Below are 57,671 nucleotides of genomic sequence, written 5' to 3'. Positions count from 1 at the left end.
CGTTTCGTGATGGAAGTGGCTTGGCAAGCACATTTCGTAACCAATATGTTTATCAGACCTTCAAATTACGAGTTGGAAAACTTTGGACAACCAGATTTCATTGTAATGAACGGTTCAAAAACAGTAAATCCAAATTGGAGAGAACAAGGATTAAACTCTGAAAACTTCGTAGTCTTTAACCTTACTGAAAAAATTCAAATTATAGGAGGAACTTGGTACGGTGGTGAAATGAAAAAAGGTATGTTCTCTATGATGAACTACTATTTACCACTAAAAGGAATGGCTTCAATGCACTGTTCTGCCAATGTTGGTGAAAATGGAGATGTTGCAGTATTCTTTGGGCTTTCAGGAACAGGAAAAACTACACTTTCTGCCGATCCTAAAAGATATTTGATAGGTGATGATGAGCACGGATGGGATAATAACGGGGTATTTAACTATGAAGGAGGTTGTTATGCCAAAGTGATTGATTTATCAGAAGAAAATGAACCAGACATCTGGAGAGCTATAAAAAGAGATGCCTTATTAGAGAATGTAATCGTTGATGAGTACGGAGAAATTGATTACCACGATCACTCAATCACTGAAAACTCAAGAGTTTCTTACCCAATTTATCATATCAATAAAATTGTATTGCCTTCAAAAGCAGGACATGCTAAAAAAATCATTTATCTTTCTGCTGATGCATTTGGTGTATTGCCTCCAGTATCTATCTTAGATGAAGATCAAGCACAATACCACTTTTTATGCGGATATACCTCTAAATTAGCAGGAACTGAAAGAGGAATAACTGAACCTCTACCATCTTTCTCTCCAGCATTTGGTGAAGCTTTCTTGACATTACACCCAACAATGTATTCTAAAACATTGATTGGAAAAATGAAAGAACACGGTGCAAAAGCATACTTGGTAAACACAGGTTGGAACGGAACTGGAAAAAGAATATCTCTTAAAAACACAAGAGCTATCATTGATGCTATTATAAACAGTGAGATCGATGATGCAGAAACTAAAACAATTCCTTTCTTGAATTTGACTATCCCAACTACATTGACAAATGTTAGTGAAGGAATACTTGATCCTAGAGATACTTATAAAAATGAAGAAGAATGGGAAAGCAAAGCAAAAGATTTATCAGAACGCTACATTAAAAATTTCGAACAATATACAGATACTGAAGAAGGAAAACGTTTAGTCGCTGCGGGGCCTTCTTTGGAAGCTGTTTTAAATTAGTATAATTATTTAAGGTTGGTTAAACACCTGTTAATAATGCATAAAAAACAGTATTAATAGGTGTTTTGTTATTTTAATCTAAAATACATTCTAAGATGAATTCGTTTTGTAATAATTCAATAAACCCACTGAATTCTAGTTTTTTAATTTAACAAATAATTATTGAAACGTTAAAATAAAAATTGGATTGTAATTGATTTATCTATTATATTTGCAAAAGAAACAAAGAGTTATCTAATTTTATAAAGTTATGTTATCAATTCAATTACATCATCATCATTCTCATAATTGCTCTCAAGCGATGTGTTAATGGTATGCGTGTAAGTCACAATAATCTAAACCCGTTTGAGTACATCAAACGGGTTTTTTGTTACCTATTCTTTGTACTCAGGCATTAATTTAAACTACTAACTAAAAAACTAAATAATGAGTACACTTAAAATTGCAATTCAAAAATCAGGGCGCTTAAATGAAGAAAGCATCCAAATCCTAAAAGACGCAGGTATTTCAATCGACAATGGAATAGATCAATTAAAAGCAGAAGCTTCAAACTTTCCTTTAGAGGTTTTGTATTTGCGAAATTCGGATATTCCTCAATATCTAATTGATGGTGTTGTAGATATTGCGATTGTTGGAGATAATTTATTAGTTGAAAAAGGAAAAAAAATTGAAGTGATTCAAAAATTAGGTTTTTCAAAATGTAAAGTATCTGTAGCAGTACCTAAAACTTTTAATTATAAATCTGTTCAGGATTTAGAAGGAATGCGAATTGCAACTTCTTATCCAAATACAGTAGTTGATTTTTTCAATTCTAAAGGAGTAACTGTTGACATTCACCAAATATCCGGTTCCGTAGAAATTGCCCCTAATATAGGCTTGGCCGATGCAATTGTTGATATTGTATCAAGTGGAAGTACTTTGTTTAAAAATAATTTAAAAGAAGTTGAGGTTATATTTAAAAGCGAAGCTGTATTAGCAGTTTCCCCAAAAGTAAGCCCTGAATCTCAAAAAATAATTGACACATTAAAATTTAGAATTGAATCAGTATTAAGAGCAAGAAAATCGAAATACATTTTGATGAATATTCCTAATGATAAAATCGAAGCTGTTGGAAAAATTCTTCCTGTATTGCGAAGCTTAACCGTATTGCCATTGGCACAAGAAGGATGGAGTAGTGTACACTCGGTAATTGATAAAGATACTTTCTGGGAAGTAATTGATAAATTGAAAGAAGTTGGCGCAGAAGGAATTTTAGTTTGTCCAATTGAGAAAATGGTACTTTAAATAATTTTGAATTGTAAATTATGAATTATAAATTTTGTTTGTAAATGATTTTGATGACACTTTAAATCCAATTACATAATGAAATTGATAAATAATAATTCGCAACTCATAACTTATAATTAATAACTCATAATTTATAGTTTTGAAAAAAATATATAACCCAAAACCAGAAACTTGGTCAGCAATTTTAGAAAGACCAACTCAAACAGTTGATGATATCGAATCAACCGTAAAAGGGATTTTCAAGGAAGTACAATCAAAAGGCGATTTTGCTGTTGCAAAATATACTTCTCTTTTTGACGGCGTTTCAGTTCCTGAATTAGAAGTTTCCCAAACCGAAATAGCGACTGCAATCGCAACTATTTCTAAAGAGTTAAAAGAAGCCATTCAATTAGCAAAATCTAATATTGAAAAATTCCACGCTGCACAAAAAACAAATCGTGTTGTAGTGGAAACCACTGAAGGTGTAAACTGTTGGCAAGAGAAAAGACCAATACAAAAAATTGGTTTATACATTCCAGGAGGAACCGCTCCTTTATTTTCAACGGTATTGATGCTGGCGGTACCCGCTAATCTTGCAGGTTGCAGCGAAATCGTGTTGTGTTCTCCTCCAGATAAAAATGGAAACATCAATCCAGCCATTTTATATGCCGCTTATTTATGTGGTGTAACAAAAATTTTGAAAGTGGGAGGAATTCAGGCCATTGCGGGAATGACTTTTGGAACTGTAAGCATACCAAAAGTATATAAAATATTTGGCCCTGGAAACCAATTTGTAACAGTTGCTAAACAATTGGCTACACAATTTGGTGTTGCTATCGATATGCCTGCAGGTCCATCGGAATTATTAATTGTTGCTGATGAAACTGCTATTCCTGCTTTTGTTGCTTCCGATTTACTATCACAAGCAGAACACGGAACAGACAGCCAAGTGATTTTAGTTTCTACTTCAAAAGAATTAATTGATGCTGTCGAAACGGAAATCCAATCTCAAATGGACGTTCTACCCCGAAAAGCTATTGCTGAAAAAGCCATTGCCAATTCAAAATTGATTTTTGTAGAAAATGATACCATTGCTTTGGAATTAATCAATGAATACGGGCCGGAACATTTTATTATTTGTACCAAAGACGAAGCTTTCTATATAAATAATATTGCTAACGCAGGTTCTGTTTTCATCGGAAATTACACTCCAGAAAGTGCGGGAGATTACGCATCAGGAACTAATCATACCTTGCCAACAAACGGTTACGCCAAAAATTATAGTGGAGTGAACCTTGATAGTTTCACCAAATCGATGACTTTTCAAAAAATTTCTGAAAAAGGAATACAAAACATAGGTTCAGCTATTGAAATTATGGCCGAAGCCGAAGGATTACAAGCCCACAAAAATGCAGTTACTTTACGACTGAAGAGTTTAGAATAGAGAAAAGAGACAAGAAGGAAGACTATAAAGAAGAATAAAATTGAGCAATTGAAGATCGAGTCTTTAATCTGGCATCTTTCGTCTTTCGTCTAAAAAAATAAAAAAAATGACAAATAGTTTTAATTTAGATAGTTTAGTTCGTGACAACGTCAAGGTTTTAAAGCCATATTCATCTGCACGAGATGAGTTTGAAGATTTTGACACCGCCGAAATGGTTTTTTTGGATGCCAATGAAAATCCGTTCAATAATGGGGTAAATCGTTATCCTGACCCACAACAAGCTTCCGTTAAAAGTATATTAGCGAAACAAAACAACGTGAATCCAAACCAAATGCTGTTAGGAAATGGTAGTGATGAGGTACTGGATTTGATTTTTAGGGCTTTTTGTGAGCCAAAAATCGATAATGTGATTACTTTACCTCCCACATACGGAATGTATGGAGTTTTGGCTAATATCAATGCGGTAGAAAATAGAGAAGTATTGCTTTCAACCGATTTTCAGCCTCAAATTGAAAAAATATTTAAGGCAATTGATGATAACACGAAAATGATCTTTTTGTGTTCGCCGAATAACCCAACAGGAAATTCCTTTTCAGAAGAAAGCGTAATGACTTTATTGGAGCATTTTAGTGGTTTGATTGTTATTGATGAAGCGTATATCGATTTTTCCGAAAAAGAAAGTTGGTTAAAAAAAATTGACCAATACCCTAATTTGATTATTACACAGACTCTTTCAAAAGCATACGGTTTGGCAGGAATCCGATTGGGAATTTGTTATGCCTCCGCAGAAATAATCGCGGTTTTAAACAAGATAAAACCACCTTATAATGTAAATGAGTTAACTCAAAGAAGAGCTTTAGAAAGATTGGATAACACCAATGCTATACAATCTGAAATCGCAGCAATTATAAGCGAAAGATCAGCGTTACTTAAAGTTTTACTTGATGTAAAATATGTTGAAAAAATTTATCCAACTGAGGCAAATTTTATCTTGATTAAAGTAGATGACGCTAACAAAAGATACGATGATTTAATTGCCAAAGGAATCGTAATCCGTAATAGAACAACTCAGCCATTATGTGATAATTGTTTGCGTTTGACTATTGGAACAGAAGAAGAAAATAAAAAATTAATTGAGGCATTAATAGCATAAGAAAATGAAGAAAGTACTTTTTATAGATCGCGACGGAACCATTGTTTTAGAACCGGAAGGATATCAATTAGACAGTTTAGACAAATTGGAATTTTACCCAAAAGCGTTTCAGTATTTGGCTAAAATCGCCAAAGAAATGGATTATGAATTGGTTATGGTGACCAATCAGGATGGATTGGGAACCGACAGTTTTCCAGAAGATACTTTTTGGCCAACCCAAAACTTCATTTTGAGAGCTTTTGAAAACGAAGGTGTTCTTTTTGACGATATTTTCGTGGATTGTTCTTTTCCAGAAGACAATGCGCCAACCCGCAAGCCAAGAACAGGAATGCTAACTAAATACATTGATAATCCTGACTATGATTTAGCCAATTCTTTTGTTTTGGGCGATCGAATTACCGATGTTGAATTAGCCAAGAACTTAGGGGCAAAAGCTATTTTCATGAAATCAGAAGATAATTTAGGAGTCGCAGAAATCTCAAGTAAAAAAGAAGAACTGGATGAAGTAATCGTATTGCAATCAACCGACTGGAAAGCTATTTATGAGTTTTTAAAACTAGAAGCACGTTCGGCATCAATTACAAGAAAAACCAATGAAACTGACATTTACATCAACCTGAACTTAGATGGAACAGGAAAAAGTAAAATCGAAACCGGAATTGCTTTTTTCGACCACATGCTCGACCAAATTGCACGCCACGGTCAAATGGACTTGGAAATTTTGGTAAAAGGCGATTTAGAAGTTGATGAACACCACACGATTGAAGACACAGCGATTGCCTTGGGAGAGGTTTTTGCCAAAGCATTGGGTAATAAACTAGGTATTGAGCGTTATGGTTTCTGTTTACCAATGGACGACTGCCTATCACAGGTAGCCATTGATTTTGGTGGAAGAAACTGGTTGGTTTGGGAAACCGAATTTAAACGTGAAATGGTAGGCAAAATGCCAACAGAAATGTTTTATCATTTCTTCAAATCATTCTCGGATGGAGCCAAAGCGAACATCAACATCAAAGCGGAAGGAACAAACGAACATCACAAAATTGAAGCCATCTTTAAAGCTTTTGCGAAAGCGATAAAAGTAGCCGTAAAACGAGACACGGAGAAAATGATTTTACCGAGTACAAAAGGAATGTTGTAATGGCTATAGGCAATCAGCTATGGGCAATCAGCCCAAAGCTCAAAGCCCTAAGCCCAAAGTTTATAAAATGAAAATAGTAATCATAAATTACGGAGCAGGAAACATTCAAAGCATAATGTTTGCCATCGAAAGATTGGGATTCAAAGCGGTTTTGAGTAACGATCCAGAAGAAATAAAAGCAGCAGATAAAGTAATTTTTCCTGGAGTTGGAGAGGCGAGTTATGCGATGAAAATGCTTAAACAAAGCGGTCTTGACTCTTTAATTCCAACATTGAAACAACCCGTATTCGGAATTTGTTTAGGTATGCAGTTGATGTGTAATTCTTCTGAGGAAGGAAATACGGAAGGGTTGGGTATTTTTGATGTGGATGTTATAAAATTTTCTCCAAAAGTAAAAGTACCTCAAATGGGCTGGAACAATATTTACAATCTAAAATCTGATCTTTTCAAAGGAATTGCCGAGAACGAATATATGTATTTAGTTCACAGCTTTTATGCGCCTATCTGCAAAGAAACCATTGCCACAACAGATTATGAACTAGAATATTCCTCAGCATTGGAAAATGATAATTTCTATGGAACTCAATTTCACCCTGAAAAAAGCGGTGATGTCGGAGAACAGATTTTGAATAATTTTTTAAAAATATAACTTGAACTTCTACGGCTTTCTGACTTTAGACTTTCAAACTTTAAGACTTAAATAAATGAGAATAATACCTGCAATAGACATCATAGAAGGAAAATGTGTTCGCTTATCCAAAGGCGATTACAACACCAAGATCATATACAATGAAAATCCGCTTGAAGTCGCAAAATCATTCGAAGCCCACGGAATTGAATATCTACATTTGGTTGATTTGGATGGAGCAAAATCAAGTAAAATTGTCAATTATAAAATATTGGAACAAATTGCCACACAAACCAAATTGAAAATAGATTTTGGTGGTGGTTTGAAAGCAGATTCCGATTTGAAAATAGCTTTCGAATCAGGTGCGAACCAAATAACAGGAGGAAGTATCGCTGTAAAAAACAGAGCTATTTTCGAAAAATGGATTTCAGAATACGGTTCGAATAAAATTATTTTAGGAGCAGATGCTAATAATGAAAAAGTAGCAGTTTCTGGATGGTTAGAAGATTCAGATGAAGATTTAGTTCCTTTTATCCAAGACTATCAAAACAAAGGAATTGAATACGTAATTTGCACTGATATTGCCAAAGACGGAATGCTAGAAGGTCCTAGTTTTGACTTGTATGCTAAAATTTTGACGGAAGCCAATGGTGTCAAATTAATCGCATCAGGAGGAATTTCAACATTTGATGAATTACCTAAATTAGCTGAATTAGGTTGTGAAGGAACCATCATTGGAAAAGCAATTTACGAAGGTAGAATAAGTTTAAAACAACTAGAGAACTACATAATTAGCAAATAATAAAAACCAAAATATGATAACTTGTTATTTGAAATACACCATAGATCCTTTCCAACTGGATGTTTTTGAAGATTATGGCAAAAGATGGATTAAATTAGTAAATCGTTTTGGAGGGCAACATCATGGTTATTTTTTACCTTCTGAAGGAGCAAATAACATAGCGTTTGCAATGTTTTCATTTCCTAGTTTATCCGAATATGAAAATTACAGAAGGCTAATTTTGGAAGATCAAGAATGTATTCAGGCTTTTAAAATTGCAGAAGACACACGATGTATATTGAGTTACGAAAGAACATTTTTACGTCCTGTATTTGAATAAAACGACTATTAACAATAATGAAAATGTTAACAAAAAGAATAGTACCCTGTCTCGACATTAAAAATGGAAGAACCGTGAAAGGCGTTAATTTCGTAGATTTGCGTGATGCTGGCGATCCGGTGGAATTGGCAAAAATATATTCAGATGAAGGTGCTGATGAATTGGTTTTTCTGGATATTTCGGCTACAGAAGAGCGAAGAAGAACCTTGGTTGATTTGGTGCGAAAAGTAGCGGCAACCATTAATATTCCGTTTACTGTGGGTGGTGGAATTTCAGCGGTGGAAGACGTCGAAGTTTTACTTCAAAATGGAGCTGACAAGGTTTCCATTAATTCATCGGCAGTAAAAAATCCACAGTTGATTAATGATTTGGCACAAAAATTCGGAAGCCAATGTGTGGTTGTCGCCATAGATGCCAAACAAATTGACGGCGAATGGATCGTTCATTTGGTGGGTGGAAAAGTTCCAACCGAGTTGAATTTGTTTGATTGGGCAAAAGAAGTAGAAAAAAGAGGAGCGGGAGAAATTCTTTTTACCTCAATGAATCATGACGGAACCAAAAATGGATTTGCGAATGAAGCTTTGGCAAAATTGTCTCAATTGGTTAATATTCCGATAATAGCTTCTGGTGGAGCGGGCAATATTCAGCATTTTGTTGATACATTTGTTGAAGGAAAATCGGATGCGGCATTGGCGGCAAGCGTATTCCATTTCAAGGAAATAGAAATCAAGACATTAAAAAAAGAACTAAAAAATAACAATATAGAAGTCAGAATCTAATTCTGAATTAAAAATCTAAGATAAAAATGAACATAGATATCAAAAGCTCACACGGTTTAATTCCCGCCATTATTCAGGATTCAGAAACCAAAAATGTTCTGATGTTGGGATATATGAACGAAGAATCACTTCAAAAAACAATTGAAACACAAAAAGTGACTTTTTTCAGCCGTTCGAAACAAAGACTTTGGACAAAAGGCGAGGAGAGTGGTAACTTTTTGAATTTGGTAAGCATTAAAAACGACTGCGACGGAGATACCCTTTTAATTCAAGCAAAACCGGTTGGACCTACTTGCCACACAGGTGCAGATACTTGCTGGCAAGAACCTAACAGTCCCGAATATGGTTTTATTTCAAATCTGGAAAACACCATCAAAACTCGTCGTGAAAATGCCGATTCTGAGAAAAGCTACGTAGCCTCTTTATTTGAAAAAGGAATTAACAAAATCGCCCAAAAAGTTGGAGAGGAAGCTGTGGAAGTAGTGATTGAGGCCAAAGATGACAACGATGAATTGTTTTTAAGCGAAAGTGCCGATTTACTGTTTCATTACTTGATCTTATTGCAAGCTAAAGGATATCAATTGAATGATGTAGTTAATATTTTAAAAAGCCGTCAGAAGTAAAAATACTTAAAGTTTTCAGTTTCTACTAAAAAACTAAAAATTGGATTTAAAATTTTTAAAACAATCACAATATTCCAAGAAGTCTATTAGTAATTAATTTACTAATAGACTTCTTTTTTTGATTTCAAAACTCAAAAAAAGTGAGTAGTTTTGGAAAAAAACTATTAAATCCATGAACAAACATTTATACCTTATATTATTTTCAATTTTAATCTCTAATGGAATTCAAGCTCAAGGACTTCTGAATAAGTCTGAAACCATTTTTACTCATCAGGATACTTTACGCGGAAGCATTACAAAAGAAAGAGCTTGGTGGGATTTAAAATATTATCATCTTGATATAAAAGTAAATCCAGCTGACAGAAGCATTACAGGTTCTAATACTGTTCGTTATACAGTTTTGACTGAATACAACAAAATGCAGATTGATTTGCAGGAACCAATGCAGATTTACAAGGTTACTCAGGACGGAAAAGAATTGAAATTTGAAAGAGAAGGAAATGCCTTTTTTATTCAATTAACTGCAAAACAAAAAATAGGAGAGACCAAAGAAATTCTAATTTCTTATGGAGGAAAACCTAAAGAAGCGGTTAGACCACCGTGGGATGGTGGAATTACATGGAAAAAAGATAAAAACGGAAAAGATTTCATAGCTTCTACTTGTCAAGGTATAGGAGCCAGTATTTGGTGGCCAAACAAAGATCACATGTATGATGAAGTCGAAAGCATGTTGATCAGCGTGAATGTTCCTGGAGATTTAACGGATGTTTCCAACGGAAGATTAAAAAGTGTAAAAAAGGAAAAAGACGGCACCAAAACCTTCAACTGGGAGATTTTAAATCCAATTAATAATTACGGCGTAAACATTAATATTGGAGATTATGTGAGTTTTTCTGAAAAATTTAAAGGGGAAAAAGGTGATTTAGATTGTAGTTATTATGTTTTAAGGGATAATTTGGCCATAGCCAAAGAACATTTTAAAGATGCGCCAAGAATGCTAAAAGCTTTTGAAAATTGGTTTGGTCCTTATCCGTTTTACGAAGACAGTTATAAATTGGTAGAAGCGCCATATTTAGGTATGGAACACCAAAGTAGCGTGACTTATGGAAACAATTTTACAAAAGGACATAATGGTAATGATAGAAGTGGAACAGGTTGGGGTCTGAAATATGATTATATCATTATTCATGAATCAGGACACGAATGGTTTGCCAACAATATTACCTATAAAGATATTGCTGATATGTGGATTCACGAGAGTTTCACAACTTATTCAGAAGCGCTTTTTATAGAATATTATTATGGAAAAGAAGCTGCTAATGAATATATTCGAGGAATTCGAAAATGGATTAAAAATAGAAAATCTATTATTGGAAATTATGATGTAAACAATGAAGGATCTGGTGATATGTATCCAAAAGGAGCAAATATGATACATACCATCCGTCAGGTTATAAACGATGATGCGAAATGGAAGTCTATTTTAAGAGGACTAAACAGTACTTTTTACCATCAAACAGTTACAACAAAGCAAATTGAAGATTACATAAACACACAATCGGGCATTGATTTCAGCAATGTGTTCAATCAATATTTAAGAACGCCTCAGGTTCCAACTTTAGAATATTATTTTAGGGATCAAAAATTAGTTTATCATTGGATAAATTGTGTAGATAAATTTGATTTGCCTGTAAAAGTAGTTTTAAACGGAGTTGAAACCTGGCTTAAACCAACAACAGACTGGAAAACAGAAGATACAAAAACAGACAAACCAACTTTAGTAGTTGATAAAAACTTTTACATCACAGAATTTAATATTACGAATTAAATTTCTAATTATTTAAAAACCAAGCCCAACAAATTTTTATAGTTTGTTGGGCTTGGTTTTTTTATAGAGAAATCATAAAAATTTAAGAAAAATTGATTCGAATGTTTACATTTGTTGCAATCTGAATTTACTTCAATACGTTATTTTATGAAAAAATATTTTGGAGGTATTATTATTGCCTTTTTGGTTGGTTTTAATACCAATGCACAAGGACTTTTGAACAAGTCTGAAACTGTTTTTACTAGACAAGATTCTTTAAGAGGCAGTGTTACCAAAGAAAGAATTTGGTGGGATATAAAAAACTATTTTTTGGATGTAAAAGTAAATCCTGCAGATAGCACAATTACAGGGTCTAACACTATTCAATATAAAGTTTTACAGCCTTATAATGTAATGCAAATTGACTTGCAAAATCCAATGGAAATTACTAAAGTAACACAAGACGGTGTTGCATTAAAATACAAAAGAGAGGGTAATGTCTTTTTCATAACATTAGCTTCCACACAAAATACCGGTGCAATAAAAGAAGTTAAAGTGTTTTATCAAGGTAAACCAAAAGTAGCCGTAAGACCACCGTGGGATGGAGGAATAACTTGGAAAAAGGATAAAAATGGAAATGACTTTATAGCTTCTTCCTGTCAAGGATTGGGTGCGAGTGTTTGGTGGCCAAACAAAGACCATATGTATGATGAGGTAGAAGGAATGAAAATTAGCGTAAATGTTCCTGGAAAATTAATGGATATTTCCAATGGTCGCTTACAAAGTGTAAAAACACTAAAAGATGGTACAAAAACGTATACTTGGGTTGTAAAAAATCCAATCAACAATTATGGTGTAAATATCAATATTGGTGACTACGTGACTTTTTCGGAGAAATACAATGGGGAAAAAGGAGATTTAGATTGTACTTACTATGTTTTGAAAGATAATTTGGCAAAAGCCAAAGAACAATTCAAAGAAGTACCAAGAATGTTGAAAGCTTTTGAACATTGGTTTGGTCCTTATCCTTTCTATGAAGACAGTTACAAACTGGTAGAAGCACCTTATTTAGGCATGGAACACCAAAGTAGCGTAACTTATGGAAATGGCTACAAAAATGGTTATTTGGGTCGCGATTTGAGTGGTACAGGTTGGGGATTAAAATTTGATTTTATTATCATCCACGAATCGGGACACGAATGGTTTGCCAACAATATTACTTACAAAGATATTGCCGATATGTGGATTCACGAGAGTTTTACCAATTATTCTGAAAGTCTTTTTGTAGAATACTATTATGGAAAAGAAGCAGGATATGAATACGAAAGAGGCATTCGAAAAAACATTCAGAATGACAAACCAATTATTGGTAATTATGATGTAAATAACGAAGGTTCTGGGGATATGTATTACAAAGGTTCTAACATGTTGCATACATTACGCCAAGTCGTAAATAATGATGAAAAATGGAGAAGCATCTTGAGAGGTTTAAACAGTACTTTTTACCATCAAACAGTAACTACCAAACAAATTGAAAATTACTTAAGTCAACAGGTTAGTATGGATTTGAATCCTTTCTTCAATCAATATTTGAGAGATATCAGAATTCCAACATTAGAATATACTTTTCAAGACAGCACTTTAAAATACCGTTGGACAAATATAGTTTCTGGTTTTGATATGCCTTTAAAGGTTACTCTTAATGGAACCGAAGTTACTTTGAACCCAAAGGCTGACTGGAGTGAATTTACAAATTCCTCTAAAATTGAAAAAGTTGAAATAAATAAGGATTTCTATGTTTTTTCCAAGGATGCAAATTAAACAATTTACTTCTTAATAAAAAAGACCAGCAATTGCTGGTCTTTTTTATTATAGAACTTTTTATTCATTACTATAGCAAAATAAATTTAAATTAACTCTTTGGATACATATTGCCAACTTGCTTTAATAGAACCTGTTGGATTTGGAGAATAATTAGTTTCTTGTTCTACAAAAAAGTGCTGCATCCCAGAAAGTTTAGCTTCTGCGAAAATAGATTTAAAGTTGATACTTCCTTCTCCAATTTCTGTATTCCATTCCACTTTGGATTTATCCATATCTTTTACATGCCACATCGTAAATCGACCCGGATTAGCTTTAAACAATTGCAAAGGATCATTTCCTGAGCGAACAGCCCAATATAAATCTAATTCAAAATCAACTAATTTTTTATCTGTTTCTTGCAATAAGATATCATATCCAGTTTGATTTCCAAACTTTGCAAACTCAAAATCATGGTTGTGATATGCCAACTTCAATCCTGCCTGTTTACATAAAACTGCCGCTTCATTAACTTTTTGTGCAATTAGTTTGTAATCATCTAGCTTGCTCCTTAAACTTTCTTCTAACCAAGGAACAGTCACATATTCACTTCCTAATACATTAGCACATTCAATAGAGGACTTCAGAAAATCGGCATTATTATCTTTTATAAATGATTTAAAATCATAATGACCACTTGTAGCTTTTAGTCCATTATCGGTAAGAATCTTTTTAAAATCTTTTGTCGAAGTACCAAAAAAACCTTTTTCAGCTGAAAACCCATACGTTTCCACTTCTTTATACCCAGATTTAGCCACATGCTCCAAAACACCTTTTACATCTTTAGAAAATGACTCTCTTAAAGTGTACAATTGAAGACCAATATTTTTTGGTTTAGTTGAAAAGGCAAGGGAAGGAGCAATTGCTAAAGCCCCTAAAGCTAAACCGCTGTTAATAATAAAATCTCTTCTCTTTATCATAGTTTTTTACTTTTATTAGATTAAAAATTAAATATCACAAATCGCAATTGCCTTTTTCAAAGAGGCTATTTTATCTTTTTGTTTAGGAATAAACTCTTGTCCCACAAAACCAGTAAAGCCCGTATCGCCAATAGCTTTCATTATAGTGCTGTAATTGAGTTCTTGAGATTCATCAATTTCATTGCGTCCAGGGACTCCACCAGTATGATAGTGAGCAATGTATTTGTGATTTTCTCTAATAGTTCGAATTACGTCGCCTTCGTCAATTTGCATGTGGTAAATATCATATAGTAGTTTAAAATTTTCCGAATTGATTCGTTTCGCCAATTCTACTCCCCAATAGGTTTTATCACATTGATAATCTTTGTGATCAATCTTACTGTTCAGCAGTTCCATAACCAAAGTTACTTTATGTTTTTCGGCCAATGGAATCAATTTTTTCAAACCCATTACACAATTATTCCAGCCTTCTTCATCTGTTTTTCCTCTTCGGTTACCACTAAAACAAATCAAATTTTTGTAACCAGCTTCAGCAACTAAAGGAATCATTTCTGTATAATTCTTAATCAATTGCTCATGAAATTTCAGATCATTAAAACCATCCACTAAATTTAATTCGGCACCATTACACATAGTGGAAACAAGATTATGCTTCTTAAGTATTGGCCAATCTTTTGGACCAACCAAATCAATACCAGTAATTCCAATTTTTTTAGCTTCCACACAAAGCGTTTCAACATCAAAATCACTGAAACACCAACGAGCAACTGAATGATTAATTCTTCCTTTCAACATATTAGAATCTAATTTTAATTCTTCATTAGGAGTAACCAAAGCAGACAAACCAGTCGGGATTCCTAAGGTAACAGTTCCTGCGAGAATGCCTTTTATAGCGGTTCTTCTATCAAAACTTGCACTCATCTTTTCTATATTTAAATTACTTAAATTTCATTTACTGCTTTATTTTTGTCTTGAAATAAAAGAGCAAAAATCAAGAATACTGCAAAAGCAATTCCGGCAGGAATTATCCATACCATTTGCCAATTTATTGCTCCTTCAACAGTTTTATAATTATCCGTAATCCAGCCTGCTACTGCAAACCCAATTAACATTCCAATACCATAAGTTGCCAATGTTATCAAACCTTGTGCAGCACTTTTATATTTTTCTCCTGCTTTTGAATTGGTATAAATTTGTCCCGAAACAAAGAAGAAATCATAACAAATTCCATGTAAAGCAATTCCAACAATAAGCATAAAACTCAAATCATCACCATTGCCATAAGCAAACAAAACGTAACGAACTGCCCAAGCTAACATTCCCACCAGAATTGTTTTCTTGAATCCAAAACGGGCAAAAAACACAGGAATGAATAATAAAAATAGTGCTTCGGAAATTTGTCCAATCGCCATTTTTCCTGTAGGATTTTCAACTCCAGCGGCAGTCAGGAAAGGATGTGCATTTTGATAATAAAAAGCCAACGGAATACAAATCAGAATCGATGAAATGAAAAATATCAAGAAGTTTTTATCTTTTAAAAGTTTTAAAGCATCAAGACCAATAATATCAGCAATTTTGATTTTCCCTTCACTCGCTTTTGGTGGAGTTTTAGGTAATGTAAAGCTCAATAGACCTAAAACCAAAGCCGCAATTCCAGCTAAAAGGAAAGTGTTTTTAAGTAATCCATTAGAAACAGCTTCTACAGAATCCCAATGAAACAAGAAACTAATAGACAATCCTGCCAAAATCCATCCTATGGTACCCCAAACTCTAATATTGGCAAACTCTTTCTCTGCATCTTTCATTTGGTTGAACGCCACTGAATTTACCAATGCCAATGTCGGCATATACAAAACCATATAACTCAATACATAGATATAAAATGCCCCAACATCTACCGATTGATACATTTGATACATCAAAAATGCACCAGCTAAATGCAAAACACCTAAGATTTTCTCGGCATTAAAATAACGATCCGCAATCAAACCAATTATAAAAGGTGCAATGATGGCTCCCCATGATTGGGTAGAAAAAACTGCAGCTGCTTCTGAACCAGAAGCCTTTAAATTGCTTCCTAAAAAAGTACCAAGAGTGACAAACCATGCCCCCCAGATAAAAAATTCAAGAAACATCATTACAGATAATTTAATGCGGATAGTTGTATTCATAAAAATAGGTTGGTTTTTGGTTAAGTTAGTTTTGGTGCTATTAATTATTTACAGCCAGTTGTAGTTTCCATTGTATTCCATTCTTTAATCACAATGTTACGATACCACACATTATCACCATGATCTTGCAAAGCAATTTTTCCCTTTTTAAATGTTGCAAAAGCTGGCCAAGAAGCAAATTTACTTCCTGCAACCAATGCCTTAAAATTATCATCCCAAAGTACCGTTTCAACAACAATAACTCCATTTAAAACGTAAGTCAATTTTCCGTTTTTACAAACCACCTCAGCAGTATTCCATTCTCCAACTGGTTTTACTGGTTCTGATTTACTTTGTATTAAATCATATAAATCTCCAGCACGGTGTTTTGTTATTTTTCCATCTGGATGACCGTTGTTGTCCAAAACTTGCATTTCTAGACCTGTTTCGTAAGTGTTTTTATATTTTGTTGGGTTGTCGTTAACAAAAAAGATGATTCCACTATTGGCATTTGGCGCTACTTTCCAATCTACTTTCAAATGAAAATTTTCATATTCAGCATCTGTTACTAAATCCCCACCTTGACCATTTTTGGCAGCCACTGGATCAAAATGCAAAACGCCATCTTCTACTTTCCAACCATCACCAACTGAAGTTTTTCCATAATTATGCCAACCTGTTGTGGTTTTACCATCAAAAAGAGGCTTAAAACCTTTTTGAGCTTGCATGGTTTGAAATAAAGTGAATACTAATACTGTTGTTATAATCTTTTTCATGATTTTAATATTTAATTTTAATATTTTAAAAACTAAGGTTTTTCCAACCTTCTCTATAATTACGTTTAACAAATTGATTGACATCATCGATATTGGTTACTTTCTTAGCATCATTATCCCAAAGTAATTTAACCGAACGACCTGGAAATACATCTTCGCCTAATACTTCTTTATGTAAATCATAACCTCTTACGGCTAGATTGGCCATTAATAAAGCTTCTGTCAAAGGACCGGCAATTTCAAAAGGCGAACTCAATTCTTTTTTGCCATATCCAGCAATGCAACCTTCTATCCATTGTTTTTGATGGCCACTGGCGCCATCTTTTACTCTAGGATATTTCTCGGCTATTTTTAGATTTTCATTACGACTTAAAGGCAATAATCTTGGATTTTCACTATAAGTGTCGCAAATCATTTTTCCTTTTGTTCCAATGAATAATGTACCATTCCCACCATCTCCAAAGATTTCGTTTGCACCTAATTCATCCGGACGTTCTGGTTGAATACCACCATCCATCCAATGCATTTTGATTTCTCCTTTTGTTTTATCAGTTTTAGGGAATGTTAAAACAACATGACTGGAAGGAGGACAACTTTCTGGAAAATAACCTCTTTTGAATTCATCAACATAAACAGAACCTACACTGCACTGAACATCTTTGGCATATTTTAGATTTAAAACAGAGAAAGGTGCTTCCATTAAATGGCATCCCATATCTCCTAATGCGCCAGTTCCATAATCCCACCAACCACGCCAGTTGAATGGCACTAATTTGTCTACATAATTTTTATTTGGTGCTGTTCCTAACCATAAATCCCAATCTAATTCTTTAGGAATTTCAGTTTTTGCAGTTGACCATGGAATTCCTTGTGGCCAAACAGGTCTGTCTGTCCAAGCATAAACTGTATGCACATCTCCAATCAAATCGGCATCGTACCATTCTTTTAGAATTCGAGTACCATCATTCGATGAACCTTGATTTCCCATTTGTGTTACTACTTTATAACGAGCAGCCGCTTGAGTCATCATGTGTGCTTCGTAAATATCATGAGCCATTGGTTTTTGTACATACACATGTTTTCCTAACTGCATAGCCGAAAAGGCTTGAATAGCATGATTATGATCCGGTGTAGAAACTGAAACAGCATCAAAGTTTTTATGCTCTTTATCGAACATTTCACGCCAATCCTTGTAAAATTTAGCTTTCGGTAAAGCTTTTACAGCATCAGCGGCTCTTCTTGTATCAACATCACACAAATAAGAGACATTAGCGAGGCCACTTTTTTCAAAAGAACCAACATCTGATCTTCCTTTTCCTCCAACACCAATACTGGCAATTAATAATCTGTCACTAGGAGCTACGAAGCCTCTGCCCATGACATGTCTTGGAATAATCATTAAACCGGCTGTTGCTAGTACTCCTTTTTTTAGAAAATCTCTGCGAACAATCGATTCTGGTTCTTTATTTTTATTGAAGTCTTTATCCATAAGTAAGTAGGTTTCAATTTATTTATTCAATGATAAAATGTATTTGGCAATTTTTTTAGCGTCGTCTTTTTTTAGTGCAGTATGAGCTGCCATTGGTATAGCTCCCCAAACTCCAGAACCTCCTTTGATAATTTTATCTGATAAATAATTGATATTTTTATCATTCATTGGATATTTTTTGGCAATTTCTAAATAAGAGGGTCCAATTACTTTTTTGTCCAATTTGTGACAGGTAGCACAATCTTGTTTGGCCATTATTTTTTCCCCTTCAGAAGGTTGAATTCCATCTTTGCCACTATATCCCTTTGGAATTGATTCATATTCCGAAAAAGAACTTAAACTTACTAGAGCTATTACTGCTGCTAAAATCTTAATTTTCATATTGTATTAGTTAAACAATTTATAATCCTAAATTTTTTCTATTAAGCTGTGTGTTGGTTTCGACCGCTGCAAAATCGTCGAAAGCTTTATCAGTCACTTTAATAATGTGATTTTTTATAAATTCTGCTCCCTCACGAGCGCCGTCTTCTTGATTTTTCAAACAGCATTCCCATTCCATCACTGCCCAGCCTTTGTAATCATATTGTGCTAATTTGCTAAAAATGGTTTTAAAATCTATTTGACCATCACCTGGCGAACGATAACGACCTGCGCGATTCAACCAACTTTGGTATCCTCCAAAAGTCCCTTGTTTTCCTGTTGGATTAAACTCAGCATCTTTCACGTGAAAAGCCTTGATACGCTCATGATAAAAATCTATGTATTGAATGTAATCCAATTGTTGTAGAACAAAATGTGAAGGATCATACAAAATACATGCTCGCTGATGATTGTTTACCGCTTTCAGAAACATTTCATAAGTTTCTCCATCGAATAAATCTTCACCGGGATGGATTTCGTAACAAACATCCACGCCATTTTTATCAAATTCATTAAGGATTGGCGTCCAGCGTTTAGCCAGTTCTTTGAATCCATCTTCAATTAAGCCAGGTGGACGCTGAGGCCAAGGATGAAAATATTGCCATAATAACGAACCGCTGAAAGTAGCATGTGCATTAAGTCCTAAATTTTGTGAAGCTTTTGCTGCATAATGCAATTGTTGCACCGCCCATTCTTGTCTTACTTTTGGATTACCTCTCAAAGCCTTTGGAGCAAATCCATCAAAAAAATCATCGTAGGCGGGATGAACCGCTACTAACTGCCCTTGTAAATGAGTGGACAATTCTGTTATTTTTAATCCGTAAGAAGCCATTGTACCTGTCAACTCATCGGCATATGTTTTACTTTCTGCCGCTTTTTGTAAATCGATAAAACGCGAATCTAACGTTGGCATTTGGATTCCTTTGAAACCTAAATCCACAGCCCATTTACAAATTCCGTCTAGGGAATTAAAAGGGGCTTCATCAGATATAAATTGTGCCAAAAAAACCGCAGGTCCTTGTATTGTTGTCATGTTATATTTTTATAAACTTTTTGAGTTTTCCTTTTTTATAAAACGTAAGGAGTCCATTTTTTATCGGACTGCGCAGAAGCTACTACATTATCGATAAACGCCATACCTCTTAATCCATCTTCAACAGAAGGAAAGTCTAACATTTCGGGGCTAGGTTCTTTTCCGTCTAATTTACAGCCTAATGTCAATGCAAAGTTGCGATAGATATTAGCAAATGCTTCTAAATAACCTTCCGGATGTCCGCCAGGAGTACGACAGTTATGGGTAGCAAATGAAGACAAATGAGCTCCATAATTTCCTCCGGCTCTTAAAATTTGTGCCGGTTCGTCTAGCCATCGCACCATTAAAGTGTTAGGATCATGCTGAAACCATTCGATTCCACCTTTTTCACCATATACTCTTATTCGTAATGCATTTTCTTCACCAGCCGCAACTTGAGACGCCATCAAAACACCTTTTGCACCATTATCAAACTTCAATAATACAGCTCCGTCATCATCCATTACACGTCCTTCCACCAAAGTGTTTAATTCAGCGCAAACATCTGTAATTTTAGCTCCTGTAATGTATTCTGCCAAATGGGCGGCATGTGTACCAATATCACCCATGACAGAACTTTTTCCTGCTTTTTTAGGATCTGTTCTCCATGCAGCCTGGGTATTTCCTTCTCTTTCTGATAATTTACTTAGCCAGCCTTGAGGATATTCAACCCAAACTTTACGTATTTTTCCTAATTTCCCTTCTTTGACCATAGCTTTCGCCTGTTTCACCATTGGGTAACCGGAATAAGTATGTGTTAAACAAAGGATCAGGCCTGTTTCTTTTATTTTTTGTTCTAAAAGTTTTGCCTCCTCCAATGAAAAAGTAATAGGTTTTTCTATAACCACGTTAAACCCATGATCCAGAGCCATCATCGCAGGCGCAAAATGTGCAAAATTTGGCGTGACAATAGTTACGAAATCAATTCTTTCATCCGCTGGCAAAGCAGCTTCAGCTTTAAACATCTCTTCATAAGTCAAATATATTCTTGACTCAGGCAAGAACAGTGCTTTTCCTGAGGCTTTCGCTGTTTCAGGATTGATACTTAATGCACCACAACTTAACTCTATTAATCCATCCATATTGGCAGCTAAGCGGTGAATCGCACCAATAAAAGCATCTTGGCCACCACCGACCATACCCATTCTTAATTTTCTCATAATTGAATAATCCTAAATCTAAATATTTTTTTTCTTTAATTCTTTTACAGCATAATCACAAGCTCTGGCGGTCAGGGCCATGAATGTTAGTGATGGATTTTGACAAGCAATGGAAGGCATGCAAGAACCATCAGTAACAAATACGTTACTCACTTCATGCATTTGATTCCATTTATTCAATACAGATTCTTTTGGATCATTCCCCATTCGAGCAGTTCCCATTTCGTGAATTGCCATTCCAGGGAAACAACCATTATCATAGGTTTTTACATTTTTCATACCAGCTGCTTCCAGCATTTCAGCGGCATCATACATCATATCCTCACGCATTTTGGCTTCATTTTCTTTGTATTCACAATCAATTGCCAATACAGGTTGTCCCCATTTATCTTTTTTAGAATGGTCAATGTAAACTTTATTTTCATAGTAAGGAAGCATTTCTCCAAAACCTCCTAATCCCATTGTCCATGAGTCAGCTGGTCTTGATAATGTTTCTTTAAAATCACCACCAAAGGCTAATTCTGCAACTTCTTTATGCCAACTGCCTCTACTAGCTCCACCTTGATATCCAAAGCCACGCAAGTAATCACGTTTGTCGTTATTAAAGTTCTGATATCTTGGAATGTAAATTCCATTGGCTCTTCGTCCATAAGTATATTTGTCTTCAAAACCTTCAGCACTTCCTTCAGCACCACATCTAAAGTGATGATCCATTAAATTATGTCCCAAATGTCCGCTGCCATTACCCAAACCATTTGGATGAGCTTCAGAAGTTGAATTCAATAAAATAAAGGTTGACCCCAAGGTTGACCCATTTACAAAAACTATTTTTGCATAAAACTCCATAGTTTCATTGGTCTGGGCATCAATAACCATCACACCTTTAGCTTTCTTAGTGTCTTTGTCATAAATAATATGATTGACAATCGAGTAGGGGCGAACGGTTAGTTTTTTAGTAGCCATAGCAGCTGGTAAAGTTGAAGACTGCGTACTGAAATAGGCACCAAATGGACAGCCTCTACTGCATAAATTTCTATATTGACAACTGCCTCTCCCTAAATGAGGTTGAGTTAAATTAGCAGTACGACCAATTGTCATAATTCTGGACTTATTATAATGCTTTTCAATGCGGTCTTTTACCGATTTTTCAACACAATTCATATCCATAGGAGGCAAAAATTGACCGTCTGGAAGCAAAGGCCAATTTTCATTTTGGCCGCTTATTCCAGCAAATTTTTCTGCATAATCATACCACGGGGCAATATCTTTATATCGAATTGGCCAATCATTACCATGACCGTCCTTGGCGTTATCTTCAAAATTGTGATCACTTAAACGGTAACTTTGACGCCCCCACATTAAAGACTTTCCTCCAACGTGAAAACCTCTGTACCAATCAAAACGTTTATCTTCTGTATACGGACATTCTAAATCGTTTACCCACCAGTCTTCATTTGCCTGACTATAAGGATAATCTCTGGTTTGCACTGGATGTGTTCGCTTTTGTTCCTCTGTCATTTTTCCAGCATACGGTATTTCCCAAGGGGCTTTCATAGCCGAATCATAATCTTTAATATGCTCGATGTTCATACCACGTTCCAACATCAAGACTTTTAATCCTTTTTCTGTTAATTCTTTGGCTGCCCATCCACCACTTATTCCTGAACCTATAACTATCGCGTCATAAGTATTTTGTTTCTTTAAATCTGTATTGATATTCACGAGTCTCTTTTTAGTAATTAATAAAATTCAGCGGCAAGTTCTTAGTCATCTATGTAGCCCAAGCTTTCTGACCCGGTTTGTATTCGGCATTACCATCATATTTTCCCGGTATAGGCAAATATTCTCTAGCCATTGTACAACCAACTTCAGAAGAAAAATAACCTAATATGGTTAAATCTCTAGCAATCATAAAGAAAGAAGGTTCCTTATTACTATCGATAGCCTGTTGTTTTAATTCATTCATAAGCTGATTCTTTTCGTCACTATTGAGACTCAAGAATTCTTTATTGAATTTAGTTTTACATTTTACTAACATATCTTCAAATCCATTTTTGAAGATTGCTTGCAACTTTGAGGGATAACAATCTTTTATAATTAATGGTATAAAAGCTCCAACACCTGCAGCTTTCGCCCCTGGAGATTGTGCGGTTGTCGGTAAAATAATTTCCGCGAATTCCGCTAAAATTTCTTCATCAGTTGCTGAAAAGAAATAGGTGCTCTTTTCGGGATCAAATACAGTAAAACTTTCAAATAAAACCCCCATTGTTGTGGCAGAAATTGCTCCACCCATCAAAAATGCAATCTTTTTTAGTGCCTCTCGTCTTTCCATTTGCGAAATGTTAAAAATATCATGTAATTATTATCAATAATACAATTATCAATACATTACAATAATAAGCAAAAAAGAAACATATTGATTTATTGTTCGTTAATTAATTGGAATAAATTAATAATTCGCAATCAATAAAACGTTTTAGTGAATATTATAGAAAATATTTCGCGACAAGCCATAAGACGCAAGAAAAAATTCAAAGTTTTAAGAAACTTTTTTTAAAACAACTTTACAAACCAAACAATCATGATGCTTTTTATGATGTAAAATTCTTATCAACAATAACCAAAAAAGTTAAAATTAAATTTCATTGTGTTAAAACAACGCAATTCTAATTATTAATTATCCTCATCAAATAATTGAACTTGGTTTTTCAATCTTTCGATCAATAAATTCATCATCCTTTTGTTGAGATTGGAAGAATTCTGGATATATAATGCATATTCATCAGTCGTAAATAATGCGATAATCATTCCTTTTAAGGCATTTCGGAATTTGATGTCTTTTTGAATCGCATTTTCTATAATAGACAGTTTATTTTCAACCGACTTGGTGTAGAAATCTCTTTTGTATTTGCTAATAAAATTTAAAAAAGAGGCGATAAACAAATCGTTCTGAAGTTCCAAAATAGGCCTAAGCACCTCGTTTTGAAACAACTCTTCTGAAGACGACTGATTACTCACATTTCCTAATGATTCTCCTCGAATTTCTTTGATTAATTTATCTCTATGATTCATCTTTCTTTTTTCTTTAAAAATATAAAAAATACTATTAAGAATATCTTATTTTAGCATTATTAAATCAAAAAATATGCGATTTCATACTAGAAAATGGGTAAAACCTGAAGATCTAAATCCAAACGGATCATTATTCGGAGGAAAATTATTGGCTTGGCTAGACGAAGAATTGGCCTTGTATTCCATTATACAATTGGAAAACCGTAGAATTGTAACCAAACACATGTCTGAAATCAATTTCAGAAGCTCCGCAAGGCAAGGCGATATTATCGAAATAGGAATTGATGTTGTCAAATTCGGTCGTTCTTCATTAGAATTAAAATGTGAAGCCCGAAACATGATGACACGAGAAACCATAATCACTATAGACAGCATCATAATGGTAAATCTCGGCGAAGACGGAAAACCTAAAGCGCACGGAAAAACGGAAATTGAGTACGTAAAAGATAGAATAGGTCAATAATAAATGCTAAGATTCTAAGTTGCAATAATTGCAAATATTAGTTAAAATGGTCAAACTAATATTTAACTTCAAGGCTTCACCAAATTTTCAGAAGACATAACAGAAATTTCCAAATCAAAATAAGGAATAGAGGCAATGATATGATCAAAGATATCGGCCATAATGAATTCGTAATTCTCGAAACGCTTGTCTTTTGTAAAGGCATATATTTCAAGGGGAATACCATAAGGTGTTGGTTGAAGTTGACGGCAAAGCATCAACATATCTTTATTCAAGCCTGGATATTGCTGAAGATATTGGGTAATGTATTTTCGAAATAACCCAAAATTAGTCAGGTTTCGCCCATTTACGGCTAAGCTTTTATCAATTTTATGCCCGCTATTATAGTTATCTATTTCGGCTTTTCTAGTATCAATATAAGCACTCAAAAGATCAATTTTCTTTAAATCTATAAGCTCCTGATCTTCTAAAAACCGAATAGTATTGGCTTTTATCATAATGTGCCTCTTGATTCTTCTTCCGTCAGAATTGAGCATTCCTCTCCAGTTGTGAAAAGAATCAGAAATCAAACTATAGGTTGGAATCGTAGTTGTGGTATTGTCAAAATTTCGAACTTTCACAGTGGCTAGATTGATTTCTATCACATCACCATCGGCACCATAACGATCCATGGTTATCCAGTCACCAATTCGTACCATGTCATTTATAGCAACTTGAACGCTGGCCACAAAACCCAAAATAGTGTCTCTAAAAACCAATATAATAACCGCCGAAACAGCTCCCAAAATAGTTAACAATTCCTTTTGGTCAATATCAAACAGTTTTGAGATAATCAGTGCAATTCCAAACATCCACAGCACAATCATAATAACCTGAATGAAACTGTCGATAGGCTTGTCACTGTATCTTGGCATCAATTTTAAATAATCGCGCAGGGAATTAAAAATGGTTCTGATAATCCATAAGATCAATAAAACAATATAAACTCCCACGGCTTTACCAAAGATACTTTCCCAGTATTCAAACTTATCCAAAATCACTGGAACTGATTTAAAAACAAAAAACAACGGAACTAAATAAGCAATGTACTTAGCCGTTTTATTGGTAACCAATAAATCATCAAATTTAGTTTGAGTTCTTTGGGCTACAATGGCCATGATGGTTACCAATATAAATCGGAAAACCACATACAATGCATAAGCCAAAAAACAAAGTAAAATAATATTGAAAAACAAACTCAAATAAGTCGATGTAGTCCTACTCAATCCCCAATGTCTAAAAATAGGGTAGAGGAATTCAAAAATGAATTGAATGAGTTTGTTCATGTTTTATAAATGTTTATGTTTTTTTTCAGCCTCTTGAGAAGCTAATCCCTAAAAGATTACAAGTATTTTTTATCTATATAAAAAGTACCAAACGGAACTAACGAAGCAGCCAATATAATACCGAAGGCTTTAAAATCCCATTTTTGGGCTTTCTTCAACAAAATAGCCAATAAAACATACCCAATAAATAGAACACCATGACTCATCCCAATAGGATAAAGCAATGTTTTGTAAAGTACTAGATTTGTTGGCTTAATAAAGAGCATATTCGAAAATAAAACCAAATATGAGATGCCTTCTAAAATGGCAGTAACCTTGAAAATTTTAAGCATTTGTAGTTGTTTTTTCAATTATAATGCGCAAAATTAGTCAATATCAATGATTATTAATGTATTCATTATAAAAGTAAATTACTTTTGTATTCTTAAACTTTGAAAATGAGCAAGCGCGATTTAAAAAAATATATGAATGAACTCAATAAAGAACAATTAGAAGAGCAAATTCTTGAATTGTATGAAAAGTTCAGCCCCGTGAAAGTCTATTACAATTTTGTATTCAATCCAAAAGAAGAAACCTTATTACAGGAATGCAAACTCAAAATCTCTCATGAATATTTTCCGCTGCAAACCAAAGGCAAAAGAAAAAAACCAAAAATGAGACGCTCGGTAGCTCAAAAATACATCAAGCATTTTATTTTATTGGGTGTAGATCCTTTTGTGATTGCTGATGTGATGCTCTATAACATCGAAATCGCCCAGACTTTCTCTGCAGAAAACCTCGTCAAACAGGAATTATTCTACAAAAGTATGTTTAATTCTTTCGAGCAAGCCTCAAAATTCATTATTTCAAATGGAATTATCAGCGAATTTAAAAACAGATTGATTTCAATTTGCGAGGAAGCATCAGACCAAAAATGGATGAATACCACTGATTTCAAAACAAATATTGAACTTTTGGAGAACTAAGAGAGTCGTTTGTAATCGATTTTAATTAATCCGTCCTATATATTTTTAAAAAAAATTGGCCGAATAACTGTTTTTTAGGCGTATTTTTGCAAAAATCGAAAAATATACAATGCATCAAGAGAGTTTAGAAATTGAAGTCGAAGCCAAAAAAGAACTTTACGCTTACCAACAAGGAGACATTGACGCCATATTTGAGCGTATAGACAATGCCCCTGGACAACATCATTTATTATATCAATTGCCTACTGGTGGAGGAAAAACTGTTATTTTTTCCGAAATCGTTCGTCGTTATTTGTCACAACATAATAAAAAAGTGGTAGTACTAACACACCGTATCGAGTTGTGTAAGCAAACTTCAAAAATGTTGAAAGGTTTTGACGTAAAAAATAAAATCATCAACAGTAAAGTAAAAGAACTTCCAGACCAAAATGACTATTCTTGTTTTGTGGCGATGGTTGAGACTTTGAAAAACCGTATCAACGATGAGAAACTACATTTAGACAATATTGGTTTAGTTATTATCGATGAGGCGCATTACAATTCCTTCCGAAAATTATTGAAATCTTTCAAAAATGCATTCATCCTTGGAGTAACAGCTACTCCTTTGAGTTCAAACATAAAATTACCAATGCACCAAAGCTATGATGAACTAATCGTGGGTGACACCATTAGCTCATTAATAGAAAACGGTTTCTTGGCAAAAGCCGTTACCTATAGTTATGATGTTGGATTGACATCATTAAAAGTAGGTATCAACGGAGATTACACTGTAAAATCTTCCGATGATTTATATACCAATATGGCGATGCAGGAAAAATTATTGCACGCTTACACCGAAAAATCTTTAGGCAAAAAAACCTTGATTTTCAACAACGGTATTAATACCTCTTTATATGTTTATGAAACATTTAGAGAAGCAGGATATGGAATTCGTCACTTGGATAACACCAGCAGCAACGAAGAACGAAAAGAAATTCTACATTGGTTCAAGCACACTCCGGATGCGATTCTAACCTCGGTGGGGATTCTTACCACTGGTTTTGATGAACCAACTGTTGAAACCATTATATTGAACAGAGCAACAAAATCGTTGACCTTATACTTCCAAATGATAGGTCGTGGTTCTCGAAAACTACCTAACAAAGATGAGTTTTCGGTTATCGATTTAGGTAATAATGCAGCTCGTTTCGGACTGTGGAGCGATCCTGTAAACTGGCAACATATCTTTAAATCTCCTGAGTTTTACTTAGAGAATTTAAGGGATGACAGCGAAATTGAAACACATTTCAAATATAGCATGCCAGCAGATTTGCGTGCCAAATTCAGTAAAACGGCCAACGTCGATTTTGATGTAGATGAAGAACACAAATTGGCTATTGCACAAAATTTAAGATCCAAAGTAGTTTTGGAAAAATCAATTGACCAACACGCTGCCATGTGTGTGGACAATACCGAAGAATTACAGGAAGCCAAAGCACTTTCTAAAGAATTAGAAGCCGATATCGAATACCGTGTAAAACGTTTTTCAAAATGCCTTAGCCAATGTAGTAAAAACTACAGAGAATGGTTAATGGACGATTATAAACTAAAAATGACTTTGTTAATCGGGAAAAAATACCGTGAAAAAGTCATGAACGAAGCCGATTAATAAAAGATTAAATTTCAACGTAGAGACGCATTATGCGTCTCTACATTTTTATAAAAAAACAAAACACAAAGCATGTCAACACAATTCTCAGATTTAGGAGTTTCAAAAGGAATACTAAAAGCTATTACCGAAATGGGGATTGTAACCCCAACCGAAATTCAGCAAAAAACCATTCCGCTATTGTTAGCAAACACTACCGATATCGTGGGACTTGCCAAAACAGGAACGGGAAAAACCGCTGCTTTTGGATTGCCATTGTTGCAATTGATAGACACCAATGTTGCTGCTGTACAAGCCGTAATCCTTGTACCTACAAGAGAACTGGGACAACAAATTTTCAACAATCTAGAAAGTTACGCTAAGTATCTTCCAGAAGTTTCAATCGCTGCCGTTTGTGGTGGTATCCCAATCAAACCGCAGATTGAGCGTTTAAAATCACCAACACATATTGTCGTAGCAACTCCAGGTCGTTTGATAGATTTGTTGCAACGCAAAGCCATTAGCTTAAAAGAAACCAAATTTCTAGTTCTCGACGAAGCAGACGAAATGGTTTCTATCCTTAAAGAAGCTTTGGACGAAATCATTACAGAATTACCTAAAACATACAGAACCTTTTTGTTTTCGGCGACTATGCCCGGAACAATTAAGCAGTTAATCCAGAATTACCTAAACAAAAACGTTGTGACGGTAAGCGCCAGTATGGAAACTGTCGGTAATCAAGGGATTGATCATAACTATATTGTTGTGGATCCCATCGAAAAACTGGATGTTTTAATGCATTTCTTGAATTCTAAAGATGGCGAGCGCGGTATTATCTTTTGTAAAACCAAAGCTGCTGTCAATAAACTAGCCAAAAACTTGGCAATCAACAGATTTTCATCAGGAGCATTACACGGAAGTTTGTCACAGGGAATCCGTGACCGAATTATGGAGCAATTCCGTGAGGGGCATATCAATATTTTGGTGGCTACTGATTTGGCCGCAAGGGGAATTGACGTAAAAGAAATCTCTTACGTAGTCAATTATCACTTGCCAGATGTCTATGAAGTATACGTTCACCGTAGCGGAAGAACGGCTAGGGCAGGGGCCAAAGGTCTTTCTTTGACTGTATTACAACCTGAAGAAGTAGCTGAAATTGCCGATTTTGAAAGAGAATTGGGAATCCAATTTACCAAATACAAAAAACCATCTGTTGCGAGTATTGAAGAGAATAACACACTTTTATGGGCGAAGCAAATCTTCAAAACCAAACCCAATCACGACGTTGATGCCGAATTCAAAACAAAAATAAAAACCATTTTTCATCATCTTACCAAAGACGAATTGATAGAAAAATTGTTGGCTAATTATTTGTTGCAAAACAAAACTGAAATAGCTGAAAAGCCTGTTAAAAAACTAAAAAGAAACTAATTATCTAAAAGTTTTTTAATAATCCATATTTTATAGCATCCATAAATAACGTATATTTATGGATGCTATTTTTTTTAACAACATCATAAAAAACAATATGGAAATTGTAATTATAGGCGGAGGTTTCGCTGGAATTAATTTAGCCAAAGAACTCGCCAACCAAAAAGGAATTGAAGTAACCCTTGTTGACAAAAACAATTATAATTTCTTTCCGCCACTCATCTATCAGGTTGCCACAGCCTTTTTGGAGCCCTCAAGTATCAGTTATCCTTACCGAAAGTTTTTTGCAGGCAAAAAGAATCTGCAGTTTCGTTTAGGCGAATTACTCAAAGTAATTCCTGCCGAAAACAAAATCATCCTCAATAACGGCGAATTGCAGTACGACCATTTGGTCTTTGCAACAGGCGCCGAAACCAGTTATTTCGGGATGGAAAATGTTAAGAAAAATGCCATTCCAATGAAAACCCTCAATGATGCCATTGAAATGCGAAATGCATTATTGAAAAACCTCGAAAAAGCAGCCATTTGCAAAGACATCCGCAAGCGAAGAACACTCTTAACCATTGTAGTTGTTGGAGGTGGACCCACAGGAGTCGAAGTTTCTGGAATGTTCGCCGAAATGCGAAAAAGCATTTTACTCAAAGAATATCCCGAATTAGACACAACTGCCAGCAACGTTTATTTAATCGATGGGGGAGATGCCTTATTATCTCCAATGAGCAAAGAATCACAGGAAGATACACTCGAAGCAGTAACAAAACTTGGAGTTGTCGTAAAACTAAACACCCGTGTCGTGGATTACAAAGACGATACCGTTTTCTTTGCCGATGGAAAAACCATACAAACCAAAAACTTAATTTGGGCGGCAGGAGTTTCAGCAAGGGAATTTGAAGGAATTCCGGCAGAAAGTTACGGTCGTGGCAAACGAATGGCAACTGACGCTTTCAACAAAGTAAACGCTACCAATAACATTTATGCTATTGGTGATACTTGCATCCAACTCAATGATGTAGATTTCCCCCAAGGCCATCCACAAGTCGCACAAGTTGCCATCCAACAGGGAGTAAATCTAGCCGAAAACTTCAAATTAATGATTCAAAACAAGCCGTTAAAACCCTTTAAATACAACGACAAAGGTTCTATGGCGATCATCGGGAAGAACAAAGCCGTTGTCGATTTACCAAAATCAAAAATGCATTTCAAAGGCTTTTTGGCTTGGATGATTTGGTTATTCGTCCATCTAATGTCTTTGATAACCTACCGCAACCGAATCAATACGTTTTACCATTGGATGATTGCTTATTTCTCTAAAGATCAATCGTTGCGAATGATTATCAGACCAGAGAAGAGAACGAAAGGGGAGGTGTAGATTATGAAAGAAAAATCAATATATTTGAGAGTATAAAGTATAAAACCTCGTGTATATACCAGTAGGGAGTAATTTTATCAAAAAAAACATAAATCATACTAAATAAATATACTTTTAATGAGAATTGCAAAAATAACTATTCCACAAATAGAAGCTAAAAAAGTTAATCTTAAAGAAATTAATTTAACAAAAAAAAGTTTTGGTTCAATCGTCGCTTTGGTCGGAAAAAATGGAGCTGGAAAGTCTAGAGTCCTCAAATTTGTTGAAAACTACATTAACAATTTTGATTTAGATAAGTATATTGATGGACACATAGTAGAATTTCCATCAACTATAATTTCTCAATATGCACAAAACATAAAACTTGCAAATCAAAGTATAAATAATTTAAAAAAAGATACGATAACTCAACAACAATCTCAACAAACTAAAACGGTAATTAATCAACAATTGGGTAGTTTTTTTACTAGATTTAGACAACTAGGAAAAGCTTATATAAAAATTGTTGATAATGATGAATTAAAAAACATTAAAAACAACATCAATAATTCTAAAGAATTAACATTTGAACAAATATTAGCTAATAATCATTTTGATAATTTTATCTCTAATACAAATCAACAACAGCAACAACAAAATATTTCATTGAATGAATTTAATTCATTTAATAATCAATCGACAATTAATTATTTAACAAAACTTACAGATGAAATAATTACCGATGAATTTAATTTATATATAAAATATAGAAAGACTCCAGAAAAAATTAATGATGAAATGAAAGAAAAGAAATCTTTTTTGTTATTTGATAAATTTCAAAAAAATGTAAAACAATTTCTTGGAAAAGAATTTTCATACCAACAAAATGCAAAGGGAAATATTGTTAATAGTACTTTATATTATAACAACGAACCATTCGATTTAAATTTATTTTCTCCGGGTCAAAAAACATTATTTGCATATGCTATATTATTCTTTTATCTAGATACTAATTCAAAAACAAATATTAATGAATGTATTATAATAATTGATGAACCTGAAAAACATCTTCATCCTGAAGCTCAAATTACATTAATTAATGCTCTAAAAAGTATAATTTCAAAATCTGGACAGTTGTGGATTGCTACACATTCAATTCACATATTATCTCATTTACAATATGATGAAATATTAATGGTAAAAGATGATGAAATAATTCCTCCCTCAAGAACTACTCCTGGTAAATCATTCAATGACCTAATGGGAATTGATGATCATATTTCAGAATTGATTTCTTTTATAAATTCAATTTCTGAATGGGCTTACGGTAATTTTATGCTCCAATGTTTCAAACAACCCGAAGTCATTTTTGATATTAATACTAATGATCCACAATTTAAACTTTTCAAAGATTTCCTTAAAGATAAAACAACAATAAATTTATTAGATTTTGGCGCAGGTAAAGGAAGGATTGGATATACATTACAAGAAGATGAAGATATTTCAAAAAAAATAAAATATTATGCATTTGAACCTGACAAAAGCAATTTTGAATTATTAAATAATGTTCCTAATCTAAAATCTCTTTATTCTGAAATGGAAAATATTCCAGAAAATAATTTTGATTGTATCCTTTTATGTAATGTTTTACATGAAATTAATCCTAAAGAATGGATTAACATATTTACAAGTATCAAAAAAACATTAAATGATAATGGTTATCTAATAATAATTGAAGATAGATTTTTGCCGAAAGGAGAAACCGCTCATGAATTTGGATATTTAATTTTAGGAACTAGTGAAACAAGAATTTTATTTAATACAGAAAATTCCTTGGAATTAAAATTAAATGAACCTGATTTAACTGATAGAATTGTATTTAATGCATTCAAAAAAGAAGAAATAAATCTTACAGAAAAAAGCATTTTAGATTCAATAAATTTATTGAAAACTAATACTTTTAATAATCTAAAAACTCTCAAAAATAATAAAAATAGTAATCACGGAAGAAGGTATGCAAATGAAACACAATTATATATCAATTCACAATTGACATTAGAATATCTTAAAAAAGTTAAAAGTACTAAAGTTTAAGCCCGATAGCACGGATTTGCAATCCGTGCCCGCAAAGTAAATCCAAATAATGAGCTTAATTTAGTGACAATCTCGCTGTCATATCTTAATTAACAATGATAAAATACTTACTATGCTGGTTTCCTATGGTTCTGCTTGCTATTTTAAATGGAGCTGCTAGAGATTTATGGTATAAAAAATACATAAGTGAATTAGCGGCGCACCAAATTTCAACATTTTCCTTAATTATTCTCATTGGAATCTATAGTTGTTTAGTCGTAAAATGGTTGCCTCCAAATACGGCAAAGCAAGCATTAATAATAGGAATTGTTTGGTCAGTCTTGACTTTGGCTTTTGAGTTTGGCTTTGGAATTATACGTGGAAGTTCTTGGAAGCAATTATTATATGCTTATAATTTTACTGAAGGCCAAATTTGGATTCTTATACCAATTTGGGTGGCAATAGCGCCTTACATTGCTTTTAAAATAATTTCGAAGAACAACTACCACTAAGAGGTTTCCCCGCTAGCGCGAGCGTCCCGCTCGTGTCCGTTTTCAATTTCATAAAAGTTACGTATCACAAAAAAGAAAATTTATATTACAATTAATTTATTTTTTTGTAATAAAAATAGTGTAGGTTAAATTTTATAATTTATTTTTGAAAGATTAATTAACCAATTTAACTTTCAAAATGAAAACAACATCAGAATTAACGGGCGCTGTTAAAACTAAAAAATCAGTGAGCGAGACAGGTCATGCAAAGAACGTAGCAAACCTTCAGAGTTTAATCGCTTTCGTAACAGCATACGGAGCAAGTTACAACCCGAGCAAAAACGCATTAAAACTGCCTCAACTTACAGCACTCGCTACAGCAAGCCAGGCAAGTTTGGGAGATGTAGTAACCAAAAACACCGCATTCAATAATAAAAAAAACGAAAGGGGAGAGGCTTTTAGTAATTTAAAACCACTGGCAACCAGAGTGGTAAATGCATTGCAAATCACTGATGCCACAGCCAACAAAATAGACGACGCAAAAGGATTTAACCAAAAATACCATTCATACTTTTAGCAATACCATTTATAGTTCTTGCGATACCATTCATACTTTTAACAATACCATTTACAATTATAGCGATACCATTTACAGTTCTCTCATTTGCACTTACGGTTTTAGCATCCTCATTTGCAAATCAAATAACATTCAATTTGGTAATACCAATATTTTAGGTAAAAGAACAAGAGGATACATCATCATAAAAAACTACAATTAACTACTTTTCAATACATTATGAAAAAATATTCGTAAATTAGTTAAGAATTCAAACCAGTCTTTTAACAACTAAAAAATCAACACTATGAAAAAGTATATTTTACTATTGGGTTTTATGTTTTCTGTAGCTTCATTTTCACAAAATATCACATCTAAAATTGAGACTGCAACTCCGGCACAATATGAATTACTAAAAAAAGTTAATGAATTTTATCCAGATATTGCCTTAAGCGAAAAAGTTGTCAATTTTTATGTCGACGATAAAATAATCGATACAAAACAAGAATTTGCTAAAAGCTCAGAATTTACCAGTTACAAACTGAGTATTAGCCCAGATAACAAAAGAGTAGTTTTTGATTTTGAATCCGTTAACAATGGAAAAATTTTTGGTGCAGTTATTGTTTTTAAAGGAAAATATATCAGAACAACTATCAATGAAAAATCTGGTCAGTATGATGTAATGGTAAATGGCAAATCAGTCTATTTGCAAAAGATGTAGCCTGTGACCATATAATAGAATCTTTTATATTGATTGTAAAACAACAGTTTAATGAACCATTATAATTTCATCATCACTAGAAATTACAATGGTTCCTTTGATTTTTCTTTTACCAACAATCAAAATGATAAAGGCAATAATCGTGGTACAAGTCATAATCATAACCATCGGTACCATAGAATCTTTAACAAAAAGCCCCACCGCAAAAGAAGATAAAGCACCTATTCCCAATTGAGTTGCACCCATTAATGCCGAAGCGCTTCCAGTATTTTTGGCAAAAGGAGCGAGGGTCAATCCTGCTGTATTTGGGTTTGATATTCCTAAACAAGCCAAAAACAGAAACAACATAGCACTAGTACCATACAATCCTAAATCATCATTTATTGCCAAGATTAAAAAGGTAACGCTGATTATTATTTGAGCAACCAAAGCACCAAAAATCATCTGTTCACTAGAAAATCGTCTCAATAATATAGAATTCAATTGGCTCGAACCAATAAAACTCACCGACATAAAAGCAAAAATCCAACCATAAACCGTGGCATCTACTTTTAAAATATCCATGAATAAAATAGGAGAAGCAGCAACATAAGTAAACAAACCTGAAAACGCAATCGAACCCGTCAATGCATAGGTATAAAACTGTGGTACTTTGATAATCGCTACAAAATTATTAATGATTGGTTTAGGTCTCAATGAAATAGTCGGATCTGGTTTATGAGTATTTGGCAAACCCAATTGTGATGCAATTAGCACAAAACCACCCAGAAATGCTAGAATAAAAAATATGGGATGCCAACCGTAATAGGTTGTTACATAACTTCCAATAGTGGGTGCTAACATTGGCGAAAGCCCTAGAACCAACATTAATTTAGACAAAACATTAGGTATTTCCTTCACTGGAAACAAATCCCGAACCATCGCAACCGAAGCTACAGTAGCGGCACAACTCCCAACAGCCTGAATAAACCGAAGTCCTATAAAAACATGAATATCAGCCACAATAGCACATCCCAAAGAAGCCAAAATATAAACCAACAATCCTATAAACAAAGGCTTTTTCCGACCATAACGATCCAATAACGGTCCATATAACAATTGCCCAAATGAAATCCCGATGAAATAACTGGATAAAGATTCAGAAACCATCGTTACTGTAGTATGAAGATCCTTAGCAATACCAGAAAAACTGGGCAAATACATATCAATCGAAAATGGTCCAAGTGCAGTCATCGAACCCAAAATTAATATCAGCTGTATGTATTTCCCTTTTGTCATAATCTTTTTATCTTTTGCAAAGATAATATATTGAAATATCATATTAACTGCCATAATAGGCATTCCGTGAATTGTATTTTACTATTTTTTTTCTATCTTTCTGTTTGAAATTAATTGCATCCAGTTTCAAACACTAAAATAATATAACAATGGAATCTGAAATTTTCTCTACAACTCCAAACTGTGAAATTGTAACTACCAGAATTGTGAATTTTCCCATAAATCTTGCTTTTAAAGCTTGGGCTGATCCAAATCATTTAAAAAATTGGTGGGGACCAAAAGGATTTACAAATACTTTCAACGAATTTGACTTACAACCAGGGGGAAAATGGAGTTTTGTTATGCACGGCCCAGACAAAGGAAATTATCCCAATGAAGTTGAATTTATAAAAATTGACAAACCCAATCTGATTTACTGGAAACGTCATTCAAAGCCGCTTTTTAAAGTTCTTGCAACATTTGAAGAAATATCCGGCGATAAAACAAAAATCATTTTCAAAATGATTTTCGATACAGCAGAAGAATCTAATAAATTAAGACCGTTTGTAGTCGATAAAAATGAAGAAAACTTCGACAGACTTGAAGTTGAATTGACAAAAATGGCGTTATAAAAACAAACCAATATGGAGATATCTCAAATTAAAGATTTATATGAAAAAACGGTAACGATAGAAAGAAACCAATTTCTAAAAGTTAAAGGAAGTATTGACACCAATATTTATTTTGTGGAAAGCGGAAGTCTGAGAATTTTTATTTTAGACGAATTTGAAGAACAAATAATCCGTTTTGGATATTCAAATGACTTGATTGTCTCCTTAGATTCATTTTTAACCGAAAAACCATCCGATTTTTATATTCAGGCTATCAAAAAAACAATCGTAAAAGTAATTCCTAAATCCAATTTTATTGATTTCATTTCCCAATCAGAACAAAATAAAGCAATGTGGATCAAACTGTTAGAAGATCTGGTTATTCAGCAATTAGAAAGAGAAAAGGATATTTTGACCAATTCACCAAAGGAAAGATACAATCGGGTATTAAAACGAAGTCCAAAATTATTTCAGGAAATCCCTAACCGTTACATAGCCAATTATTTGCGAATGAGCCCAGAAACATTATCACGACTAAAAAAATCTTGATTTCAATCAATGTTTATGTGTTTTTATAAAGTGAATTTTGTAGAAAAAAGTAATTCATATGAAAACAAAATCAGAAAATTTAATTTTAGAATTGATTGAAACGACAAGGCAAAACCTAAACTTTGCCGAAACACTTAAAGCAAAATCAAACAATCAATTGAATTGGAAAGAAAATCCAGAAAGCTGGAGCATTTTGGAATGTCTAGAACACCTGAATTTATACGGTGATTTTTATCTTCCTGAAATAGAAAAAACGATTGACAACGCAAAAAGTAAAAATGAATCCGATTTTAAAAGCGGAATTTTGGGAAATTATTTTGCAGAAAGCATGTTGCCAAAAGCAAAGCTCAACAAAATGAAAACATTCAAGGACAAAAATCCTTTGAACAGTCATTTAGATACTAATACCATAGATCGATTTATCAACCAACAAATCAAAATGCTGAATTTATTGGATAAATCAAGAACCATTAGCCTGAATAAAGAAAAAACATCAATTTCTTTAACCAAACTTATTAAATTAAAAATAGGCGATACTTTCAGATTTGTGATTAACCACAATATCCGACACATTAAACAAATAGAAAATGTAGCGCTAAAACATGCAGCAAATACAATAACACAATCTGAATATGCAAATCCAGAATAATGCATTTTTTGGCCATTTACAGTCGAAATTTAAATATACTTTTATGAACTATAATTTATATTATGTAAAATAGAATATATTTAAAACACAATAATCCATAATATTATTCCTTAAGTATTTTCAATTTCAAAAAAATTAAACTAACCCCACTATTGTTATACTTTTGAGTAAAAAAAAACATCGCCTTAATGACGATGTTTTAATATACTTTGATTCAAAATTATTTCACATTAAAACCAATAATCCATTTTTCCCAAATTAATTCTACATCAGTCGCATTTATAACATATGTTAATTTTTCCGCAAATGAATCAGCTGTTTGAGGTTTTACTTTTACACGAAGTTGATCAACCTTATCATTATATTTATAAGCTCCCCATTGTTTAGTCTCTTTATTAAAAATAATGGTACATTCATCTTTATTTGGAATAATAAAAAAAGAATACTTGCCCGCTGGCAATATTAATCCTTCTATTGTAAGAGCTTTATCGGTTTCAAAAGTTGTCGCTTCATTGGCACCAGCACGCCAAACTTCATTAAAAGGAACTAATTTTCCCCAAATTTCTCGACCTTTTACTGAAGGACTTCCATAATTAATTTGGATTGTTGCTCCATTAATCTTTCCAGTCGCTGTTTCCGGTGGACTCTTGGGTTTCTCTTGGGCATTTGCAAATGAAATTGCAAAAAATGAGAACAATACTAGTAATGAGATGTTTAAAATTTTCATAGTAAATTTATTTATTTAGCATTAAAATTAAATAATTGCATCTAATATCATTCTAACACATAGTAATTTATGAAAATTTTAACTATACCGTAATTTATCAAAATTAGTTTTTATAGCCTTACTTTTAAAATCTATTTTTATTATTTTTACAAGCATTACTTTACAACAAGACTATGAATACAATTGCGGAAAATATAGCTGACTTTTTGAAAGAATACCCACCATTTGACAACTTGACTTTCCAGGAACTATCAGCGATTGCAACAAGTATTCGTGTTTTGAATATGGAAAAAAACGAAACTTTATTCCAAATAAATGATAAACTGCATGATTGTTTCTATGTAGTTGCCACTGGTGTTATCCATTTATCCGTTATTGCAGATGCCGAAGAAACTTTATTAAATAAATGTCATGCAGGTGATGTGTTGGGATTAAGACCGTTTTTTGCCAAAAACAATTACATGATGACGGCCAAAGCCCGTGAAGAAAGCATTATTTATGCCATCCCAATTGTCACTTTTAGGCCTTTTGTAGCCAATAATCCAGATGTACTGAATTTTCTCTTGGAAAGTTTCGCTACCAATACTTGGAATCCAAAAGAAAAAGAAAATTTAAGAGGGAAATTAGCCAATGACAATGTCGTTTATATTGACCAAAAGTCAGAAATGCAGTATTTTCAGTCGTTAACTTACAGTAGAATACCACTTACGGCAACTATTAATGACATTGCCAAAGATGTTGCTTTGCGAATGACCGAAAATCTTACTACTAGTGTGCTTATTTGCGACAATCAATTACCTATTGGAATAGTAACTCATACCGATATGTGTTCCAAAATTGCCACAGGATTGTTTCCTTTGACTGTTACTATGAAAGCAATTATGTCTTCTCCTGTTGTAACTGTTGTTGAAAATGTCTCTTTGGCCGAAGCACAGCTTTTAATGCTAAAAAACAGTGTTACTCATTTGTGTGTCACTTCAGATGGAACCGATAAATCTCCTGTAAAAGGCGTGATTTCCGAACACGATCTGATTATTGCTCAAGCCAACAACCCTGGTGTTTTAATCAAAGAAATCAAAAGAACTTCAAATGCCAAGGAACTAAAACACCTTAGAGAAAGATTGACTGAATTAATACAAAATTCAATTCATAAAAACATTCCACTTTCTAATATAAACAATATTTCCAGTGAGATAAACTCGGCTATATTAAAACGTGCCGTCGAATTGTCTATTTTGGATTTAGGCTCCCCTCCTGCGCGATTTGCTTGGTTGAGCATAGGAAGTCAAGGAAGGAAAGAGCAATTATTACTTACGGATCAAGACAGTATATTGATATTTGAAGATGTAGCTCCTGATAAATACCGAGATGTACGTGATTATTTCTTAAAATTAGCAAAGAGAACAACTGCAATTTTAGAAAAAGTTGGCTATGAATTATGCCCAAATGGTCATATGGCAAGCAATATGCTGTGGTGTAAATCATTGACAGACTGGACTAAACAATATGACAGTTGGATGAATACTCCAGGTGAAAACAGTAACGACCTTAGTAGTATTTTCTTTGATCTAGAACTTGTTTTTGGTGAGAAAAAGATATTCGAAGCCATCGAAAATGTTATCCTGAAAGATTTAGATCATAACACCTTGTTTTTTGATTTCCTCGGTAATGATGCGTTACGAAAAAATTCACCTCTTACTTTTTTCAAAAAATTTGTTCTGGAAGAAGAAGGTCCTAATAAAAACAAATTTGATATAAAAACGAGAGCATTAATGCCTTTAATTGACGGAGCTAGATTGTTTGCTTTGCATTTTAAAATCAAAGGACTAAACAATACCTACTCCCGCTTTAAACAATTAGCCATTATTGACTCCAAAAATTCAGATATTTACCTAAATTGTGCTGAAGCATTTTTAACTTTATCAAAATTCAGAGTGAATGAAGGTTTAAAAAACGAAAATTCTGGACAATATATTAACCTAAGCGAACTAACCAAATTAGACAAAGAAAAATTAAAGAATGCCTTAGTCCCAATGAAAGAACTGGAAGAATTAATTAAAACTAATTTCAAACTAACGCAATTTTCATAATGATGCTAGATTGGCTAAAAAATATAAATAAAGAATATCCTGATTTTTGGAAAGCTTACCTCGCTAAGTTTGAACATAAATCAAAACGATATGTTGTATTATCCACAGAAACTTCTGGATTAAATCCTGACAGGGATGTTATATTGTCCATCGGTTCCTTTGCCATCGTGAACAATAAAATTCATATCGGTGACAGTTTTGAATCTATTTTACTACAATACAAGTATTTTCATGATAACGGTTTATCAAATGAGTTTATTTTGGAAAGCAAAATGAAAAAACTAAGTGAACCAGAAGCAATTCACGCCTTTATAGATTATATCGGAAATGCCGTTTTAATTGGTCACCACGTAGATTTTGATGTCGATATGATCAATAGCGCACTATTACGACTGGATTGCGGAAGATTAAAAAACGAAGCATTGGACATCGATGTAATGTATCGAAAATTGGTAGATATCAATGACAAGCAATTTTCACTTGATGAATTATCAGAAATTTTCAAACTACCGAAAAGCTATCGAAGATCTCCTTCAGAAGATGCTTACTCTATTGCGTTACTGTTTTTAAAACTGAAGAACAGATTAGGAATAAAATAACCTTTTAGTTATTAGCATAGGCTTCCACTATTAAAATTTGAAGCAGAAAATTTAGTATTTTGGCAATATCATCCTGTTTTCCGTAACAATCTCACAAGACGAACACCGGCTTATAAGGATTTTCACTTCAACCGGGGCTAAAGAGAGATCAGGCTTTTTTTATCATGATTAAAAAAAAATCAATTACAACGATATCACCTTTTGAAAACGCCCATGATGAGTTATTGAAACAGGACAAATTACATTTGAACCAGTATTCAAAATATATGGAATGCCATTCTCTTTTTCAATGCTTTTCAAAGATTCCAAAGACTTTATTTTATTAAAAATAGAAATCTCAGAAACAGCTACTGAATAAATGTAGGAATCTGTAATTAGGGTTTGTGTATGAAAAACAAAACTATCTATAGAGACGGTTCCCGAGTTTTCATCCACATAATGACATTGTAATCGGCTAGGAAAATAACCTCTGACTCCTGTAATTCGATTGTAAATTTTATAAGAAGCCTCCTTTCTACTCCATAAATTCCAAAGCATAAGCTCAGAATTAGTATCATTCAGAATCAAGCATTGTTCTTTCTGAGAAAATATTTTATCTAGAAAACCTTTCCTCCTCCAATTGCTTTCTTTTTGAGCCAATTCAATATCTACTATATCATTACCTATCATCTTTTTACCAATTCAGTCTCAATTATTCCAATAGCCGACTTTACATTGATCATTTTTTCCATTGACTCATTATCGATCATGATGTCAAACTTTTCTTCAATATCCAAAATCACATCAACCAAATTAGCCGAATTAATTTTCAAATCATTTATAAAATCGGTTTCTTCTGTTAGAGAATCAAATGCCTCTTGATTCTGAATATAGGGTCTTACAATACTCTTTAATTGTTCTAATGTCGCTTCTCTATCCATAAATTATTTATTTCATTTAACAAAACACCTTAATTATCAATCACTAAGATATATATTTTTTAAAAACTACACATCCATTTACATCACCAAAACCAAAACTAGCTTTCATGACAATATTCAAATCTTTTTCAATAAGTTTTAAAGGGATTCTTGATGAATCAAGGATTTTCGAAATTTCAGGATGCAAATCTTCGCAATTTATATTCGGAAAAATAAATCCCTGGTGTAATTGCAAAACACTCGCTACACTTTCTACACTCCCCGCTGCCGATAAACAATGTCCAACAGTTGATTTTAACGAATTGACATAAGGAAAATCCGTTCCTCCTCTACCTAAAGCCAAACTCCAATTTGATACTTCCAAACTATCCTTACTAGTAGCCGTAAGATGACCATTAATCACATCAACTTCTTGAGCTGTAATTTCTGAATTATTCATTGCATTCTGAATACATCTTTGAACAGCATCAGGATTAGGCGCGGTCAGTGTTCCTAATCCTCTTTGTCCACCAGAATTCAAATCACCTCCTAATACTTCAGCATAAATTCTAGCACCACGCGCTAAAGCCGTTTCTAGATCTTCTAAAACCAAAGCCCCAGCTCCACCAGCAGGCACAAACCCAGAAGAGCTTTCTGACATAGGTCTCGAGCCTGTTTCAGGTGAATCATTATGTTTAAAAGTACAAACTCTCATAGCATCAAATCCTCCCCAAACATAAGGCCCGGAATCACTGGTGCTTCCTGCGAGCATTCTTTTTGCTTGACCGGATTTTATACGATCATACGCCATAATAATACTTTCGGTTCCGGTAGTACATGCCGAGGAATTGGTTGTCACTTGATTTCCCAAACCTAATTTCCCCGCCAAATAAGCACTTATTCCACTGCTCATTGTTTGAATCACAGTGGTGCTTCCCAAATTTCTAACTTTATAATCGTCTATTTTATAAATACTTTCTCTGAATTTTTCAATTCCCGAAGTTCCTGCACCAAAAATAGTTCCGCTGTCCCAATCGGGTTCATCTCGAATCTCTACTGATAAACCAGCATCTTTCCAAGCATCAATTCCTGCAATAACACCATATAAAATTCCAGTTGCATTAAAATTTTTAAGCTCCAGTTCCGTAAAATATTGTAATGCCAATTCCATTGAAACATCAGGCTTTCCGGCAATTTGACAAGAAAATTTTAATCTTTCTAATTCTTCAAAATGTCTAATTCCCGAAATTCCTTTTTTTATCGAACGCTGAAACACATCAAGACCAACTCCATTTGGAGCAACTACGCCAAGACCTGTAATAACAACTCGATTTTTCATTTTTAATTACAATTTCAAACTATCATACCTGCAATTATCCCACTACAGACTATTTCACCTTTATCATTTTGCATACTAACTTTGCATTTTAATTTTCCAAATCTGAAATATATTTTTTCCGAAACAACCGTTACTTTTTCGTTTGGAAAAACAGGTTTAAAAAAATCAATACTAGTTGATGTTAAAGCGATTAGCGATATTGAACTTATATTTTCATTTAACAAAAAAACACCAAGACAAACCAATCCAATCTGAGCCATAACCTCTGTCAAAATCACACCGGGTGTAACCGGATTTTCTTTGAAATGCCCTTTATAAAAATCTAGTTTTTCATCAAAAGTAAACTCCCCTTCCACTCCGTCTTCATCTATCCGGATAATCTTATCCACAAACAGAAACGGCTTGGAATAGGGCAATTTTGAAATTATATCTATTTTTTCCATTGATTTCTCTTAAAACAAACAAAATCAAAAATCTTTTTACCGTACTAAAATTGCAACAACACTCTTTGAGCTGAAAATCCAGGTCCAAAACTCAACATTAAGCCCTTAGAGCCTTTTTCTAGTTTTTTATCCATAAATCGCTCCAAAACATACAATACAGTTGCACTCGACATGTTCCCATAAAGCTTTAAAACAGCTTTAGTGTCATCTATGTTTTTTCCGTATTCCAAAAAGAGATCTTCTACAATTTGAACAATTTTTTTTCCACCAGGATGAAAAATCAAGTGGTCAATATCTGATATTTCTAAACTATTCTTTTTTAGAAAAGGGTGAATAATATCTCCAAAATGAGAACTTATTGTTTCAGGAACCTCAATATCCAAAACCATCTGCAACCCTGAATTAGTGAGTTTAAATCCCATCATATGAATATTATCAAAAAAATGATACATTTCTTCGGCTATAATCTCAGGTCCTTCCTCATCTTCCACCGATGAAAGCAAAACACAGGCCGCTCCATCACCAAAAATAGCCGCGCTCACAATGTTTGCCATCGAAAAGTCATTTAATTGAAATGTAGCTGTCGGACTTTCTATCGCAATAACTGCCGCTTTTTTTCCTGGATTTGCCTGAAGAAAGTTTTTAGCATAAATAATTCCTGAAATTCCTGCCGCACAACCCATTTCAGTAACTGGCAACCTCACAATATCTTGTCGTAATTTTAAACTGTTAATCAAATAAGCATCCAAGGAAGGAATCATAATCCCAGTACAGCTTACTGTAATGATATAATCCAAATCCTCAGGCTGCCATTGGGCTTTTTTCAAAGCTTTATTCAGGACTTTTTCACCCAAATCGATAACTTCCTTGATATAAATGTCATTTTTTTCTTCAAATGAGGTGTTTTCAAAAACTGTAATAGGTTCCATTATTGAATACCGCTTTTCGACTCCGGCTCCCTCAAATATTTTCATTACTTTTCGAATAAAACGCTCTTCTTGACCTTCTAACCAAATATTCAAGAAAGGAAGAATCTCCTCCGTAGTTCTCGAAAACTTCGGTAATTGCTTGGCAACACATTTTATTTTTACGCTCATTTATTTTCTTTTGGGGTCTATTTTAAAAACAAAATATTGTTATTTCTCTACAATCCATTGATACCGAAAAGCCCATTTCCATTGAATACTGTATTTTTTAAATCTTAAATTTTCAGAAAACGCAATCAACTCTTCTTTTTTAAAGCCTCTCAATATAGAAGTCAAACCATCTTCTCGAGACATTTTATTCATTCGGAAAACAAAGCAAAGCAACTGAAACAATCTATAAGCAACTGAATTCCGATGTAAATCATTTACAACAAAACCAAGTTTCGAATTCTTATTAAACAGTTCTAGCAACCTAACAATTTCATCGTTTTTAAAATGATGCAAAGTCAAGGTACAAAGCACTATATCACAATTTAACTCACTAAAAGATTCACTAAATATATCTTCGCACCTATATTTAATATTAGGATAATTAACAGATAAATCAGTTGCATAATTTACGGTGAAATTATTAGCATCTACCCCAACTAACTCTAAATTTAAATTATTCTGAAAACCAAAATCAGCCAGTTTTCGCAACATATCTCCGTTTCCGCAACCAACATCCACAATCGTGATTGATTTTGAATTCGAGTCTTTTCTAAGTAATCTTTCAACACCTTTCAAAGTCAATTGATTCCCTCCCAAAAGTTGATTTATTTGCGCAATTTTGTCCAATGCTTTTTTTAAGGCATCTCCCTCCAACTCAAAATCATCCATTATTTCAGGATTGCTCGTTCTATATTGAGTATTCACAAGGACCATTTTAATCATTTAGGAATTAAATTGAATTGCTTTCATTATTGAAATTTAGGACATTCAACAATAATTGATTTTCCGTGGGTCTGCTTAATAATAATGGTTATTAAAAATGGGAATTTAATCATTATTTTCATCAAAACAGCAGAAAGTTTTTGTTTTTGCAGTAAAAAAGCCAAAATACGCCCAATTCTTAATCTTTTTTTAAAATTACCGTTCCATTCCGCAATGTGCTTCTTCTCCAATTCATCTCTGGATTTTATCTTGTTTTCATAAAAATCACCAATCAGTTCCGAAACGTTTTTTGCGCTGTGAATCGCAATCGCCATGCCGTTTCCACACAAAGGATGAATCAAACCCGCCGTATCACCAATCATCAAAACATGATTTTCCACCGTTGCTTTTTTATCAAACGAAATCTGGCTGATTGTCAATGGAGTCTCAAAAATCATTTTACTCGAATCAAAAATCATTTTCAAATGCGGATTCTTACTTACAATTTGATTCTGATAATCTTCAATACTTTTGTGTTTTTTGAATGATTCATAACTAGCCAAATAACATATATTTATAACATTGTTTTCTACTTTTGAAACTCCACAATACCCTCCTTCAAAATTATGCAAACCCACCACATCATTTGGAAATTCACCTGAATAATGAGCTTTTACAGCAAGCCAATGTGATTTTTTCTGAATAAACTCCCTTTTTAACTTTTGATCAATATTCGATCGTTTGCCAAAAGCTCCAATCACTATTTCAGAACTAATAATCCTGTTATTCAAAGTTGAAACAGTAAAAAGATCATTTTTATAATCAATATCATCAACGTAGTCATGAATAATTTCACAACCATTCTGTAGTGCCTTTTTACAAAGAAAAGCATCTAAAGCATACCGACTGATTCCAAATCCGCCAAGAGGCAAATCACAGCTAACCCTTTTACCATCAGCAGTAGAGAAATCTAGTTTTGAAATATAAGCAGGATTTAATTCGGATATATTTATCGAAAGCCAATCTAGATAAGATAGGGTTTCATTTGAAATATATTCACCACAAACTTTATGTTTAGGAAATTCATTTTTTTCTATCACAACAACTTTTAGTCCGATTTTGGATAAATGAATAGCAGCTGTTAATCCGGCCAATCCTCCTCCAACAATTGTAACCGCCTTAGTTGTATCCATAGAAAAGTCAATTTTAAAAGGTTGGATTTCAAAACAAAGGTGAAAATACGTAAATATCCACTCAATTCCGAATTCAAATCGATTTTTAAAAGAAAATATAAAGCCTGAAAAATAAATTGCTTTTTGATTTTTCTAACCCTATATTTGCTTTCGAATAAAAAAATCTATGGAACAATTTATAGTATCGGCACGCAAATACCGTCCCCAAACATTTAAAGATGTAGTGGGACAAAAAGCGATTACCAATACATTACTCAACGCCATAGAAAACAATCACTTAGCTTCAGCTCTTCTATTCACAGGGCCTCGTGGTGTTGGAAAAACTACCTGCGCGCGAATTTTGGCACGAAAAATTAATCAGCCAGGCTATGATGATCCTAACGAAGATTTTGCTTTCAATGTCTTCGAATTGGATGCTGCTTCTAACAATTCTGTTGATGATATCCGAAATTTGATTGATCAAGTTCGTATTCCGCCACAAACTGGACAATACAAAGTGTATATCATTGACGAGGTTCATATGTTGTCTTCGGCTGCTTTTAATGCTTTCTTAAAAACATTGGAAGAACCGCCAAAGCATGCCATTTTCATATTGGCTACGACCGAAAAACACAAGATTATTCCAACGATTTTATCACGTTGTCAGATATTTGATTTCAAAAGAATTACCGTAAAAGACGCTAAAGAACATCTAGCCGATGTAGCAAGCAGCCAAGGTGTCGCTTTTGAGGATGATGCACTTCATATTATTGCCCAAAAAGCGGACGGTGCCATGCGTGATGCCTTATCTATTTTTGACAGGGTGGTTTCTTTTTGCGGAAATAACTTGACTCGTCAGGCTGTTACCGAAAATTTAAACGTTTTAGATTACGAAACCTACATTAATGTCACCGATTTAATACTGGAAAATAAAATCCCAGATTTGTTAATCGCATTCAATGATATTTTAGCCAAAGGTTTTGACAGCCATCATTTTGTTTCAGGACTGGCTACTCATTTCAGAGATTTATTGGTAAGCAAAACTCCTTCTACTCTAGTTTTATTGGAAGTTGGTGAGCAAGCACAAAAAATGTATGGCATTCAGGCTCAAAAATGCAGTCAGGACTTTTTACTGAAAGGAATTGACATTGCCAATGATTGTGATTTAAAATACAAAGCCAGCCAGAATCAACGACTACTTGTTGAACTTTGCTTGATGCAACTTGCCTCCATCACTTATGATGGAGAAAAAAAAAAGTTGAGCAATTTATAATTCCGCCTACTTATTTCAGAAAAACAGATTATTCCATAGTTGAAGTTTCTAAAAAAGAAACTATTAATCCTAATAGCAATATTAATATAGAAAAGGTTGAAATTACCAAACCTATTGTTGTTTCTGAAGAAAAACTACAAACTTCAAGTCCTACAACATCAAGCACACTAAGTAACGAAGCTAAGTTTTCGGCTTTATCACTTTCTAGTATTCGAGCCAAAAAGTCTTTAGAAGAAAACTTAAAAGGTTTTGTCAAAGAAGAAAATACCAATTTACCTTCTGAAGCTTTTACCGAAACCGAAATGCTTTTACAATGGACCAAATATGCTCAGCGTCTAGGAGAAAAAGGATACAAAATAATGGAATCCTTATTATTGATTAATGACCCAAAATTAGACGGTACCAGTATAACTTTTGAACTTCCAAATGAGGGTTCAAAATTAGACTTCGAAAGTGAAATGATTGGTCTTTTAAGACATTTGCGTGGACATTTGCATAATCACGACATCACTATCGAAGTAAATGTCAATGAAAGCATCGAAATAAGAAGAAACTTTACTGACCAAGATCGTTACAACAGATTTTTAGAAATCAATCCGAACATTGAATTATTGAGAACTACTTTTGGTTTGGATTTAGATGCCTAATTTATTCGTCATTACTACTCTTTATGACAGAAATGAGTATTTTATATCATAAATTGTTATTTTTATACCAATTGATAACGAACTATAACGTTATTTTTAAACTTTACTAACAATTTAAAAAACTAAAAATGGAGAATAAACCAGCTAATCCAGCTCCTTTAGGCCTTTTGGGATTTGGAATGACCACAATTTTATTGAATATTCACAATTTGGGATTTTTCCCAGTAAGTGCCGTCATCATATCTATGGGTATTTTTTATGGGGGACTAGCTCAGATAATAGCCGGAATATTGTCATACAAAAACGGAAAAACATTTGCAGGGACCGCTTTTACTTCTTATGGCTTCTTTTGGCTTACCTTGGTTGGAATTTGGCTTTTACCAAATACGGGATTTGAAATGGCTGGTACAACTCCAGCACCATTTTTCGGCTGTTATTTAACTCTTTGGGGGATTTTCACCGCTTTTATGTGGTGGGGAACTTGGGGTGGCAGTAAAGTACAGCAATTTGTATTCTTATCATTAACAATTTTATTTTTCGTTTTAGCTATTGAAAAATTTACCGGAATAGAAGCCTTGGCTCCAGTTGCAGGAGCGATTGGTGTAATTTGCGGAAGTAGTGCTTTTTATTTAGCAGTAGCCGAACTTTTGGAAGAAACAAAAAACAAAAGAGTGTTACCTTACTAACATTAAAAACCTAATTATATTAAAAGCAAAAGGCACAAAACAAATATTGTTTTGTGTCTTTTGCTTTTAATCGGTTTTATTTTCTTTATTATAAAACCTAAAAAGCATCAATATCCAAATTCCAATCCAACTCATTACTGTACCATAATTGCCCTTGAGAAACTACTAAAGGGCAATCAAAATTATTGGTATACAACGCCCCTGTTCCCAATCCTTGAGGCAATGAATTATTCAATGTAAATGTCCATTGAGCGATAGCATTAAGACCAATATTACTCTCTAAAGCCGAAGTAATCCACCAACCGATATTATGTTTTTCTGCCAAGGAAATCCATTCTTGAGTACCTCGAAATCCACCCACAAAACTAGGTTTCAAAATGATATATTGTGGCTTAATTTTAAGCAGTAATTCTTCTTTTTCAACAGTCGTAAAAACGCCTATCAGCTCTTCGTCGAGTGCAATCGGAAAAGGAGTCGTTTTACATAGCTCTGCCATACTGTCAGTGTTATTTTTTTGAATTGGCTGTTCGATACTATGTAACTTAAATTCAGCTAGTTGAATTAATTTACATAAAGCCTCATTTGAATCAAAAGCACCGTTTGCATCAACTCTTACTTCTACTTGTCCCGGAGTAAAATGTTGTCTGATAAAGCGCAATAATTGCAGTTCTTTATCAAAATCTATGGCGCCAATTTTGAGTTTAATGCATTTGAATCCATCGGCTAATTTTTCTTCGATTTGTTGCTTCATAAAAACCTCTTCTCCCATCCAAACCAACCCATTTATTTTGATTGATTTTTCCCCATTTGTAAAACTTGACGGAAAGAGTAAAAAAGGTGTTTCACTCGTCAAAGACAAGAATGCCATTTCAACTCCAAACTGTATTGAAGGAAACTCTAATAACGCTTCCCAAAGTTGATCTTTTCCAAGATGAATATTATTGCAAGTCCATTTTAATTTTTCTTCATAATCGGGACGATCATCAATACTCAAACTTCTAAGAATGCCGCACTCGCCTATTCCCTTTTTACCATTTTGTTCCAGAATAATAAACCAAGTTTCTTTTTCTGTCATCACGCCACGAGAAGTTCCTGATGGACGTTTGAAGTTTAGAATGTATTTGTGGTAAGTTGCAAACATATTTTTTAGATTTTAATAAATAATGAACAACAATTACCTCAAACAGAGCGCTGTTCACTGTAAACTGAATACTACATACTGATCGCTATTCTTTCAATAATTTCAAAACTCTCTCGAAATCCTGATTCTGAATCCCAGCTTTTTGGAAAACTTTGAAATCTTGTTCCGTTTTTTGAATCCAACTCAAACTGTCAGTAACGTTTTGATTTTGGTATTTTTTATAGATTTTTTTGGCTTCTTTGTAATTATCACTCAGTAAATATGCATGAGCTAAATTCAATTGAATCAAAAGCTCTGTATCGTCGAGTTTTTCACCGTCTTTTAAGTATTTCAAAGATTTTCCATACTGTTTGGTCAAAAGATAACAACTTCCAATCGCATTATAATCCAGCACCGTAGCTTTTCCATTATTGATTATTACGGCTAATTTCTCAATTGCAGCCCCATATTTACCATTTTTTATCAAAAGTGACGCTTCTTTACGCAAATCAGCAGAAACAGTCGGAGATGTGTTTGTTTCGCTTAAACAAACATCACCAGCATCTTTAAAAACTTTGGAACGTTCCATAGGCAATAACTTTTGAAATTCTTGAAATTTATATTTGTCTTGGATTTTTCCCAAAACGCATACACAAAAATTGTCCGAGTTGGTCATTTTTTGAGCCAAATTAGAAGTTTTGCATTGGTCAATAATAGATTTTCTGTTATCTACGCTCCATCCTCGGCTTAATTTTTTATCTACCCAAGGCACAACTTCCAAAACTATTTTTTGTTTCATGATCCAGTTTTTGCTTTCAAAACCAAACCATAACACTGATGAATTCCCATTCAGACAGCTTGACTTATCAACAGAAAGACGTTTTGCATCTTTACTCAAAGGTTCGTTTTGAATCAAACAAGATTCAAGTGTTTTTCCTGAATCTTTATACTCTGTTGCCAATTTATCTGTAGAAAAAATGGCATACGTGCATTTATCGTCACCGGATATTTTTGACAAGACAAAAACGGCTCCCGCAGAACCTTGACTGATTCCGGTTGGATCTGGAATTGATTTTAGAACAGAAACCAAACTGCTCGCCAGTTGCTGATTTTCATCCAAAAGAGTAATTCTATATACGATTTCGGTAGTTCCAAGCGGTAAATCTTCAGTTTTGATGACAATACGGTCTCTTGCCGAAACGTTTATTTCCTTGGTGGTGGATCTATCTTTATCCCAATAACCGTCTTGTTGCGAGAAAGAAAAAGTGGTAAATAGAAGTGTAAATAATAAAAGAAGTTGTTTGGTCATTATAAAAATGATTAAAATATTTTTGATTTAAGATTAAGGAATGATCTTGAAATCCGGAATTTCCTAGCCCTGATAGTAGTAAAAATCCTTGTGAGCCGGTGTTCGGTTCACAAGATTGTAACGGATAGCAGGATAAAGCTCCTAATTATAATTCAATAAAACTACTTATTTCGAGTAACATCAAGTCTTTTCCTTTGTCAAAGAACTTCTTGATGGCTTCCTCGTGGTTGATTTCGATGTATCCAAATGTATCGTAATGGTAACCTAAAATTTTATCGCATTCGATAAAATCGGAAGCAATTATGGCGTCATCGACATCCATCGTGAAATTGTCACCAATAGGCAAAATAGCCAAATCGAGTTTGGTTCGCATCGGGATGAGTTTCATATCCATTGTGAGAGCTGTATCGCCGGCAATGTAGATGTTTTTGTGTTCGCCCTCGATTACAAAACCGCCGGGATTCCCACCGTAGCTTCCGTCAGGAAACGAACTCGAGTGGATTGCGTTTACATATTTTAGTTTTCCGAAGTCAAAATTCCAGCTTCCACCGTGATTCATCGGGTGTGATTGAAAACCTTTTTTTCCATAGTATCCCGCGATTTCAGCATTGGAAACAATCACAGCATTTGTTCGTTTGGCAATGGCTTCAACATCGAGAATATGGTCTCCGTGAGCGTGTGTCAAAAGTATAAAATCGGCTTTTAGTGTATTGATATCAATATGTGAAGCCTGAGGATTGGCCGAAATATAAGGATCCACTATTATATGCTTGCCACCAACTTCTATTCCCAAAGAGGCATGGCCGTAGAATGTTATTTTCATTTTATCTTAGATTTAAAATTAAAATATTTCAAAAATTTTGAGATTATCTTCCTCCCAAGAAAACATTTACTATGATGTCTGAAATCAACGAAATCATACAAATAGATAATAATATAGAAAGCATAAAGGTACTTATCGCCACTTTCTTTAATTCAGGATCAAGCAATTTTGGGTCTTGGTTTTTGTAAACCGTGATTAAATGTTTTGTCAACGGAATATAGGCCAATAAAAACAAGTATTGGTCAAAATGAAAACCGCTCAATACTGCAAAAACAAGCACTGAAACCATAGCCGAAACGATTAGGAAATAGTGGTATTTTTTGGCTGCTTCAGCTCCCATTTTTACCACCATCGTATTCTTTCCAGATTTGGCATCTGAAGCTTGGTCACGCATATTATTCAAATTCAAAACACCAACACTTAATAATCCAATTGCAGTGGCCGGTAAAATAAGCACCCAATCCAATTGTTTTGAGTACAAGAAATTAACACCCAAAGTACTCACCAATCCGAAAAACACAAAGACAAAAATATCGCCATATCCGCGATATCCATAAGCAGAAGTTCCCACCGTGTAACGAATCGCAGAAGCTATGGCCAAGATTCCCAATACTAAATAAAATAAGGAATAAACAAGATTACTCTCTCCAAAAGCAACATAAATCAAGAATATTGCTGAAGCCAAAGTTAATATCGAAGTAATCACTAGTGCTTTTTTCATAGCCTGTGGAGTAATTACACCACTTTGAATTGCACGTTTTGGCCCTACTCTATCTTCATTATCGGTTCCTTTTACGCCATCACCATAATCATTGGCAAAATTAGAAAGTACTTGCAAACCTAAAGTTGTCAATAACGCAAAAGCAAATATTTCCCAATTGAAAACTTCGGTTGGTGTGAGTACATTATCGGTAGGGTTTGCAAGTGCATACATACTTCCAACAATAATTCCCGATACAGATAATGGTAATGTTCTTAATCTTGCGGCTTCAATCCAGTGTTTCATATTTTATGTTTAAAGTTTTGAGTTCCATGTTTTCAGACTCCAAACTTGAAACCTAAAACTTGAAACTATTTTTTTTTACATCCAATTACTATCGGAAGTTTCCATTTCGTACAACCAAAGGTTGACGTATTGTTTTATAGCTGTAAAATTACCCAATTGAAAACTAATATTCCCTCCTGCGGTATGTAAAGTTAAGGATCCAATATTGATATTTTTGTGCCAAAACAACTGCGAAGTGGTAATAGCCTGAATTTTACTGGGTAAAATAATTTTGTTAGTAACATCCCAAGCACCGCTTTGCAGGATTATGAAATCATTATTTATGTACAGTCGGTTATTTTTAAAAATATAAAACTGAATAATCCCAACAAAAACAACATACAAGAACATCAAATAATCAATCATAGGCATTTGTCCCATTATCAAATCCCTGACAAAATAGAATCCCAACAAAGGCAATCCAATTGTCAGAAAAACAGAAAATCCGAGTTTTCTAAAATTAGGTTTTAGCATCACTCCTTTTTCGGGGATTTTTTGAAACAGTAATTTCAGGATTGACTCCTTTTCCAAGTGGCTGCAACCCGGAATTTCAATATGCTGTTTGTGTTCTTCCTTTTCCCCGCCTGTTGCCTGTTTTATTTTAAGATTTAAAACGTTCATTTTCTTTTGGAAAAAATTCTGGGTAACACTTGTAATTTGAACTTTCTCAGGCTTTATAATCGTACTTTTAGTATTCAATAAACCATAAGAAAGTAATAAAGAGCCTTTTTGTCTAGCAATTTTATAATCAAAATAAGTAAAAATGGTTCTGACCAAATTAATAATGATAATAGTCAAAAAGAAAATGATAAATAAGACCGAGAATGCCGTCGCAACTTGGCTTCTGTCCACATAATCCTCAATATTTTGTTCATCTAAAACGTCCCTTCCGGTAATTTGTTTCACATGATCATAAACCGAAATAAAAAAAGCCAATAACACAAAAAAGCTTTTCACATAATTTGAAGTAATCCCAATTTTCAATAAACTCAGAAAACTGATTTTTATAAACGGAATTTCAGCATCATTCCTTTTCTCAATTGAAATTTCATTCGAGTAAGTAGAAACATCATGAGAGCCCAAAGACTTTTTACTTTCATTCTCCAATAAACGAGCTTTTAAGTCCAATGCCAAAGCGTGCGAAATTGCCTTGATACTCCCCTCTTTTTTATTGGAGCCCGCAGTATCAACAACCAATTCATAGACACCTACCAATCTTTGAATTAAAGACTGATTGATATTTACTTGCTGAATTTTATAAAGTTGAATAGTTGTTTTAGTTTTATTTAGAACACCTTCTGTGATAATAAACTCCTCATTTTCCTGATCGATATAAAACGTAAAGTTTAAGTATCTTAAATAGGAAACAATTCCAATAATAGCAAAAATAACCAAGATTCCAGCAACCAAATAAACTTTATTGATCTCGTTGAATTTAAAAATCCAAATAAGCAAAATAGGCCCTAAAGCTTTGGCATAACCTTGAAGGGAATAAATAAACATCACAAAAATCCCCACAATGGACTGTCTCTGAGGCTGACTAAAATCCTCCTGCATTATAATTGTTTTTGAATTTTACCCATCAACAATTGTTTGATGTTTTCAGCTTGTGCTTTGTCTATTCCAGGAATTTCTATATCACTGGAGCTACCGCCAGCTGTAAATATTTCTATTTTAGCCAAACCAAAAATTCGAGATAACAATCCTTCATGCAAAGCTACATGCTGTACTCTGTTATAAGGTATTACAAGAGTATTTGTGGCAATTATTCCGTGTCTGAACAATACATCATGATTTCGAAAGGCAAACCCTTTTTTATTGAAACCCAATCTAGAAAAGAAAAGTACAATGAATACCAAAACAACATAAATAATACTCAATTCTCTAATAAATACAACTAGTTCCTCATTAAAATACAATGCACCCCCTAAGCCTATTCCAGCAATCAAAAAGAAAACCGATAGACTTATTAAAATTACTTTCCAATAATTGGGATGCAAAACAGAGAATTCAACTTCTTCATATTTTGGAAGCTGTGTAGTGTCAATTGTTTCATTTGTAAAATCTTCCATTTAAAAATTTTATTAAAAATTTAAAGTTTCAAGTTTCAGCCTCAAAATTTGAAACCTGAAACTTGAAACTTTTAAACTTTTTATGGCAACCATTTTTTTTCAAAATTCGGTTTACGTTTTTCAAGAAATGCATTTCTGCCCTCTTTTGCTTCTTCGGTCATATAGGCAAGTCTTGTCGCTTCTCCCGCAAACACTTGTTGTCCCACCATACCATCATCAGTAAGGTTCATGGCGAATTTAAGCATTTTTATAGCCATAGGAGATTTACTTAAAACTTCCTGAGCCCATTGATAGGCAGTATCTTCTAATTCAGCATGTGGAATAACAGCATTGACCATACCCATTTCAAAAGCCTCTTGAGCAGAATAATTACGCCCTAAAAAGAAAATTTCACGAGCTTTTTTCTGTCCTACCATTTTGGCAAGATAAGCTGAACCATATCCACCATCAAAACTTGTTACATCGGCATCGGTCTGTTTAAAAATTGCGTGTTCTTTACTCGCCAAAGTCATATCACAAACAACATGCAAACTATGACCGCCACCAACAGCCCAACCAGGAACTACAGCAATAACTACTTTTGGCATAAAACGAATTAATCGTTGAACCTCTAGAATATTCAAACGATGTTGTCCATCATCACCTACATAACCTTGATGTCCACGAGCATTTTGATCACCTCCACTACAAAAAGAATACACTCCGTCTTTAGAAGAAGGCCCTTCAGCAGAAAGCAAAACCACACCTATAGAAGTATCTTCCTGAGCATCATAAAAAGCTTGATATAATTCAGATGTCGTTTTAGGTCTAAAGGCGTTACGCACATCAGGTCTATTAAAAGCTATTCTAGCAACACCATTACATTTTTTATAGGTTATATCTTCAAATTCTTTGGCAGTTATCCAATCCATTCTATTTACTTTTAAATTATTTTAGTGTAAAAATAAACCATTTTTTACTTTTTAAAGAATAAATAGAATTAAACCGCACATGTTAACCAATAAATATAAACCAAAACATCCCCACATAATTTATTACTTGCGAAATGCATTGGGCGTGCCTCCATTAGAAAAAGGATGCTTCCAATAGTATTACTAAGTCACCCACTATCCCTAATACTCTCGTGCAGTGCGCGTTACTTCGAAAACTTGCTCCCATCATTGACGCACTCATAACAACTTTAAGAAATTCTAAGAGTGTTTTATTTTAATAAAATCAATACATTATTTTATAAAGATGTAATTTTAACAACAAGTACACATTTATAAAAAATAAAGACAATATAAAAGACATTTTTTTAAAATTTTGTAAAACAAAAAACCCCTCATCGCTAGATGAAGGGTTTTATAAAAAAAGGCAGCGACATACTCTCCCACATAACTGCAGTACCATCTGCGCAGGCGGGCTTA

Annotated in this window: 59 protein-coding genes (1 of these 59 running past the window's edge); 29 read left to right on the top strand and 30 right to left on the bottom strand. The window is 33.7% G+C overall.

What is annotated here, in order from left to right; translation table 11 throughout:
• From pckA to J2W95_RS04490, 12 genes are all read left to right on the top strand, one after another.
• Window positions 1-1,233, top strand: partial view of a phosphoenolpyruvate carboxykinase (ATP) gene (gene pckA, locus J2W95_RS04545; protein ID WP_310004388.1) — the 3' portion only. It extends 387 nt beyond the left edge of the window; the window shows 1,233 of its 1,620 coding nt (coding positions 388-1,620); the start codon falls outside the window, past its left edge; it ends in the stop codon at window positions 1,231-1,233.
• 426 nt (window positions 1,234-1,659) lie between these two features.
• A complete protein-coding gene (gene hisG, locus J2W95_RS04540) occupies window positions 1,660-2,517 on the top strand; it encodes an ATP phosphoribosyltransferase (protein ID WP_310004386.1) in 858 nt (285 codons plus the stop codon).
• Window positions 2,518-2,659: 142 nt separating this feature from the next.
• Window positions 2,660-3,943 (top strand): histidinol dehydrogenase, encoded by a 1,284-nt coding sequence (hisD, locus tag J2W95_RS04535; protein WP_310004384.1) that lies wholly within the window; start codon window positions 2,660-2,662, stop codon window positions 3,941-3,943.
• A 106-nt stretch (window positions 3,944-4,049) separates the two neighbouring features.
• The gene (gene hisC, locus J2W95_RS04530) at window positions 4,050-5,096 is read left to right on the top strand and encodes a histidinol-phosphate transaminase (RefSeq protein WP_310004382.1); all 1,047 of its coding nucleotides are present in this window, start codon (window positions 4,050-4,052) and stop codon (window positions 5,094-5,096) included.
• Window positions 5,097-5,100: 4 nt separating this feature from the next.
• Complete coding sequence (gene hisB / locus J2W95_RS04525; RefSeq protein WP_310004380.1) at window positions 5,101-6,237, top strand: bifunctional histidinol-phosphatase/imidazoleglycerol-phosphate dehydratase HisB; 1,137 nt, start codon at window positions 5,101-5,103, stop codon at window positions 6,235-6,237.
• Between the two features lie 67 nt (window positions 6,238-6,304).
• Entirely contained in the window at window positions 6,305-6,886 is a 582-nt protein-coding gene (hisH, locus tag J2W95_RS04520) for an imidazole glycerol phosphate synthase subunit HisH (RefSeq protein ID WP_310004378.1), read from the top strand.
• 55 nt (window positions 6,887-6,941) lie between these two features.
• Window positions 6,942-7,667 carry a 1-(5-phosphoribosyl)-5-[(5-phosphoribosylamino)methylideneamino]imidazole-4-carboxamide isomerase gene (gene hisA / locus J2W95_RS04515; protein ID WP_310004376.1) on the top strand — a complete coding sequence of 242 codons (726 nt, stop codon included), beginning with the start codon at window positions 6,942-6,944 and terminating at the stop codon, window positions 7,665-7,667.
• A 13-nt stretch (window positions 7,668-7,680) separates the two neighbouring features.
• Entirely contained in the window at window positions 7,681-7,986 is a 306-nt protein-coding gene (locus J2W95_RS04510; RefSeq protein ID WP_310004374.1) for an NIPSNAP family protein, read from the top strand.
• A gap of 23 nt (window positions 7,987-8,009) precedes the next feature.
• Window positions 8,010-8,765, top strand: a complete 756-nt coding sequence (gene hisF, locus J2W95_RS04505; protein WP_310004372.1) for an imidazole glycerol phosphate synthase subunit HisF — start codon at window positions 8,010-8,012, stop codon at window positions 8,763-8,765.
• A 26-nt stretch (window positions 8,766-8,791) separates the two neighbouring features.
• Window positions 8,792-9,388 (top strand): bifunctional phosphoribosyl-AMP cyclohydrolase/phosphoribosyl-ATP diphosphatase HisIE, encoded by a 597-nt coding sequence (gene hisIE / locus J2W95_RS04500; protein ID WP_310004370.1) that lies wholly within the window; start codon window positions 8,792-8,794, stop codon window positions 9,386-9,388.
• A gap of 172 nt (window positions 9,389-9,560) precedes the next feature.
• The gene (locus tag J2W95_RS04495; RefSeq protein WP_310004367.1) at window positions 9,561-11,216 is read left to right on the top strand and encodes a M1 family metallopeptidase; all 1,656 of its coding nucleotides are present in this window, start codon (window positions 9,561-9,563) and stop codon (window positions 11,214-11,216) included.
• A gap of 147 nt (window positions 11,217-11,363) precedes the next feature.
• Window positions 11,364-13,016 carry a M1 family metallopeptidase gene (locus tag J2W95_RS04490; protein WP_310004365.1) on the top strand — a complete coding sequence of 551 codons (1,653 nt, stop codon included), beginning with the start codon at window positions 11,364-11,366 and terminating at the stop codon, window positions 13,014-13,016.
• Between the two features lie 86 nt (window positions 13,017-13,102).
• On the opposite strand, the gene J2W95_RS04485 is transcribed toward J2W95_RS04490, so the two are convergent.
• From J2W95_RS04485 to J2W95_RS04435, 11 genes are all read right to left on the bottom strand, one after another.
• Complete coding sequence (locus J2W95_RS04485; RefSeq protein ID WP_310004361.1) at window positions 13,103-13,975, bottom strand: sugar phosphate isomerase/epimerase family protein; 873 nt, start codon at window positions 13,973-13,975, stop codon at window positions 13,103-13,105.
• A gap of 27 nt (window positions 13,976-14,002) precedes the next feature.
• Window positions 14,003-14,896 (bottom strand): hydroxypyruvate isomerase family protein, encoded by an 894-nt coding sequence (locus tag J2W95_RS04480; protein ID WP_310004360.1) that lies wholly within the window; start codon window positions 14,894-14,896, stop codon window positions 14,003-14,005.
• A gap of 20 nt (window positions 14,897-14,916) precedes the next feature.
• Window positions 14,917-16,146, bottom strand: coding sequence for a nucleoside permease (locus J2W95_RS04475; protein WP_310004358.1), 1,230 nt, complete (start codon window positions 16,144-16,146; stop codon window positions 14,917-14,919).
• Window positions 16,147-16,190: 44 nt separating this feature from the next.
• Window positions 16,191-16,901 (bottom strand): 3-keto-disaccharide hydrolase, encoded by a 711-nt coding sequence (locus tag J2W95_RS04470; RefSeq protein WP_310004356.1) that lies wholly within the window; start codon window positions 16,899-16,901, stop codon window positions 16,191-16,193.
• Window positions 16,902-16,926: 25 nt separating this feature from the next.
• Window positions 16,927-18,390 carry a Gfo/Idh/MocA family protein gene (locus tag J2W95_RS04465; protein WP_310004353.1) on the bottom strand — a complete coding sequence of 488 codons (1,464 nt, stop codon included), beginning with the start codon at window positions 18,388-18,390 and terminating at the stop codon, window positions 16,927-16,929.
• An 18-nt stretch (window positions 18,391-18,408) separates the two neighbouring features.
• Window positions 18,409-18,771: a c-type cytochrome gene (locus J2W95_RS04460; protein WP_310004351.1), complete on the bottom strand. Its 363-nt coding sequence runs from the start codon at window positions 18,769-18,771 to the stop codon at window positions 18,409-18,411.
• Window positions 18,772-18,790: 19 nt separating this feature from the next.
• On the bottom strand, window positions 18,791-19,843 hold the full coding sequence (locus J2W95_RS04455; protein ID WP_310004349.1) for a sugar phosphate isomerase/epimerase family protein: 1,053 nt from the start codon (window positions 19,841-19,843) through the stop codon (window positions 18,791-18,793).
• Window positions 19,844-19,878: 35 nt separating this feature from the next.
• Window positions 19,879-21,042: a Gfo/Idh/MocA family protein gene (locus tag J2W95_RS04450; protein ID WP_310004347.1), complete on the bottom strand. Its 1,164-nt coding sequence runs from the start codon at window positions 21,040-21,042 to the stop codon at window positions 19,879-19,881.
• Window positions 21,043-21,060: 18 nt separating this feature from the next.
• Window positions 21,061-22,764: a GMC family oxidoreductase gene (locus J2W95_RS04445; protein ID WP_310004345.1), complete on the bottom strand. Its 1,704-nt coding sequence runs from the start codon at window positions 22,762-22,764 to the stop codon at window positions 21,061-21,063.
• A 49-nt stretch (window positions 22,765-22,813) separates the two neighbouring features.
• A complete protein-coding gene (locus J2W95_RS04440; protein ID WP_310004343.1) occupies window positions 22,814-23,374 on the bottom strand; it encodes a gluconate 2-dehydrogenase subunit 3 family protein in 561 nt (186 codons plus the stop codon).
• A gap of 341 nt (window positions 23,375-23,715) precedes the next feature.
• On the bottom strand, window positions 23,716-24,114 hold the full coding sequence (locus J2W95_RS04435; protein WP_310004341.1) for a glyoxalase: 399 nt from the start codon (window positions 24,112-24,114) through the stop codon (window positions 23,716-23,718).
• A gap of 73 nt (window positions 24,115-24,187) precedes the next feature.
• Here J2W95_RS04435 and J2W95_RS04430 point away from each other — a divergent pair, with 73 nt between their 5' ends.
• Window positions 24,188-24,577, top strand: a complete 390-nt coding sequence (locus J2W95_RS04430; protein WP_310004339.1) for an acyl-CoA thioesterase — start codon at window positions 24,188-24,190, stop codon at window positions 24,575-24,577.
• Window positions 24,578-24,645: 68 nt separating this feature from the next.
• Here J2W95_RS04430 and J2W95_RS04425 read toward each other — a convergent pair whose 3' ends face one another.
• Entirely contained in the window at window positions 24,646-25,902 is a 1,257-nt protein-coding gene (locus J2W95_RS04425; protein ID WP_310004337.1) for a mechanosensitive ion channel family protein, read from the bottom strand.
• A gap of 56 nt (window positions 25,903-25,958) precedes the next feature.
• On the bottom strand, window positions 25,959-26,234 hold the full coding sequence (locus J2W95_RS04420; RefSeq protein WP_310004335.1) for a DUF3817 domain-containing protein: 276 nt from the start codon (window positions 26,232-26,234) through the stop codon (window positions 25,959-25,961).
• A gap of 105 nt (window positions 26,235-26,339) precedes the next feature.
• Between J2W95_RS04420 and J2W95_RS04415 the strand changes: the two genes are divergently transcribed.
• The 8 genes from J2W95_RS04415 to J2W95_RS04380 all read left to right on the top strand — a co-directional run bounded on the left by J2W95_RS04415 (window position 26,340) and on the right by J2W95_RS04380 (window position 35,114).
• Complete coding sequence (locus J2W95_RS04415; protein WP_310004333.1) at window positions 26,340-26,867, top strand: DUF6155 family protein; 528 nt, start codon at window positions 26,340-26,342, stop codon at window positions 26,865-26,867.
• Window positions 26,868-26,976: 109 nt separating this feature from the next.
• Window positions 26,977-28,515, top strand: a complete 1,539-nt coding sequence (locus J2W95_RS04410) for a DEAD/DEAH box helicase (RefSeq protein WP_310004332.1) — start codon at window positions 26,977-26,979, stop codon at window positions 28,513-28,515.
• A 72-nt stretch (window positions 28,516-28,587) separates the two neighbouring features.
• Window positions 28,588-29,925 carry a DEAD/DEAH box helicase gene (locus tag J2W95_RS04405; protein ID WP_310004330.1) on the top strand — a complete coding sequence of 446 codons (1,338 nt, stop codon included), beginning with the start codon at window positions 28,588-28,590 and terminating at the stop codon, window positions 29,923-29,925.
• A 97-nt stretch (window positions 29,926-30,022) separates the two neighbouring features.
• Window positions 30,023-31,294, top strand: a complete 1,272-nt coding sequence (locus J2W95_RS04400; RefSeq protein WP_310005379.1) for an NAD(P)/FAD-dependent oxidoreductase — start codon at window positions 30,023-30,025, stop codon at window positions 31,292-31,294.
• A 117-nt stretch (window positions 31,295-31,411) separates the two neighbouring features.
• A complete protein-coding gene (locus tag J2W95_RS04395; protein ID WP_310004328.1) occupies window positions 31,412-33,367 on the top strand; it encodes an AAA family ATPase in 1,956 nt (651 codons plus the stop codon).
• Between the two features lie 95 nt (window positions 33,368-33,462).
• Window positions 33,463-33,858: a hypothetical protein gene (locus J2W95_RS04390; RefSeq protein ID WP_310004327.1), complete on the top strand. Its 396-nt coding sequence runs from the start codon at window positions 33,463-33,465 to the stop codon at window positions 33,856-33,858.
• A gap of 178 nt (window positions 33,859-34,036) precedes the next feature.
• Window positions 34,037-34,414: a hypothetical protein gene (locus J2W95_RS04385; RefSeq protein ID WP_310004325.1), complete on the top strand. Its 378-nt coding sequence runs from the start codon at window positions 34,037-34,039 to the stop codon at window positions 34,412-34,414.
• A gap of 286 nt (window positions 34,415-34,700) precedes the next feature.
• On the top strand, window positions 34,701-35,114 hold the full coding sequence (locus J2W95_RS04380; protein WP_310004323.1) for a hypothetical protein: 414 nt from the start codon (window positions 34,701-34,703) through the stop codon (window positions 35,112-35,114).
• Between the two features lie 48 nt (window positions 35,115-35,162).
• On the opposite strand, the gene J2W95_RS04375 is transcribed toward J2W95_RS04380, so the two are convergent.
• Entirely contained in the window at window positions 35,163-36,392 is a 1,230-nt protein-coding gene (locus J2W95_RS04375) for a multidrug effflux MFS transporter (protein ID WP_310004321.1), read from the bottom strand.
• Between the two features lie 149 nt (window positions 36,393-36,541).
• On the opposite strand from J2W95_RS04375, the gene J2W95_RS04370 reads away from it, so the two are divergent.
• From J2W95_RS04370 to J2W95_RS04360, 3 genes are read left to right on the top strand one after another with little or no spacing between them, the layout of a single operon-like run.
• The gene (locus J2W95_RS04370) at window positions 36,542-37,003 is read left to right on the top strand and encodes an SRPBCC family protein (protein ID WP_310004319.1); all 462 of its coding nucleotides are present in this window, start codon (window positions 36,542-36,544) and stop codon (window positions 37,001-37,003) included.
• Window positions 37,004-37,015: 12 nt separating this feature from the next.
• Window positions 37,016-37,531, top strand: coding sequence for a Crp/Fnr family transcriptional regulator (locus J2W95_RS04365; RefSeq protein ID WP_310004317.1), 516 nt, complete (start codon window positions 37,016-37,018; stop codon window positions 37,529-37,531).
• Window positions 37,532-37,589: 58 nt separating this feature from the next.
• Entirely contained in the window at window positions 37,590-38,180 is a 591-nt protein-coding gene (locus tag J2W95_RS04360; RefSeq protein ID WP_310004315.1) for a DinB family protein, read from the top strand.
• Window positions 38,181-38,400: 220 nt separating this feature from the next.
• Here J2W95_RS04360 and J2W95_RS04355 read toward each other — a convergent pair whose 3' ends face one another.
• Window positions 38,401-38,907, bottom strand: a complete 507-nt coding sequence (locus J2W95_RS04355) for a DUF2911 domain-containing protein (protein ID WP_310004312.1) — start codon at window positions 38,905-38,907, stop codon at window positions 38,401-38,403.
• Window positions 38,908-39,080: 173 nt separating this feature from the next.
• Here J2W95_RS04355 and J2W95_RS04350 point away from each other — a divergent pair, with 173 nt between their 5' ends.
• The gene (locus J2W95_RS04350; protein ID WP_310004310.1) at window positions 39,081-40,997 is read left to right on the top strand and encodes a DUF294 nucleotidyltransferase-like domain-containing protein; all 1,917 of its coding nucleotides are present in this window, start codon (window positions 39,081-39,083) and stop codon (window positions 40,995-40,997) included.
• A complete protein-coding gene (locus J2W95_RS04345; RefSeq protein WP_310004308.1) occupies window positions 40,997-41,596 on the top strand; it encodes a 3'-5' exonuclease in 600 nt (199 codons plus the stop codon). The genes J2W95_RS04350 and J2W95_RS04345 overlap by 1 nt, the downstream gene beginning before the upstream one ends.
• A gap of 183 nt (window positions 41,597-41,779) precedes the next feature.
• Here J2W95_RS04345 and J2W95_RS04340 read toward each other — a convergent pair whose 3' ends face one another.
• The 7 genes from J2W95_RS04340 to J2W95_RS04310 are packed head-to-tail and all read right to left on the bottom strand — an operon-like array spanning window position 41,780 to window position 47,308.
• Complete coding sequence (locus J2W95_RS04340) at window positions 41,780-42,265, bottom strand: 4'-phosphopantetheinyl transferase family protein (RefSeq protein WP_310004306.1); 486 nt, start codon at window positions 42,263-42,265, stop codon at window positions 41,780-41,782.
• Window positions 42,262-42,516 carry an acyl carrier protein gene (locus J2W95_RS04335; RefSeq protein ID WP_310004304.1) on the bottom strand — a complete coding sequence of 85 codons (255 nt, stop codon included), beginning with the start codon at window positions 42,514-42,516 and terminating at the stop codon, window positions 42,262-42,264. Before J2W95_RS04335 ends, J2W95_RS04340 begins: the two co-directional genes overlap by 4 nt.
• A gap of 43 nt (window positions 42,517-42,559) precedes the next feature.
• Window positions 42,560-43,834 carry a beta-ketoacyl-[acyl-carrier-protein] synthase family protein gene (locus J2W95_RS04330; protein ID WP_310004302.1) on the bottom strand — a complete coding sequence of 425 codons (1,275 nt, stop codon included), beginning with the start codon at window positions 43,832-43,834 and terminating at the stop codon, window positions 42,560-42,562.
• 14 nt (window positions 43,835-43,848) lie between these two features.
• Window positions 43,849-44,277, bottom strand: a complete 429-nt coding sequence (locus tag J2W95_RS04325; protein ID WP_310004301.1) for a 3-hydroxyacyl-ACP dehydratase FabZ family protein — start codon at window positions 44,275-44,277, stop codon at window positions 43,849-43,851.
• 44 nt (window positions 44,278-44,321) lie between these two features.
• Entirely contained in the window at window positions 44,322-45,374 is a 1,053-nt protein-coding gene (locus tag J2W95_RS04320; RefSeq protein ID WP_310004300.1) for a type III polyketide synthase, read from the bottom strand.
• A 39-nt stretch (window positions 45,375-45,413) separates the two neighbouring features.
• Complete coding sequence (locus tag J2W95_RS04315) at window positions 45,414-46,127, bottom strand: methyltransferase domain-containing protein (RefSeq protein ID WP_310005377.1); 714 nt, start codon at window positions 46,125-46,127, stop codon at window positions 45,414-45,416.
• Window positions 46,128-46,162: 35 nt separating this feature from the next.
• Window positions 46,163-47,308, bottom strand: a complete 1,146-nt coding sequence (locus J2W95_RS04310) for an NAD(P)/FAD-dependent oxidoreductase (RefSeq protein ID WP_310004297.1) — start codon at window positions 47,306-47,308, stop codon at window positions 46,163-46,165.
• Between the two features lie 166 nt (window positions 47,309-47,474).
• Here J2W95_RS04310 and dnaX point away from each other — a divergent pair, with 166 nt between their 5' ends.
• On the top strand, window positions 47,475-48,560 hold the full coding sequence (gene dnaX, locus J2W95_RS04305) for a DNA polymerase III subunit gamma/tau (RefSeq protein ID WP_310004295.1): 1,086 nt from the start codon (window positions 47,475-47,477) through the stop codon (window positions 48,558-48,560).
• A 28-nt stretch (window positions 48,561-48,588) separates the two neighbouring features.
• On the opposite strand, the gene J2W95_RS04300 is transcribed toward dnaX, so the two are convergent.
• Window positions 48,589-48,882, bottom strand: coding sequence for a hypothetical protein (locus J2W95_RS04300; RefSeq protein ID WP_310004293.1), 294 nt, complete (start codon window positions 48,880-48,882; stop codon window positions 48,589-48,591).
• Between J2W95_RS04300 and J2W95_RS04295 the strand changes: the two genes are divergently transcribed.
• Both J2W95_RS04295 and J2W95_RS04290 read left to right on the top strand, forming a co-directional pair.
• A complete protein-coding gene (locus J2W95_RS04295) occupies window positions 48,863-49,207 on the top strand; it encodes a DNA polymerase III (protein ID WP_310004291.1) in 345 nt (114 codons plus the stop codon). The two genes, J2W95_RS04300 and J2W95_RS04295, sit on opposite strands and share 20 nt — an antisense overlap.
• 128 nt (window positions 49,208-49,335) lie before the next feature.
• Window positions 49,336-49,893, top strand: a complete 558-nt coding sequence (locus J2W95_RS04290; protein ID WP_310004288.1) for an acetate uptake transporter — start codon at window positions 49,336-49,338, stop codon at window positions 49,891-49,893.
• Between the two features lie 97 nt (window positions 49,894-49,990).
• Here the strand turns inward: J2W95_RS04290 and J2W95_RS04285 are convergent, their stop codons facing one another.
• From J2W95_RS04285 to J2W95_RS04255, 7 genes are all read right to left on the bottom strand, one after another.
• On the bottom strand, window positions 49,991-51,034 hold the full coding sequence (locus tag J2W95_RS04285; RefSeq protein WP_310004286.1) for an o-succinylbenzoate synthase: 1,044 nt from the start codon (window positions 51,032-51,034) through the stop codon (window positions 49,991-49,993).
• A gap of 85 nt (window positions 51,035-51,119) precedes the next feature.
• The gene (locus tag J2W95_RS04280; protein ID WP_310004284.1) at window positions 51,120-52,322 is read right to left on the bottom strand and encodes a tetratricopeptide repeat protein; all 1,203 of its coding nucleotides are present in this window, start codon (window positions 52,320-52,322) and stop codon (window positions 51,120-51,122) included.
• A gap of 145 nt (window positions 52,323-52,467) precedes the next feature.
• Window positions 52,468-53,145: a metal-dependent hydrolase gene (locus J2W95_RS04275; RefSeq protein ID WP_310004282.1), complete on the bottom strand. Its 678-nt coding sequence runs from the start codon at window positions 53,143-53,145 to the stop codon at window positions 52,468-52,470.
• A gap of 43 nt (window positions 53,146-53,188) precedes the next feature.
• Window positions 53,189-54,151 carry a 1,4-dihydroxy-2-naphthoate octaprenyltransferase gene (gene menA / locus J2W95_RS04270; protein WP_310004280.1) on the bottom strand — a complete coding sequence of 321 codons (963 nt, stop codon included), beginning with the start codon at window positions 54,149-54,151 and terminating at the stop codon, window positions 53,189-53,191.
• A 75-nt stretch (window positions 54,152-54,226) separates the two neighbouring features.
• Window positions 54,227-55,747: a PH domain-containing protein gene (locus tag J2W95_RS04265; RefSeq protein WP_310004278.1), complete on the bottom strand. Its 1,521-nt coding sequence runs from the start codon at window positions 55,745-55,747 to the stop codon at window positions 54,227-54,229.
• Window positions 55,747-56,262 (bottom strand): PH domain-containing protein, encoded by a 516-nt coding sequence (locus tag J2W95_RS04260; RefSeq protein ID WP_310004276.1) that lies wholly within the window; start codon window positions 56,260-56,262, stop codon window positions 55,747-55,749. The genes J2W95_RS04265 and J2W95_RS04260 overlap by 1 nt, the downstream gene beginning before the upstream one ends.
• An 80-nt stretch (window positions 56,263-56,342) precedes the next feature.
• Window positions 56,343-57,173 carry a 1,4-dihydroxy-2-naphthoyl-CoA synthase gene (locus J2W95_RS04255; RefSeq protein WP_310004274.1) on the bottom strand — a complete coding sequence of 277 codons (831 nt, stop codon included), beginning with the start codon at window positions 57,171-57,173 and terminating at the stop codon, window positions 56,343-56,345.
• Window positions 57,174-57,671: the final 498 nt, after the last annotated feature.

The sequence above is a fragment of the Flavobacterium granuli genome, from assembly GCF_031456055.1.
Taxonomy (GTDB): domain Bacteria; phylum Bacteroidota; class Bacteroidia; order Flavobacteriales; family Flavobacteriaceae; genus Flavobacterium; species Flavobacterium granuli_A.
Note: the sequence above shows the minus strand (reverse complement) of the source record. Positions and strands in the feature narration are given on the sequence as shown.

Coding starts and splice junctions, on each gene's coding strand:
- hisF (WP_310004372.1), top strand. CDS start 8,010: ATGTTAACAAAAAGAATAGTACCCTGTCTCGACATTAAAAATGGAAGA.
- J2W95_RS04355 (WP_310004312.1), bottom strand. CDS start 38,907: ATGAAAATTTTAAACATCTCATTACTAGTATTGTTCTCATTTTTTGCA.
- J2W95_RS04455 (WP_310004349.1), bottom strand. CDS start 19,843: ATGACAACAATACAAGGACCTGCGGTTTTTTTGGCACAATTTATATCT.
- J2W95_RS04330 (WP_310004302.1), bottom strand. CDS start 43,834: ATGAAAAATCGAGTTGTTATTACAGGTCTTGGCGTAGTTGCTCCAAAT.
- J2W95_RS04310 (WP_310004297.1), bottom strand. CDS start 47,308: ATGGATACAACTAAGGCGGTTACAATTGTTGGAGGAGGATTGGCCGGA.
- J2W95_RS04400 (WP_310005379.1), top strand. CDS start 30,023: ATGGAAATTGTAATTATAGGCGGAGGTTTCGCTGGAATTAATTTAGCC.
- J2W95_RS04425 (WP_310004337.1), bottom strand. CDS start 25,902: ATGAACAAACTCATTCAATTCATTTTTGAATTCCTCTACCCTATTTTT.
- J2W95_RS04280 (WP_310004284.1), bottom strand. CDS start 52,322: ATGACCAAACAACTTCTTTTATTATTTACACTTCTATTTACCACTTTT.
- J2W95_RS04365 (WP_310004317.1), top strand. CDS start 37,016: ATGGAGATATCTCAAATTAAAGATTTATATGAAAAAACGGTAACGATA.
- J2W95_RS04380 (WP_310004323.1), top strand. CDS start 34,701: ATGAAAAAGTATATTTTACTATTGGGTTTTATGTTTTCTGTAGCTTCA.
- J2W95_RS04410 (WP_310004332.1), top strand. CDS start 26,977: ATGCATCAAGAGAGTTTAGAAATTGAAGTCGAAGCCAAAAAAGAACTT.
- hisC (WP_310004382.1), top strand. CDS start 4,050: ATGACAAATAGTTTTAATTTAGATAGTTTAGTTCGTGACAACGTCAAG.
- J2W95_RS04335 (WP_310004304.1), bottom strand. CDS start 42,516: ATGGATAGAGAAGCGACATTAGAACAATTAAAGAGTATTGTAAGACCC.
- J2W95_RS04350 (WP_310004310.1), top strand. CDS start 39,081: ATGAATACAATTGCGGAAAATATAGCTGACTTTTTGAAAGAATACCCA.
- J2W95_RS04265 (WP_310004278.1), bottom strand. CDS start 55,747: ATGCAGGAGGATTTTAGTCAGCCTCAGAGACAGTCCATTGTGGGGATT.
- dnaX (WP_310004295.1), top strand. CDS start 47,475: ATGGAACAATTTATAGTATCGGCACGCAAATACCGTCCCCAAACATTT.
- J2W95_RS04495 (WP_310004367.1), top strand. CDS start 9,561: ATGAACAAACATTTATACCTTATATTATTTTCAATTTTAATCTCTAAT.
- J2W95_RS04320 (WP_310004300.1), bottom strand. CDS start 45,374: ATGAGCGTAAAAATAAAATGTGTTGCCAAGCAATTACCGAAGTTTTCG.
- menA (WP_310004280.1), bottom strand. CDS start 54,151: ATGAAACACTGGATTGAAGCCGCAAGATTAAGAACATTACCATTATCT.
- J2W95_RS04260 (WP_310004276.1), bottom strand. CDS start 56,262: ATGGAAGATTTTACAAATGAAACAATTGACACTACACAGCTTCCAAAA.
- J2W95_RS04475 (WP_310004358.1), bottom strand. CDS start 16,146: ATGAATACAACTATCCGCATTAAATTATCTGTAATGATGTTTCTTGAA.
- hisH (WP_310004378.1), top strand. CDS start 6,305: ATGAAAATAGTAATCATAAATTACGGAGCAGGAAACATTCAAAGCATA.
- J2W95_RS04360 (WP_310004315.1), top strand. CDS start 37,590: ATGAAAACAAAATCAGAAAATTTAATTTTAGAATTGATTGAAACGACA.
- J2W95_RS04375 (WP_310004321.1), bottom strand. CDS start 36,392: ATGACAAAAGGGAAATACATACAGCTGATATTAATTTTGGGTTCGATG.
- J2W95_RS04295 (WP_310004291.1), top strand. CDS start 48,863: ATGCTTTTACAATGGACCAAATATGCTCAGCGTCTAGGAGAAAAAGGA.
- J2W95_RS04345 (WP_310004308.1), top strand. CDS start 40,997: ATGATGCTAGATTGGCTAAAAAATATAAATAAAGAATATCCTGATTTT.
- J2W95_RS04465 (WP_310004353.1), bottom strand. CDS start 18,390: ATGGATAAAGACTTCAATAAAAATAAAGAACCAGAATCGATTGTTCGC.
- hisG (WP_310004386.1), top strand. CDS start 1,660: ATGAGTACACTTAAAATTGCAATTCAAAAATCAGGGCGCTTAAATGAA.
- J2W95_RS04430 (WP_310004339.1), top strand. CDS start 24,188: ATGCGATTTCATACTAGAAAATGGGTAAAACCTGAAGATCTAAATCCA.
- hisA (WP_310004376.1), top strand. CDS start 6,942: ATGAGAATAATACCTGCAATAGACATCATAGAAGGAAAATGTGTTCGC.
- J2W95_RS04415 (WP_310004333.1), top strand. CDS start 26,340: ATGAGCAAGCGCGATTTAAAAAAATATATGAATGAACTCAATAAAGAA.
- J2W95_RS04405 (WP_310004330.1), top strand. CDS start 28,588: ATGTCAACACAATTCTCAGATTTAGGAGTTTCAAAAGGAATACTAAAA.
- J2W95_RS04395 (WP_310004328.1), top strand. CDS start 31,412: ATGAGAATTGCAAAAATAACTATTCCACAAATAGAAGCTAAAAAAGTT.
- hisIE (WP_310004370.1), top strand. CDS start 8,792: ATGAACATAGATATCAAAAGCTCACACGGTTTAATTCCCGCCATTATT.
- J2W95_RS04420 (WP_310004335.1), bottom strand. CDS start 26,234: ATGCTTAAAATTTTCAAGGTTACTGCCATTTTAGAAGGCATCTCATAT.
- J2W95_RS04285 (WP_310004286.1), bottom strand. CDS start 51,034: ATGTTTGCAACTTACCACAAATACATTCTAAACTTCAAACGTCCATCA.
- J2W95_RS04275 (WP_310004282.1), bottom strand. CDS start 53,145: ATGAAAATAACATTCTACGGCCATGCCTCTTTGGGAATAGAAGTTGGT.
- J2W95_RS04340 (WP_310004306.1), bottom strand. CDS start 42,265: ATGATAGGTAATGATATAGTAGATATTGAATTGGCTCAAAAAGAAAGC.
- J2W95_RS04440 (WP_310004343.1), bottom strand. CDS start 23,374: ATGGAAAGACGAGAGGCACTAAAAAAGATTGCATTTTTGATGGGTGGA.
- J2W95_RS04325 (WP_310004301.1), bottom strand. CDS start 44,277: ATGGAAAAAATAGATATAATTTCAAAATTGCCCTATTCCAAGCCGTTT.
- J2W95_RS04485 (WP_310004361.1), bottom strand. CDS start 13,975: ATGATAAAGAGAAGAGATTTTATTATTAACAGCGGTTTAGCTTTAGGG.
- J2W95_RS04480 (WP_310004360.1), bottom strand. CDS start 14,896: ATGAGTGCAAGTTTTGATAGAAGAACCGCTATAAAAGGCATTCTCGCA.
- J2W95_RS04290 (WP_310004288.1), top strand. CDS start 49,336: ATGGAGAATAAACCAGCTAATCCAGCTCCTTTAGGCCTTTTGGGATTT.
- J2W95_RS04385 (WP_310004325.1), top strand. CDS start 34,037: ATGAAAACAACATCAGAATTAACGGGCGCTGTTAAAACTAAAAAATCA.
- J2W95_RS04435 (WP_310004341.1), bottom strand. CDS start 24,114: ATGAATCATAGAGATAAATTAATCAAAGAAATTCGAGGAGAATCATTA.
- J2W95_RS04460 (WP_310004351.1), bottom strand. CDS start 18,771: ATGAAAATTAAGATTTTAGCAGCAGTAATAGCTCTAGTAAGTTTAAGT.
- J2W95_RS04390 (WP_310004327.1), top strand. CDS start 33,463: ATGATAAAATACTTACTATGCTGGTTTCCTATGGTTCTGCTTGCTATT.
- J2W95_RS04450 (WP_310004347.1), bottom strand. CDS start 21,042: ATGAGAAAATTAAGAATGGGTATGGTCGGTGGTGGCCAAGATGCTTTT.
- J2W95_RS04490 (WP_310004365.1), top strand. CDS start 11,364: ATGAAAAAATATTTTGGAGGTATTATTATTGCCTTTTTGGTTGGTTTT.
- J2W95_RS04255 (WP_310004274.1), bottom strand. CDS start 57,173: ATGGATTGGATAACTGCCAAAGAATTTGAAGATATAACCTATAAAAAA.
- J2W95_RS04470 (WP_310004356.1), bottom strand. CDS start 16,901: ATGAAAAAGATTATAACAACAGTATTAGTATTCACTTTATTTCAAACC.
- J2W95_RS04370 (WP_310004319.1), top strand. CDS start 36,542: ATGGAATCTGAAATTTTCTCTACAACTCCAAACTGTGAAATTGTAACT.
- J2W95_RS04510 (WP_310004374.1), top strand. CDS start 7,681: ATGATAACTTGTTATTTGAAATACACCATAGATCCTTTCCAACTGGAT.
- hisB (WP_310004380.1), top strand. CDS start 5,101: ATGAAGAAAGTACTTTTTATAGATCGCGACGGAACCATTGTTTTAGAA.
- J2W95_RS04315 (WP_310005377.1), bottom strand. CDS start 46,127: ATGGTCCTTGTGAATACTCAATATAGAACGAGCAATCCTGAAATAATG.